The 56701-nt window shown below is 64.4% G+C and carries 54 protein-coding genes and 1 pseudogene (1 of these 55 cut by a window edge); 26 read left to right on the top strand and 29 right to left on the bottom strand.

What is annotated here, in order from left to right:
* The 3 genes in view from pcaF to EOA13_RS26845 are tightly spaced (at most 1 nt apart) and all read right to left on the bottom strand, a layout consistent with a single transcriptional unit that may run on beyond the window.
* Nucleotides 1-587, bottom strand: the start of a protein-coding gene (pcaF, locus tag EOA13_RS26855; RefSeq protein ID WP_127296610.1) for a 3-oxoadipyl-CoA thiolase. Its footprint begins 619 nt before the window's first position; the window shows 587 of its 1206 coding nt (coding positions 1-587); it begins with the start codon at nt 585-587; the stop codon falls past the left edge of the window.
* A gap of 1 nt (nt 588) precedes the next feature.
* Nucleotides 589-1386, bottom strand: a complete 798-nt coding sequence (locus EOA13_RS26850; protein ID WP_127296609.1) for a CoA-transferase subunit beta — start codon at nt 1384-1386, stop codon at nt 589-591.
* Complete coding sequence (locus EOA13_RS26845) at nt 1383-2240, bottom strand: CoA transferase subunit A (protein ID WP_127296608.1); 858 nt, start codon at nt 2238-2240, stop codon at nt 1383-1385. Before EOA13_RS26845 ends, EOA13_RS26850 begins: the two co-directional genes overlap by 4 nt.
* A 120-nt stretch (nt 2241-2360) precedes the next feature.
* On the opposite strand from EOA13_RS26845, the gene EOA13_RS26840 reads away from it, so the two are divergent.
* Nucleotides 2361-3131: an IclR family transcriptional regulator C-terminal domain-containing protein gene (locus EOA13_RS26840; protein WP_127296607.1), complete on the top strand. Its 771-nt coding sequence runs from the start codon at nt 2361-2363 to the stop codon at nt 3129-3131.
* Between the two features lie 280 nt (nt 3132-3411).
* On the opposite strand, the gene EOA13_RS26835 is transcribed toward EOA13_RS26840, so the two are convergent.
* Genes EOA13_RS26835 through EOA13_RS26820 form a run of 4 tightly spaced genes read right to left on the bottom strand, consistent with a single transcriptional unit; the run spans nt 3412 to nt 8334 of the window.
* The gene (locus EOA13_RS26835; RefSeq protein ID WP_127296606.1) at nt 3412-4713 is read right to left on the bottom strand and encodes an FAD-binding oxidoreductase; all 1302 of its coding nucleotides are present in this window, start codon (nt 4711-4713) and stop codon (nt 3412-3414) included.
* Between the two features lie 2 nt (nt 4714-4715).
* Nucleotides 4716-6095: a glutamine synthetase family protein gene (locus EOA13_RS26830; RefSeq protein WP_127296605.1), complete on the bottom strand. Its 1380-nt coding sequence runs from the start codon at nt 6093-6095 to the stop codon at nt 4716-4718.
* Between the two features lie 6 nt (nt 6096-6101).
* On the bottom strand, nt 6102-7385 hold the full coding sequence (locus EOA13_RS26825) for a glycosyltransferase (RefSeq protein ID WP_127296604.1): 1284 nt from the start codon (nt 7383-7385) through the stop codon (nt 6102-6104).
* Nucleotides 7386-7395: 10 nt separating this feature from the next.
* Complete coding sequence (locus EOA13_RS26820) at nt 7396-8334, bottom strand: GntR family transcriptional regulator (protein ID WP_127296603.1); 939 nt, start codon at nt 8332-8334, stop codon at nt 7396-7398.
* A 230-nt stretch (nt 8335-8564) separates the two neighbouring features.
* Here EOA13_RS26820 and EOA13_RS26815 point away from each other — a divergent pair, with 230 nt between their 5' ends.
* The 9 genes from EOA13_RS26815 to EOA13_RS26765 all read left to right on the top strand — a co-directional run bounded on the left by EOA13_RS26815 (nt 8565) and on the right by EOA13_RS26765 (nt 16781).
* Nucleotides 8565-9629: a spermidine/putrescine ABC transporter substrate-binding protein gene (locus EOA13_RS26815; RefSeq protein WP_127296602.1), complete on the top strand. Its 1065-nt coding sequence runs from the start codon at nt 8565-8567 to the stop codon at nt 9627-9629.
* 324 nt (nt 9630-9953) lie between these two features.
* The gene (locus tag EOA13_RS26805; protein ID WP_127296612.1) at nt 9954-10796 is read left to right on the top strand and encodes an ABC transporter permease; all 843 of its coding nucleotides are present in this window, start codon (nt 9954-9956) and stop codon (nt 10794-10796) included.
* Nucleotides 10789-11583 carry an ABC transporter permease gene (locus tag EOA13_RS26800; RefSeq protein ID WP_127296601.1) on the top strand — a complete coding sequence of 265 codons (795 nt, stop codon included), beginning with the start codon at nt 10789-10791 and terminating at the stop codon, nt 11581-11583. The genes EOA13_RS26805 and EOA13_RS26800 overlap by 8 nt, the downstream gene beginning before the upstream one ends.
* A complete protein-coding gene (locus EOA13_RS26795; protein ID WP_127296600.1) occupies nt 11580-12653 on the top strand; it encodes an ABC transporter ATP-binding protein in 1074 nt (357 codons plus the stop codon). The genes EOA13_RS26800 and EOA13_RS26795 overlap by 4 nt, the downstream gene beginning before the upstream one ends.
* Before the next feature lie 12 nt (nt 12654-12665).
* Entirely contained in the window at nt 12666-13940 is a 1275-nt protein-coding gene (locus EOA13_RS26790; protein WP_127296599.1) for a glycosyltransferase, read from the top strand.
* Nucleotides 13941-14172: 232 nt separating this feature from the next.
* Nucleotides 14173-14523, top strand: a complete 351-nt coding sequence (locus tag EOA13_RS26780) for a cupin domain-containing protein (RefSeq protein ID WP_127296598.1) — start codon at nt 14173-14175, stop codon at nt 14521-14523.
* Between the two features lie 19 nt (nt 14524-14542).
* Nucleotides 14543-14884, top strand: coding sequence for a cupin domain-containing protein (locus EOA13_RS26775; protein ID WP_127296597.1), 342 nt, complete (start codon nt 14543-14545; stop codon nt 14882-14884).
* Between the two features lie 23 nt (nt 14885-14907).
* Entirely contained in the window at nt 14908-15252 is a 345-nt protein-coding gene (locus EOA13_RS26770; protein ID WP_127296596.1) for a cupin domain-containing protein, read from the top strand.
* A 20-nt stretch (nt 15253-15272) separates the two neighbouring features.
* Entirely contained in the window at nt 15273-16781 is a 1509-nt protein-coding gene (locus EOA13_RS26765) for an aldehyde dehydrogenase family protein (protein ID WP_127296595.1), read from the top strand.
* A gap of 119 nt (nt 16782-16900) precedes the next feature.
* On the opposite strand, the gene EOA13_RS26760 is transcribed toward EOA13_RS26765, so the two are convergent.
* The 6 genes from EOA13_RS26760 to EOA13_RS26735 all read right to left on the bottom strand — a co-directional run bounded on the left by EOA13_RS26760 (nt 16901) and on the right by EOA13_RS26735 (nt 22773).
* Nucleotides 16901-17677 (bottom strand): hypothetical protein, encoded by a 777-nt coding sequence (locus EOA13_RS26760; protein ID WP_127296594.1) that lies wholly within the window; start codon nt 17675-17677, stop codon nt 16901-16903.
* Nucleotides 17678-17980: 303 nt separating this feature from the next.
* Complete coding sequence (locus EOA13_RS26755; protein ID WP_127296593.1) at nt 17981-18742, bottom strand: glucose 1-dehydrogenase; 762 nt, start codon at nt 18740-18742, stop codon at nt 17981-17983.
* A 10-nt stretch (nt 18743-18752) separates the two neighbouring features.
* Complete coding sequence (locus EOA13_RS26750) at nt 18753-19565, bottom strand: ABC transporter permease (RefSeq protein ID WP_127296592.1); 813 nt, start codon at nt 19563-19565, stop codon at nt 18753-18755.
* A complete protein-coding gene (locus EOA13_RS26745) occupies nt 19565-20428 on the bottom strand; it encodes an ABC transporter permease (RefSeq protein WP_127296591.1) in 864 nt (287 codons plus the stop codon). Before EOA13_RS26745 ends, EOA13_RS26750 begins: the two co-directional genes overlap by 1 nt.
* Before the next feature lie 64 nt (nt 20429-20492).
* Nucleotides 20493-21656: a spermidine/putrescine ABC transporter substrate-binding protein gene (locus EOA13_RS26740; protein WP_127296590.1), complete on the bottom strand. Its 1164-nt coding sequence runs from the start codon at nt 21654-21656 to the stop codon at nt 20493-20495.
* Nucleotides 21637-22773 carry an ABC transporter ATP-binding protein gene (locus EOA13_RS26735; protein ID WP_127296589.1) on the bottom strand — a complete coding sequence of 379 codons (1137 nt, stop codon included), beginning with the start codon at nt 22771-22773 and terminating at the stop codon, nt 21637-21639. Before EOA13_RS26735 ends, EOA13_RS26740 begins: the two co-directional genes overlap by 20 nt.
* Before the next feature lie 114 nt (nt 22774-22887).
* Between EOA13_RS26735 and EOA13_RS26730 the strand changes: the two genes are divergently transcribed.
* Nucleotides 22888-23703: a LuxR C-terminal-related transcriptional regulator gene (locus EOA13_RS26730; RefSeq protein WP_127296588.1), complete on the top strand. Its 816-nt coding sequence runs from the start codon at nt 22888-22890 to the stop codon at nt 23701-23703.
* Here EOA13_RS26730 and EOA13_RS26725 read toward each other — a convergent pair.
* The 9 genes from EOA13_RS26725 to EOA13_RS26680 all read right to left on the bottom strand — a co-directional run bounded on the left by EOA13_RS26725 (nt 23700) and on the right by EOA13_RS26680 (nt 34813).
* Nucleotides 23700-25763 carry a 3-hydroxyacyl-CoA dehydrogenase NAD-binding domain-containing protein gene (locus EOA13_RS26725; RefSeq protein WP_127296587.1) on the bottom strand — a complete coding sequence of 688 codons (2064 nt, stop codon included), beginning with the start codon at nt 25761-25763 and terminating at the stop codon, nt 23700-23702. The genes EOA13_RS26730 and EOA13_RS26725 overlap by 4 nt on opposite strands.
* Before the next feature lie 322 nt (nt 25764-26085).
* Entirely contained in the window at nt 26086-27033 is a 948-nt protein-coding gene (locus tag EOA13_RS26715) for an ABC transporter permease (protein WP_127296586.1), read from the bottom strand.
* Between the two features lie 3 nt (nt 27034-27036).
* The gene (locus tag EOA13_RS26710; protein WP_164780340.1) at nt 27037-28017 is read right to left on the bottom strand and encodes an ABC transporter permease; all 981 of its coding nucleotides are present in this window, start codon (nt 28015-28017) and stop codon (nt 27037-27039) included.
* A gap of 1 nt (nt 28018) precedes the next feature.
* Nucleotides 28019-29488, bottom strand: a complete 1470-nt coding sequence (locus EOA13_RS26705) for a sugar ABC transporter ATP-binding protein (RefSeq protein ID WP_127296584.1) — start codon at nt 29486-29488, stop codon at nt 28019-28021.
* Nucleotides 29489-29537: 49 nt separating this feature from the next.
* The gene (locus EOA13_RS26700; protein WP_127296583.1) at nt 29538-30551 is read right to left on the bottom strand and encodes an ABC transporter substrate-binding protein; all 1014 of its coding nucleotides are present in this window, start codon (nt 30549-30551) and stop codon (nt 29538-29540) included.
* 90 nt (nt 30552-30641) lie between these two features.
* Nucleotides 30642-31532, bottom strand: a complete 891-nt coding sequence (locus tag EOA13_RS26695; protein ID WP_127296582.1) for an SMP-30/gluconolactonase/LRE family protein — start codon at nt 31530-31532, stop codon at nt 30642-30644.
* A 195-nt stretch (nt 31533-31727) separates the two neighbouring features.
* Nucleotides 31728-32696 (bottom strand): YihY/virulence factor BrkB family protein, encoded by a 969-nt coding sequence (locus tag EOA13_RS26690; protein WP_245490487.1) that lies wholly within the window; start codon nt 32694-32696, stop codon nt 31728-31730.
* A 114-nt stretch (nt 32697-32810) separates the two neighbouring features.
* Nucleotides 32811-33533, bottom strand: coding sequence for a response regulator transcription factor (locus EOA13_RS26685; protein WP_127296580.1), 723 nt, complete (start codon nt 33531-33533; stop codon nt 32811-32813).
* Nucleotides 33533-34813 (bottom strand): histidine kinase, encoded by a 1281-nt coding sequence (locus EOA13_RS26680; RefSeq protein ID WP_127296579.1) that lies wholly within the window; start codon nt 34811-34813, stop codon nt 33533-33535. Before EOA13_RS26680 ends, EOA13_RS26685 begins: the two co-directional genes overlap by 1 nt.
* Nucleotides 34814-35215: 402 nt before the next feature.
* Here EOA13_RS26680 and EOA13_RS26675 point away from each other — a divergent pair.
* The 8 genes and pseudogenes from EOA13_RS26675 (at nt 35216) to EOA13_RS26640 (ending at nt 44664) form a co-directional block, all read left to right on the top strand.
* Nucleotides 35216-37634, top strand: a pseudogene (locus EOA13_RS26675) (glucan 1,4-alpha-glucosidase).
* A gap of 64 nt (nt 37635-37698) precedes the next feature.
* A complete protein-coding gene (gene gnd, locus EOA13_RS26670) occupies nt 37699-38712 on the top strand; it encodes a phosphogluconate dehydrogenase (NAD(+)-dependent, decarboxylating) (protein WP_127296578.1) in 1014 nt (337 codons plus the stop codon).
* 22 nt (nt 38713-38734) lie between these two features.
* Nucleotides 38735-40111 (top strand): glucose-6-phosphate dehydrogenase, encoded by a 1377-nt coding sequence (gene zwf, locus EOA13_RS26665; RefSeq protein ID WP_127296577.1) that lies wholly within the window; start codon nt 38735-38737, stop codon nt 40109-40111.
* Nucleotides 40112-40123: 12 nt separating this feature from the next.
* Nucleotides 40124-40843 (top strand): ROK family protein, encoded by a 720-nt coding sequence (locus tag EOA13_RS26660; RefSeq protein WP_127296576.1) that lies wholly within the window; start codon nt 40124-40126, stop codon nt 40841-40843.
* Nucleotides 40844-41058: 215 nt separating this feature from the next.
* Nucleotides 41059-41520 carry a MucR family transcriptional regulator gene (locus tag EOA13_RS26655; protein WP_023811220.1) on the top strand — a complete coding sequence of 154 codons (462 nt, stop codon included), beginning with the start codon at nt 41059-41061 and terminating at the stop codon, nt 41518-41520.
* 282 nt (nt 41521-41802) lie between these two features.
* Nucleotides 41803-42903: an aminotransferase class I/II-fold pyridoxal phosphate-dependent enzyme gene (locus tag EOA13_RS26650; RefSeq protein ID WP_127296575.1), complete on the top strand. Its 1101-nt coding sequence runs from the start codon at nt 41803-41805 to the stop codon at nt 42901-42903.
* Between the two features lie 163 nt (nt 42904-43066).
* A complete protein-coding gene (locus EOA13_RS26645; protein ID WP_023811222.1) occupies nt 43067-44305 on the top strand; it encodes an MFS transporter in 1239 nt (412 codons plus the stop codon).
* Nucleotides 44306-44355: 50 nt separating this feature from the next.
* Nucleotides 44356-44664 (top strand): NIPSNAP family protein, encoded by a 309-nt coding sequence (locus EOA13_RS26640; RefSeq protein WP_127296574.1) that lies wholly within the window; start codon nt 44356-44358, stop codon nt 44662-44664.
* A 103-nt stretch (nt 44665-44767) separates the two neighbouring features.
* Here the strand turns inward: EOA13_RS26640 and EOA13_RS26635 are convergent, their stop codons facing one another.
* The 6 genes from EOA13_RS26635 to hemC all read right to left on the bottom strand — a co-directional run bounded on the left by EOA13_RS26635 (nt 44768) and on the right by hemC (nt 50879).
* Complete coding sequence (locus EOA13_RS26635; RefSeq protein WP_127296573.1) at nt 44768-45481, bottom strand: glutamine amidotransferase; 714 nt, start codon at nt 45479-45481, stop codon at nt 44768-44770.
* A gap of 15 nt (nt 45482-45496) precedes the next feature.
* Nucleotides 45497-45976: a TerB family tellurite resistance protein gene (locus EOA13_RS26630; RefSeq protein WP_127296572.1), complete on the bottom strand. Its 480-nt coding sequence runs from the start codon at nt 45974-45976 to the stop codon at nt 45497-45499.
* Between the two features lie 36 nt (nt 45977-46012).
* Nucleotides 46013-47617, bottom strand: coding sequence for a heme biosynthesis protein HemY (locus EOA13_RS26625; protein ID WP_127296571.1), 1605 nt, complete (start codon nt 47615-47617; stop codon nt 46013-46015).
* Nucleotides 47618-47627: 10 nt separating this feature from the next.
* Entirely contained in the window at nt 47628-49124 is a 1497-nt protein-coding gene (locus EOA13_RS26620) for a COG4223 family protein (RefSeq protein ID WP_127296570.1), read from the bottom strand.
* A gap of 110 nt (nt 49125-49234) precedes the next feature.
* On the bottom strand, nt 49235-49951 hold the full coding sequence (locus EOA13_RS26615; RefSeq protein ID WP_127296569.1) for a uroporphyrinogen-III synthase: 717 nt from the start codon (nt 49949-49951) through the stop codon (nt 49235-49237).
* A gap of 1 nt (nt 49952) precedes the next feature.
* On the bottom strand, nt 49953-50879 hold the full coding sequence (gene hemC, locus EOA13_RS26610) for a hydroxymethylbilane synthase (RefSeq protein WP_127296568.1): 927 nt from the start codon (nt 50877-50879) through the stop codon (nt 49953-49955).
* 198 nt (nt 50880-51077) lie between these two features.
* On the opposite strand from hemC, the gene tsaD reads away from it, so the two are divergent.
* From tsaD to EOA13_RS26580, 6 genes are all read left to right on the top strand, one after another.
* Nucleotides 51078-52163, top strand: coding sequence for a tRNA (adenosine(37)-N6)-threonylcarbamoyltransferase complex transferase subunit TsaD (gene tsaD, locus EOA13_RS26605; protein WP_206535316.1), 1086 nt, complete (start codon nt 51078-51080; stop codon nt 52161-52163).
* Nucleotides 52160-53179, top strand: a complete 1020-nt coding sequence (locus EOA13_RS26600; protein ID WP_127296566.1) for an NAD(P)H-dependent glycerol-3-phosphate dehydrogenase — start codon at nt 52160-52162, stop codon at nt 53177-53179. The genes tsaD and EOA13_RS26600 overlap by 4 nt, the downstream gene beginning before the upstream one ends.
* Before the next feature lie 37 nt (nt 53180-53216).
* The gene (locus EOA13_RS26595; RefSeq protein WP_127296565.1) at nt 53217-53513 is read left to right on the top strand and encodes a YciI-like protein; all 297 of its coding nucleotides are present in this window, start codon (nt 53217-53219) and stop codon (nt 53511-53513) included.
* Nucleotides 53514-53640: 127 nt separating this feature from the next.
* Nucleotides 53641-54066 carry an EVE domain-containing protein gene (locus EOA13_RS26590; RefSeq protein ID WP_127296564.1) on the top strand — a complete coding sequence of 142 codons (426 nt, stop codon included), beginning with the start codon at nt 53641-53643 and terminating at the stop codon, nt 54064-54066.
* Nucleotides 54021-54719 (top strand): methyltransferase, encoded by a 699-nt coding sequence (locus EOA13_RS26585; RefSeq protein ID WP_206535315.1) that lies wholly within the window; start codon nt 54021-54023, stop codon nt 54717-54719. The genes EOA13_RS26590 and EOA13_RS26585 overlap by 46 nt, the downstream gene beginning before the upstream one ends.
* Nucleotides 54720-54770: 51 nt before the next feature.
* Nucleotides 54771-55187 (top strand): DUF1761 domain-containing protein, encoded by a 417-nt coding sequence (locus tag EOA13_RS26580; protein ID WP_127296562.1) that lies wholly within the window; start codon nt 54771-54773, stop codon nt 55185-55187.
* 112 nt (nt 55188-55299) lie between these two features.
* Here the strand turns inward: EOA13_RS26580 and gcvA are convergent, their stop codons facing one another.
* Nucleotides 55300-56235 (bottom strand): transcriptional regulator GcvA, encoded by a 936-nt coding sequence (gene gcvA / locus EOA13_RS26575; RefSeq protein ID WP_023811236.1) that lies wholly within the window; start codon nt 56233-56235, stop codon nt 55300-55302.
* A 131-nt stretch (nt 56236-56366) separates the two neighbouring features.
* Between gcvA and EOA13_RS26570 the strand changes: the two genes are divergently transcribed.
* Nucleotides 56367-56633 (top strand): hypothetical protein, encoded by a 267-nt coding sequence (locus EOA13_RS26570; RefSeq protein ID WP_127296561.1) that lies wholly within the window; start codon nt 56367-56369, stop codon nt 56631-56633.
* Nucleotides 56634-56701: the final 68 nt, after the last annotated feature.

Here is a 56701-nt window from a genome sequence, read left to right as displayed (position 1 = left end):
TGCGCGGCGACCGCCTTGTCCTGGCTGCGCACGGCAAAGGCATCCTGGTCCGCGCGGGAGATGGCGAACTCTTCCGCGACATTCTCGCCGGTCTCCGGCATCGAATCGACGCCATACTGCTTCTTCATCAGCGGGTTGACGAAGCGCCAGCCGATGGTGGTGTCGTAAATCTCGGCATTGCGGGAGAACGCCGTGTCGGCCTTGGGCATGACGAAGGGCGCACGGCTCATCGATTCGACACCGCCCGCGATCATCAGCTCCGCCTCGCCGGCCTTGATGGCCCTGGCTGCAATGGTCAGCGCATCCATGCCGGAGCCGCACAGGCGATTGACCGTCGAGCCTGGAATCTCCTTCGGCAGATCTGCCAGCAACAGCGCCATGCGCGCCACGTTGCGGTTGTCCTCGCCGGCCTGGTTGGCACAGCCATAGACGACATCGTCGACAGCCTGCCAGTCGATGCCGGCATTGCGCTCGACCAATGCCCTCAGCGGTATCGCGCCGAGATCGTCTGATCGTACCGAAGACAGTGAACCGCCGAAGCGGCCGATCGGCGTGCGGATGTAGTCGCAGATATAGGCCTCGGCCATGTCATGCAGCCTTTGCTTTTCCGGTTCCCCCATGCGCCGCCTTGGTGCGGGCCTGCAGGTCGCGCAATGTCTTGAGTTCGAGTTCGCTTGGCGCCGGCGTTTCGTCAAGAGTATCAGTGAACTTAACCACCCAGCCACAGCTCTCCTGCACCTGCTGGCGGGTGACGCCCGGATGCAGCGACACGACGGTGAATTCCTTGCTCACCGGGTCCGGCTTCCAGATGGCGAGATCGGTGATCAGCAGCGTCGGGCCGGCGGTGTCTATGCCAAGCCGTTTGCGATGGTCACCACCCTCGCCATGGCCGAAGGAAGTGAAGAAGTCGATCTTCTCGACCATACCGCGCTTGGTCTGCGCCATGGTGATGTAGATCTCCTTCGACGACGTCGCGATCTCCGGCGCGCCGCCGCCGCCGGGCAGCCTGGTCTTGGGATGGAAATAGTCGCCGATGACCGTGGTGTTGATGTTGCCGAACTTGTCGAGCTGCGCCGCACCAAGGAAGCCGATCGAGATGCGCCCGCCCTGCAGCCAGTAGCGGAACATCTCCGGCACCGCGACGGTGGTGACCGCGGTCTCGCACAATTCGCCGTCGCCGATCGACAGCGGCAGCACGTCAGGCGCGGTGCCGATCGTGCCGCTCTCGTAGATCAGCGTGATGTCAGGCGCATGCGTCAGCCGCGCCACATTGCAGGCGGCCGATGGCGCGCCGATGCCGACGAAGCAGACATCGTCATTGCGCAGCGCGCGGCTGGCGGCGATCGTCATCATCTCGATCGGGGTGAAGCCCGGGTTGTCGCTCATGCCGCTTTCCTCAAATGCTCGACCCGGGCCGCGAAATCGTCGGCGCTCTTCTCGATGACGTTGGCCTGCATCCAGGTCTGGAATTTCTCGCGGTCGGCGGCGATCTCGTCCCATTCCAGATAGGCGGCGTTGTCGCGCGCATAATAGCCGTGTGCATAGGACGGATGCGAGCCGCCGGGCACCACGGATATCGCCGCGATCGTCCAGCGCGGCAGCACGGTCAAATTGGGGTGCAGGTCGTCGAAATTATCGACGACTTCCTCCACCGTCACTACAGCACGTTTGGCCGCCAGCACGGCTTCCTTCTGGATGCCGATAATGCCCTCGACCAGCACATTGCCTTGTCTGTCGGCCTTTTGCGCGTGGATGAAGGTGACGTCGGGCCGGATCGAAGGGACAGCCGCCAGCACTTCGCCGGTGAACGGACAAGTCACCGATTTGATGTTCGGGTTGACCGCCGCGAGGCCAGCACCGCGATAGCCGCGAAACACCGCGCAGGGCAGGCCGGCAGCACCCGCTTCATAGGCGTTGGCCATGCCGGCATGGCTGTGCTCCTCGATTTCAAGTGAGCGCGGAAAGCCGTTCTCGATGGCATCGCGGGCGCGCCGCAGCAGGCCGACGCCGGGATTGCCGACATAGGAGAAGACGATTTTCTTCGCCATGCCCATGCCGATCATCTGGTCGTAGATCAGGTCCGGCGTCATGCGGATCAAGGTCAGGTCGCGAAAACCCTGGCGGATCGCCTCATGCGCCGCCGCCGTCGGGATCAGATGGGTGAAGCCCTCGAAGGCGACGGAGTCGCCATCTTTCAAATTCTCGGCCACGGCCTGTTTGAGCGGCAGGAACTTGACCATCGCATCGGCTCCAGGCTGAGAAAGTTCGTATTGCGAACATATGTTTTATATGCGATACTTTCTATGCTGAGCGGAGGCGTGGAGTCAATCCTGACGCCGATGTCGTTCTGCGGAGTTGAGATGGACGAAGAGGCTGTTTCCCGTGATCATATCGGCTCGCTTGAACGCGGCCTTGCCGTCATGGAGATCCTGGCCCGCCATCCCTCGGGCATGACGTTGACTGAAATGGCCGCGGAAGCGGGCCTGACCCGCGCCGGCGCCCGCCGCTTCCTGCTGACACTCACCGCCACCGGCTATGCAACACAGGCCGGCCGCGTGTTCTCGCTGTCGCCGCGCCTGCTGACGGTTGCCCGCACCTGGCTCGGCGGCGCCTCGCTATGGGCCTTCGCCGCCCCCATCATGCGCGCGGTCGCCGCACAGCTGAACGAGGCCTGCTCGGCAGCCATCCTGTCGGGTGAGGATGTCGTCTATGTCGCCCGCATTCCCGGCCGCCGCATCCTCAGCGTGTCACTCGATGTCGGCACCAGGCTGCCGGCCTATTGCACCTCGATGGGGCGCATCCTGCTCGCGGGCCTGACGCCTCAGGAATTGGACGCATTCCTCGACCAGGCGACCATCGAGAGACGGACGCCGAAGACGATCACCGATATAAGGCTGCTGGCCGGCGCCATCGGCAAGGCGAAAGCGGGCGGCTTTGCCATCGTCGATGAGGAACTGGAACTCGGCCTGCGCTCGGTCGCCGTACCGATCCGCGACCGGGCGGAGCGCACGGTCGCGGCCATCAACGTCTCGACCCAGTCGGCACGCTTCTCCGTCGCGGAGATGGAGCGGGAGATATTGCCGGTGCTGCTGGAGGCCAGGCAGCGGATTGAGGATTTCTTTGTGGTTTAAGAAGCTTCATCCAACCTTCGACGTCGGCGGGACAGCACCCCCCTCTGGCCTGCCGGCCATCTCCCCCGCAAGGAGGGAGATCAGCTCTCATCTCGGCTTTCGCCAATCTCCACCGCTGTCGGGTGATCGCAGCGCTGAACCTGCCAATCTCCCCCCTCGTGGGGGTTGAGGAATGGTCCGCGAAGCGGATAGAAAGCCAATTGCTTGGCTTTCCAAATGACGAATGTCCGGCAGGACAGAGGGGGGTGTGAAGGATCGCTACGGAACTATTCTGGGGTCCTCAATGCTTAATCCGATCCCGCATCGCGTACCAAAGCATGCCCAGCACATAGAGCGGACCGCGCAGCGCCGTGCCGCCCGGGAACGGCATCGGGGTCAGCGTCGAGAACAGATCGAGCCGCGAGGCATCGCCGGTGATCGCTTCGGCCAGCAGCTTGCCGGAAAGCGTCGACAGGATGACGCCCTTGCCGGAATAGCCATGCGCGAAATAGACCTCGCCATAGTGCCCGATGTGCGGCAGCCTGGATGTCGTCACCGACACCAAGCCGCCCCAGGCGTGATCGATGCGGCAGCCCTTGAGCTGCGGAAAGGTGGCTTCCATGTGCGGCCGCACGAAGCCGGCGATGTCGGCCGGCGGTGACGGCGTGTAGCGCTCGCCGCCGCCGAACAGCAGCCGTCCATCCGCCGACATGCGGTAGTAGTTGACGACGAAGCGGGTGTCGGACACCGCGACATTGGCCGGGATGACATTGCGTTTGCCCTCCAGTGGCTCGGTGGCGACGATGTAGTTGCCGACCGGCATGATGCGGCTGTTGACGCGCGGCTCCAGCCCGTTGAGCAGAGCGTCACCCGCCAGCACGACATGTCTGGCCCGAACCGATCCCTTTGCGGTCGAGACCCGGATCGAAGGCTCACGCTCCAGCCGCACGGCGACCGAATTCTCGTGGATCGTGACGCCGGCAGCAACCGCTGCGCGGGCAAGGCCGAGCGTGTAGTTCAGCGGATGCATGTGGCCGCCGAGCGGCTCATACATCGCGCCATGGTAGGGTGTATCGACCTTGGCTCGGGCTTCAGCCGCCGATAGGATTTCCGCATGCGAGAACTTCATCACCGTGGCCAGGCACTCGGCCTCTTCCTCGAGATCCCTAAGGTCGGAGCCGTTGACCGCGCCGACGAGATGACCGGTCAGCCTGAGATCGCAGTCGATGGCGTGCCGCTCGATGATGTCGAGCACCAGCCCGCGCGCTTCGAAGGCAAGATCGAACAGCGCTTTGGCCCGCTCCGGCCCGTAGAGTTTGACCAGTCCCTTGGCGCCCTTGCGCAGGCCGGGGATCATTTGGCCGCCATTGCGTCCCGAAGCCCCCCAGCCGATCTTGCCGCCTTCGAGCAGCACCACCTTCAGCCCGCGCTCGGCGGCGTGAAGGGCGGCGGACAACCCTGTGCAGCCGCCGCCGACCACCACCAGGTCGGCACCGACATCGCCGGCGAGCGCCGGATGGTCCGGCGCCGGATTGGCGGTGGCGACATAATAGGATTTGGCGATATCGAGGCCCGAATTGAAGCCCGTTGAACTGGAAGCCATGGTCACACCTTCAGCAGCAGGTGGTCGCGTTCCCAGCTCGTCACCACGCCCTGGAACAGGTCGAGCTCGACGCTCTTGACGCGCAGATAGGTCTGGAAGAAATCCTCGCCGAGCAGTTCCCGCACCGGGCCGCAAGCCTCGAAACGATCGAGCGCCTCCTCCATGGTTTTCGGCAGCGTGCTCTTGATCTTGTAGGCATTGCCCGACGCTTCGGCCGACCGCGCCAGTTTCTGTTCGACGCCGAGATAGCCGGCAAGCAGCGAGCCGGCTATCGCCAGGTAAGGATTGGAATCCGCGCCCGGCAGCCGGTTCTCCACTCGCCGAGCGGCACGTCCGCCGGCCGGCACGCGCAGGCCGCAGGAACGGTTGTCATGCGACCACTCGATGTTGGCCGGCGCGCTGTGGTTGGGTCTTATGCGGCGGAACGAGTTCACATTGGGCGCAAACAGCGGCATGATTTCGGGCACATACTTTTGCAGGCCGCCGATGAAATGCCCAAACATCTCGGTGTCGGCATCGTCGTTTCCGGCAAACAGGGTCTTGCCGGCCTCGTCGATGACTGACATGTGCAGATGCATCGAGCTTCCCGCCTGCGCCGCGATCGGCTTGGCCATGAAGGTCGCATGCATGCCGCTTTGCTGCGCGGCCTGGCGCGTCAGCCGCTTGAACAGCAGCACCTTGTCGGCCAGCGGCAGCGCATCGCCATGCAGGAAATTGATCTCCAGCTGTGCCGTACCCGACTCATGGATCAGCGTGTCGAGCGGCAATCCGGCCGCCGCCGCGTAGTCATAGATGCGGCGGATCACCGGCTCGAACGCCTCGAGTGCCGCCATGTCATAGGGATGCTGTACGGTCTCGGCGCGCCCATTGCCCCCGACCGGCGCGGTCAGCGGGCGGTCAGGATCGGGATTGGGCGCGGTGAGATAGAATTCGAGCTCCGGCGCCACCACCGCCCGCCAGCCGCGCCTGGCGTAGAGGTCGAGCACGGCGCGCAGCACATGGCGCGGCGAGGCCATCCAGGGCCGGTCGTCCATATGAAGGGCATCGGCAAAGACATAGGCCTTGCCGGGAGCGGCACCCGGCGCCAGGCAGAGCGTCGATACATCAGGCACCATGCGCATGTCCGGATCCGAATAGGCAAAACCCTCGTCGATCGAGCCGGAGTAGCGGCCGTCGATGCTGACCAGGAAAGCGCTGCTCGGCAGATAGAGCGCGCGGTCCTCCAGCGCCTGGAGGAATTTGGCCGTCGGCAAGGCCTTGCCGCGCAGGACGCCATTCATGTCGGGCACCAGGCACTCGACTTCGTTGATGCCGTGCCGGACCAGCCAGGCTTTGGCATCGGTACCGCTGGAGAGCGAGATGTTCGTGTTGTTGTCAGGCATTTTCGTTCATGTCCGTATCTGAGAGAGTATGGCTTGCGCGGCCACATCCGTTCCGGGTTTCAGCGCCATCTGGGCCGCATTGTCCCTGAGGCGGGCGCGCATGGCATCGTCGGCCAGCAGGCCGAGAATGGCTTTCTCCAACACTCCTTCGGTCCAGGCGTCACGGCCGACATGGTCACCGGTACCGGTCTCTTCGGCGCGCTTCGCATTGTCGTGCCCGTCCCAGCAATAGGGCATGATCAGCGACGGCACGCCGAAGCGCAGCGCTTCGCAAAAACTGTTGTTGCCGCCGTGGTGAATGAACAGGTCCGATTTCGCCACCACCGAGGGCTGCGGAAACCAGGCGTCGAGATAGACATTGTCGGGCACCGCGCGATAGGCATCGCGCAGGCCGCCGGCATTGACGATGAAGCGCGCCGGCAGCCTGTCGAAGACGGCGAGCATGCGCTCGATCAGGCCGACATCCATGGCGCCGAGGCTGCCGAAGCTGACATAGACCAGCGGCCCGCCATTGCGCGGGAACACCGGCACCTCGAACGGCCCTTCCGAACGCACGCAGCCTTCGAGATAGACGAAGCGGGCCGGATCGAGCGGCTCGGCGCGCTCGCGACGCACGATCGATGGCGTCAGCAGCAAATTGAGGTGGGGGGACGTCTCCAGGAACAGGCCCTTCGGCAGCGGCGCCAGGCCGGCATCCATCCGAAAGCGATTGAAGCGGTCATGTGCCGGTGCCGAGGCCGTGAGATAGCGGGCCTCGAACGCGGCGCGTTGCGGGTCATCGATGCCAAGCCCCGACAGATAGGGTGGCACATTGGCGTCCGGCAGCTCCGTCTCGGCGCAGGAGACGACGCGCACCCACGGGCAGCCGGCGGCGGCGATCGCCGGGAACATGATGACATTATCGAGCACCACCGCATCCGGCTTCAGCCGCGCCAGCAATTGGCGCAGCGGCGCTTCGGCATTGACCGCGGTGTCGACGATGGCCTGCCAGGTCGGCGCGACATAGGTTTCCAGCTGGTCGATCGGGCTCAGCCGGAAATGCGGCAGGTGCCGGCGCACGAAAGCCTGCCAGTAGCTCTGGCGGTCGCTGTCGCTCAGCGGCTCTTCGGTCGGCAACTGATATTCTTGGAAACCATAGTCGGCAAAGACGCCGGAAAAGCCGGCATGGCAGATGAAGACGGGCCGGGCGCCTCTCGCGCGCAGCGCCTGCGCGATGCCGACGCAATTCAACGCCGCGCCGAAGCTTGCTTCGGGGAACAGCGCGATGGTCGGGCTGGCTTTACGCGTCAATTAATCCTCGTCATTCCGGCCGGCTGATCATGCCGAACAGGGCGGGCGCCCCGCGACTGGCCGCTTGCGGTCGCTGGTTGCGGGAAAGCCGCAGGTGGATGCGAAGCAGATCGGCCGCCACCTCATACTGCCGGCTTTCAAGATGGTCGAGTATATTCAGATGCTCGCGCAGCGACTGCCGCAAGCGGAAGACGTTGACGCCGGCATAGATGCCCGGCAGCCGGCGCAGCCTGAGATGATCGGCCAGCGCGTCGGCAACGAAGCGGTTGGCGCAGCCTTCGGCGAGCATGCCATGAAAATCGATGTCCAGCCGCTGGAACTCGCGTGTGTCGAATGCGGCGTCCGGCAGTGCCACCAGCGCTTCCATACCCTGGCGCAACGCCGCCGCCCGCGCGCCGTCCAGCCGGAAGCCCGGCGTCAGGATGGCCGCGGGCTCCAGCAGCAAGCGGAACTCATAGCTGTCGCCTTGTGCTTCCGGATCGCCGGGTGTGCGCCGAAACAGCCAGGACTGACCAGGCGCACGGTTGAGCAGATTCTCTTCGGTCAGCTTATTGAGTGCTTTTAGTACCATCTTGCGCTCGGCACTGTAGCGCCGCATCAGCCCCGCGACGGTCACCGTCTGGTCCAGCCGCCGCGCCGACCGGTCGCGCAGGATCGCCTCGGCCAGCTCGTCCTCCTCGGCGACCGGCAATTCCGTCGCGACTGAAGCCTGCGCGGTGAGGTCGATTGCCAGGTGATATCCAGAATCCGCCTCCCAGCGTACGACGCCCCGTTCCGCGAGCAGGCCGAGCGCCGCCCGCACCGGCGTGCGCGAGACGTTGCACAGCGAGGCGATCTGCTGCTCCGGCAAGCGTGCGCCGGGCTCAAAACCGCGCTGCCGGGCCACATCCAGGATGCGCTGCGCCAGATCGAGATGGTTGGTGCGAGGTCGTCGGGCTGCGGCTTGCATGATTGATCTCGTGAACGGACGTGACCGCATTGATTGACCGATCGCCTGCGCGGACGCAATCGGCCAGATTCCTCGGTCGCTTGACAAATTATGGATTGACGTACTTTTTTCTGCAATAGTACTGTCAGGACAATCGGCGAGAAAAAGACCGAGGGAACAGGATCGAGGCAGCGGCATGGGTCGCAGCCGGCGAAATGAAATTCGACGATCAACCGGAATGGGAGTCTGTCATGACCGCTACCAGCCTGCGGCGCCGCGCGCTGAAAACATCTTCGATTGCATTCGGCCTGGCCTTGGCGCTGTCCGCGCCGGCGATGGCCTCCGACCTCGTCATTTCCAACTGGGACGGCTACATGGCGCCAGACGCCATGGCCGCTTTCAAGACCGCGACCGGCGTTTCGGGCGAGGTGGTGGTGCACGCCACCAATGAAGAGATCATGGGCAAGCTTATCGCCGCCGGCGGCAAGGGCTATGACGTGGTCTTCGTTTCCTCGCCCTTCGCCGAAGTGTTGAACAAGCTCGGCCTGACCGAGCCGATCGACCATGCCAAGATCCCGAACCTCACCAATCTCTATCCGGAAGCGACCAAGCTGCCGCACGATGCCGGCAATGCATTCTCGGTCCCCTACACCTGGGGCACCACCGGCCTCTGCTATCGCTCGGACCTGATGAAGGTCGCACCAACCAGCTGGAGCGACCTGCTCGCGCCCTCCGACGAATTGAAGGGCAAGACCACCATGCTGGCGACCGACCGTTGGCTGCTGGCCGCCGGCCAGCTCGACAAGGGCTATTCGGTCAACGAAACCGACCCGGCCAAGATGGCTGAGGTCAAGGATCTGCTGATCTCGGCCAAGAAGACCCTGCTCGCCTATGACGACACCACCTTCTATTCCAAGCTGGTGTCCGGCGAGGCGCTGATGGTGCAGGCCTGGGACGGCTGGTGCAATTACGGCATCGCCGAAAAGCCCGAGATCAAATACGTCATTCCCAAGGAAGGTTCGGACCTCTGGGTCGACACGATGGTGGTGATGAAGGCCTCCGCCAACAAGGACGCCGCCTTCCAGTTCATCAACTTCATGCTCGACGCCAAGAACCACGCCTGGGCAGCGCAGAACATCGACTACAAGGTGCCGAACAAGCCGGCCATGGAAAGCCTGCCTGCCGATTTCCTGGCCAAATTCCCCAACATGGCGATGCCGGTGGCCGACCTCGTCAAGTTCGAGCAATTGCGTGACGTCGGCGACGCCCAGCGCGACTATTCGAAGATCGTCAGCGAGATCAAGGCGGCGCAGTAAGGACTGTTCCAACAGCATCTTGGAATCAAGCTTGCGTTCCGTGTCGCCCCCCTCTGGCCTGCCGGCCATCTCCCCCTCAAGGGGGGAGATTGGCTGTGGCATTGCTTTCGCCAATCTTCGATTTTTCAAAGTAAGCGAAAGGTTGGAACTGCCGATCTCCCCCCTTGAGGGGGGTGAGAAGTGGTCCGCGCAGCGGACGGAAAGCCAATTGCTTGGCTTTCCGAACGACGAACGCCCGAAGCGAAAGCGAAAGCGAAAGGCCGGGTCCGGCAGGGCAGAGGGGGGCACTTCGTGAAGCACCTACCCTCTCGCTCCTCCTTGCTGATGGCCCCGGCGCTGCTCTGGCTGACTGCGTTGATGGTGGTGCCGTGCGCGCTGGTGCTGGCGCTCGCCTTCTTCCGGCGCGGTATCTATGGCGGCATCGACTACACCTTCACGCTGGAGAATTTCGGGTTGGTTTTCGACCCGCTCTATGCCGGCATCTTCCTCAATTCGGCGCGCATCGCCGGCACCGCCACCCTGATCGCGGTGGTGATCGGTTATGCCGCCGCCTACGCCATCGCAGCCGCCCCGCGCCGGTGGCAGCCGGTGTTCCTGTTCTTCGCCGTGCTGCCGTTCTGGTCCAACTACCTGATCCGCACCTACGCCTGGATTGTGCTGCTCAACCGCGAAGGCCTGATCACGCAGTTGTTGCGCTGGTTCGGCTATACCGGCGAGCCGCCGTCGATGCTCTACACCGAGGGTGCGGTTATCGCCGGCCTCGTCTACAACTACCTCCCCTTCGTCATCCTCGCCTGCTACGCGCCGCTGTCGCGCCTCAACCCAGAACTGGCCGAAGCCTCGCGTGACCTCGGCGCCTCGGCCGCCACCACATTCCGCCGTGTCATCCTGCCGCTGACCGTGCCCGGCATCGCCGCCGGCGCGGTCTTCGTCTTCGTGCTGTCGATCGGCAATTTCGTCACCCCGGCACTGCTCGGCGGCGGCCGCTTCCAGATGATCGGCAACCTCGTCTACGACCAGTTCCTGACCGCCAATGACTGGCCTTTCGGGGCGGCACTCGCGATGGCGCTGATCGCCATCATGCTTGTGGTGCTGATGGCGCAGGCATTGGCCGCCAATCGCGCCTCGGGTCATACCGCGCAAGCCGGCGGAGACACCGATGGCTGAGCGCTCTCCCGGCACGCGGCGCGCGCTCTGGTTCGTGCTCAGCCTCGTCTTCGCCTTCCTCTACATCCCGATCGCCGTGCTGGTGGCGCTGTCCTTCAACGAAGGCGGGTTGCCGACGGCATGGTCGGGCTTTTCACTGAAATGGTATGTCTCGCTGGCCGGCAATTCGGCGATCCTCTCCGCTGCGCTCAACACGCTGATCGTGGCGCTGGTCTCGACGACAATCGCGACCTTGCTCGGTACCTTGCTGGCGATTGGCATCGAGATGCGCCGGCAATACGGCAAGGGACTCGAAGCGTTGATCTTCGCGCCGATGATCATCCCCGACATCGTACTGGCGATCGCGCTGCTCTCGTTCTTCTCTATGCTCAATCTCACCATGGGCCTGCACACCATCATCCTCGCCCATGTCGTCTTCAACCTTGCCTTTGTCTGCTCGGTGGTGCGCGCCAGGCTGAAGAGTTTCGACTGGTCGATCGTCGAGGCTTCCGCCGATCTCGGCGCCTCCGCGCTCACCACCTTCAGGCGGGTGACATTGCCGGTCATCGCGCCGGCGGTGATCGCAGGCGCGCTGCTCGCCTTCACGCTCTCGGTCGACGAGTTCATCATCGCTTTCTTCACCGCCGGCGCCGGCCGCGCCTCGACGACGCTGCCGATGCAGATCTACGCGATGATCCGCTTCGGCATCACGCCGGAGATCAACGCACTGGCGACCATCGTCATGGCGGTCTCGATCACCGCGCTGACCCTGTCGCAGCGGCTCAACCGTGGGATCATAGGCCAATGAGCGAACCGCGCACGCTGCTGGCCATCGACAAGGTGTCGAAGAATTTCGGCCGGGTGGCGGCTGTCGACGGCATCTCGCTCGACATAAGGGAGAACGAGTTCTTCGCGCTGCTCGGCCCGTCCGGCTGCGGCAAGACCACGCTGCTGCGCATGCTTGCCGGATTCGAGACGCCCAATGACGGGCGCATCCTGCTCGACGGAAGCGACATCGCGAAAACCCCGCCCAACAAGCGGCCGGTCAATCTGATGTTCCAGTCGTACGCGCTGTTTCCGCATATGAGCGTCAGGGCCAATGTCTCCTACGGCCTGGAGATGGAGCGCTTGCCGGTGCCAGAAATCCACTCCCGCGTGGACGCCATTCTGGCGACGACCGAACTCGCCCCCTTCGCCGACCGCAAGCCGGAGCAATTGTCGGGCGGCCAGAAGCAGCGCGTCGCGCTTGCCCGGGCGTTGGTCAAGCGGCCGCGCCTGCTGCTGCTCGACGAGCCGCTTGGCGCGCTCGACAAGAAACTGCGCGGCGCCATGCAGCTGGAATTGAAGCGCCTGCAGCATGAGGTCGGCATCACCTTCGTCATCGTCACCCACGACCAGGAAGAATCGCTTGTGATGGCCGACCGCATGGCGGTGCTCAAGGACGGCAAGCTGCTGCAATGCGACACGCCGCACGCGATCTATGAGCATCCGGCCGACCGTTTCGTCGCCGACTTCATCGGCGTGATGAATTTTGTGCCCGGTAAAGCCGCCACCGACGGTGTGGTGGCTGCCAACGGCACGCGGATATCCGGCAAGGTTCCTGCCGCGCTCTCGACCGGCGCATCCGCTGTCGCGTCGGTGCGGCCCGAACGCATCCGGCTGTTCCCGTCGGGTGAAACCGCCAACCGCACCACCGGCACGGTCGAAGCGCTGGCCTATCAGGGGCTCGACCTGCAACTGCATGTCCGCACGGGCCTGTCGCCAAAGCCGTTCCTGGTGCGCGTCACCGCTGATGCCGCCGACCGCCGGCCGGTCGCATCGGGCGACCAGGTCGAACTCGGCTGGGACGCCGCCGATGTCAGAGTTTTCGCAGAATAAAGGAGAAGCCTGATGGCGCAGAAGACGATCGCGTTTTTTCCAGAAGCGGCCTACGGCCCGGCGCTCAATTCCGTCGGCATCGCCCAGGCGGTCGAGGCGCGCGGCCACAAGGCCGTTTTCCTGTCCGACCCCGGCTTTGTCGATGTCTACAAGGGCTACGGCTTCGAGGCGCATCCGGTGAACTTGTCCGAGCCGATGCCGCCCGAGCAGATGGCCAAATTCTGGGAGGATTTCATCAACGGCCACATCCCCAACTTCCACAAATCGCCTTACGATCAGGTCGACAATTACGTCAAGGATTGCTGGACGGCGATCGTCGACAGCGCCAAATGGGCGCAGAAGGATCTGCCGCACGTTCTCTCAGCTATCAAGCCGGATGTGATCTGCGTCGACAACGTCATCCTGTTCCCGGCGATCAAACAGTACGGCAAGCCGTGGGTGCGTGTCATCTCCTGCTCGGAAAACGAGATCGAGGACGAAGACATCCCGCCGCATCTCTCCGGCTGCGGCGAGAACGACCATGCCGGTCACCAGCGCTACCGCGATCATTTCAACGCGGTGATCAAGCCGATCCATGACGACTTCAACGCCTTCCTCGCCGCCAACAACGAGGCGCCCTATCCGATCGGCCAGTTCTTCGAGGCCTCGCCCTATTTGAACCTGCTGCTCTACCCCGAAGCGGCAAAGTTCAAGCGCCGCCATCCGCTCGACCCGGCCAAGTTTCAGTATCTGGAAGGCTGCGTGCGGCAGGAGAAACCCTACGCGGTGCCGACCTTCACCAAAAACAATGACGGGCCGCTGCTCTATGTCTCCTTCGGCAGCCTCGGCGCCGGCGATGTCGACCTGTTGAAGCGCATCATCGCGACGCTGGGCATGACGCGCTACCGGGCGCTGGTCAATGTCGGCGGCTACAAAGACCAGTACACGGACGTGCCCGCCAACGTGATCGTCGAGAGCTGGTTCCCGCAGCCTTCGGTCATCCCGCAGGTCGATGCGGCGATCCACCATGGCGGCAACAACTCGTTCACCGAGTGCCTCTATTTCGGCAAGCCGGCGATCATCATGCCCTATGTCTGGGACGGTCACGACAACGCCACCCGCGTCGAGGAAACCGGCCATGGCTTCGGCATGCCACGCTACGACTGGACCGATGCCGAGCTGATCGCCAGGGTCGAAACCTGCCTGTCCGACCCGAAGATGAAGGCAAAGCTGGCAAAGACCTCGGCGCAGATGCAGGGGCAGAACGGGCCGGAGAAGGCGGCGGGTTTGTTGGAGGCGCTGCTGTGATTGAAGTCGTTGATACGCCGAGCCTGAGCACCCCCCTCTGGCCTGCCGGCCATCTCCCCCGCAAGGGGGGAGATTGGCAGCTTCGCCGCCGGTTCTCACTCTGCAATCCTGGTGATTGGCGAAAGCCGAAACGACATCTGATCTCCCCCCTTGCGGGGGAGATGGCCGGCAGGCCAGAGGGGGGTGTTCTGGCGCAACATGTCATTAGGCATCGCGCCGCCGGAGCACGCCCATGACCTCCTCCGCCCCACACCTCCATCAGGCCTCCATCCGCACCGACCTGGTCGACTGGGGCGTCCAGCCGGATGCGCGGGACGGCGCTTCGCACTCGACCGGCAAACTCGTGCACAAAGGCCCGAACAACCAACCGGAATCCGGCATTTGGGTCTGCACGCCCGGCCGCTGGCGGCTCTCGATCCCGCGCGATGAATTGTGCCATTTCGTCGCCGGCCGCGCGACCTACCGGTCGGATGTCGGTGAGCTGATAGAAATCTCCGCCCGGACCGTGGTCATGTTCCCAGCCGGCTGGGCGGGCGAATGCACCGTGCATGAGACCATGCGCAACGTCTACATGCTGGCCTGACACTTCATGGGAGCATGACATGCCGACACCGCACTGGCCGAAGGCCTCGAGCGTGGAACTGGAGGACTGGGGCGCGGGCAGCAACACGCTCTCCGGTTCGCCGCGCGCCTCGGGCAGGATCCTGTCCCAGAACCCGGACGGATCGAGCGAATGCGGCCTGTGGTCGTGTACGCCGGGCACGCGCAAGGTCACGTTTGGCGCCGACGAGTTCTGCCATTTCCTCTCAGGCCGTGGCAGCTATGTCCATGCCGACGGCGAAGAGATCCCGGTCGAGGCCGGCACGCTTGTATTCTTCCCCGCCGGCTGGAACGGCATCTCCATCATCACGCAAACGCTGACCAAGGCTTTCATGTGCCGCTGAGCACTCTTTTCAAGGAAATCGACATGACCACACCCATCATGAAATCCCCGCTCACCATTACCGACCTCGTCGACTGGGGTGTCATCCCAACAATGATCGAGGGTGAGTCCCACACCTCGGGCAAGCTGCTGCACAAGGGGCCGGAGGGCCGCTCCGAATGCGGGCTTTGGGTCTGCACACCAGGCAAATGGCATTGCCATGTCACCCGCGACGAGTTCTGCCACTTCCTCGAAGGGCGCTGCACCTACGTGCATGAATCCGGCGAGGTCATCGAGATCGAACCGGACACGGCGGCCTTCTTCCCGCAGGACTGGAAGGGCGTCTGCACCGTCCATGAGACGATCAAGAAGGTCTACATGATCCGCTGAGCGGATCCGAGAGGATGTCCATGGATTTCTCCCCTGACCGGCCGACCTTCTTCGTCAACCCGGACTATCGGCCGATGGCAGGCACGGCAAAGCCAGTGATCGATCCGGCGACGATCGAAACAGTCGGTGCCATCGCTGCAGCCAGCGATAGTGAGATCGATGCCGTGCTCACCGCCGCGACCAGGGCGCAGGCCGCCTGGAAAAAGCTCGACGCCAAGAGCCGCGCCAAGCACCTGCATGCCGTCGCCAACGCCATCGAGGCGGCGGACTTCACCCGCTGCGCCGAGCTGATGGTGCGCGAGATGGGCAAGCCCTACCCCGAAGCGATCGGCGAGATCGCCAACTGCGCGCCGATCTTCCGCTACTACGCCGAGATGGCGCGCGACGATGCCGGCAAGATCGCCGGCACGACACAGGCCGGTTCGTTCCAGTATGCGCGCTACGAGCCCTATGGCGTATCCGTCCACATCATGCCCTACAATTTTCCGATCCTGCTGATGTGCTGGACGGTCGCCGCTTCGCTTGCCGCCGGCAACGCCTGCATCATCAAGCCGGCCGAGGCGACGACGCTGTCGACATCGGACTACATGACCGTGTTCCGCTCGCTGCCGGAGGGCTTGGTGTCTTGCCTACCTGGCGGAGCGGCCACGGCACAGGCGCTGATCGCCTCTGATCGCACCCACGCAGTTGCCTTCACCGGCTCGGTCGCCGCCGGCAAGGCGGTTGCGGTGGCCTGCGCCGAACGCATGAAGCCTTGCGTCATCGAGGCCGGCGGCAGCGATCCGCTGATCGTCAGCCAACATGCTCCGCTTGAGATCGCGGCAGCCGGCAGCGTCACCGCGGCCTTCCATCTCACCGGCCAGGTCTGCACTTCGGCCGAGCGTTTCTTCGTGATCGATTCGGTTCATGATCGTTTCGTTGAGCTGTTCGCCGAAAAGACGCGTGCCCTGCGTATCGGCAATGGCATGGACAAGACCGAGATCGGCCCGATGGTCAGTGAGGCGGCGCGCGCGAAGGTGATGCGCTTGGTGGACGATGCGATCGCTCATGGCGCCGTCGCTGTGACCGGCGGGCGCATCCCGCCGGCACACAACACCGGCTGGTTCTACGAGCCGACGATCCTGACGGGCGTCACCCCAGACACGGCCATCGTGCGCGAGGAGTGCTTTGGACCGGTCGCCGCCATCTGCCGGGTGAAAGATTTCGACGAGGCGATCAGGCTTGCCAATGACAGTCCGTTTGGGCTCGGCGCCTCGGTGTTCACCACCGATCTCGCCGAAGCGCATGAGGCGGCCGAGCGGCTCGAAGCCGGCATGGTCTGGGTCAACAATCCGCTGATCGACAATGATGCCCTGCCCTTCGGCGGCTGGAAGGCCTCGGGCCTCGGCCGCGAGCTTGGCCGCCAGGGGCTGGATGCCTTCCGCCGCTCCAAAATGGTGATCATCGACCACAAACCGGCGATCCAGGAATGGTGGTATCCCTATCCCGACAGCTGGTTCCGCGCGACCGGCGGCCGCAAGCACGTATGAGTGTCTCGAACCTCGCTATCCAGGGATAGCCTGCCCGATCATGGCCGGGAAACAGCAATGCCGCCGAGCGAACCCGGCGGCACCTTCTTTGACTGATACTGCCGTTTCGGCGACGATCGTTACGGCGTCGTTTCTGCTTCCATCGCGGCCGCCGTCTGGTCGATCTTGCCGGCAAGGACCCCTTGGGCCCAGGCCGTGACGTCGTCGTCGACCGGCTTGTTGGCCATGTCCGTCAGCGCCGCGTCGAGCGATGCATCATCGGTGCCGACCTCTGCCGCAGCAGCCGCCTCATTGGCGGCGGTGACCTCTGCCTCCTGGGCAGTGATTTCGGCCTGCAGATCCGTTATCTTCCCAGGCAAGGCCGCCTGATCTTCGGGCGTCATGGCCGCAATCTGCTCGGGCGTCAGCGACGTCAGCGCGGTCAACTGAGAATTCAGCGCATCCAGCTTCTCCTGGGCCGCTTCAGCGGCGGCCTGAGCGACCTTGGCTTTGGCGGACTGCGTCACAAAGGCCTGGATGGCAGCGAACTTCTTGCTCTTCGAGTTCATATAGGCGTTGATGTTGCGCTGAAGCGAGTTCAGCCGGCCGAGCTTGGCGTGGATGTTCTTCTCCTTGGGAACCGACGAGACCTTTGTGGTCTTGTCGACCGTGGTGTCATCCGTTTTGGCCTTTGCCACCTGCCCCCGAGCCGACGAAGACTTGCCGTGCGAAGCGTCGCTCTTGCCCTTGCTATTGCCGCCGTTACCGCCGGCATTTCCCCCGCCGTTGCCGTTGCCGCCGGCATTGCCACCGCCATTGCCGCCGCCGTGCCCATTGCCGCCGGCTCCGGCGAGCGCCGGAGATGCCAGAAGCGCCAATGCGGCAAGCGCCGCGAACAGAGTTTTTCGGTTTGTCATGGTAATCTCCTCAGGGCATCGCCACCCTTCGCCCAACCGCTAGGCGACCGTCGTATGAGGAATTACTAATTGTACAGAGTAAACTTTAGACAAATGTGGTCTCAATACGCGATCTGACAACCTGCCGGCACCATAACCATTTGATATTAAACACAAATCAACGATCTTGATCGGCCATGGCACTGAAGTCCCATGCCGACCGGACCATAGTCTTATCTGCCGACCAGCGGCACCAGGAAGGTCGTAGAGCAGTGTATTGGAAAGGCGCTGAAATAAAGGAGGTTGATGACGAAAGCATAGGTCTCAGCCGATGCTTTCGCCGCCATCGATCACCAGCGCCTGACCGGTCATGAAGGATGAGCGGTCGGAGACGAGGAACAGGATCGCTTCGGCGATCTCGTCGGCGCTGGCCCAGCGCCCCATCGGAATCTTGGTGCGGACATAGGTTTCGATCGCCTCGCGTCCGCCCATCTGGGCGATGAACGGTTCGTTGAACGGCGTGTCGACCCAGCCCGGACAGAGCGCGTTGACGCGGACATTGTGCCGGGCATAGTCGAGCGACATCTGCCGCGTCATTGCCACCACCGCATGTTTGGAGGTGGCGTAGGCGATCATCTCGCGGTCGTAGAACACGCCCGAATTGGAGGCGGTGTTGAGGATGACGCCGCCGCCCTGTGCGATCATCGACGGCATGACCATCCTGGCCGCCAGGAACTGCGCCCGCACATTGACCCGCCATGACGCGTCCATGCCGCCGACCTCGACCTCGGTCAGCGTTCCGCCGACCTGGATGCCGGCGTGATTGTGCAGGATGTCGATGCGCCCGTGCCTCTCGATCGTGCCGGCAATGAGCTTTTCCAGCGCCCCATCGTCCGCGACATCGGTCGCGATCGCCTCGGCCTGCCCGCCCACTGCCCGCATCTCCGAAGCCGTTGCTTCGCCAGCGGCCTGATCCCTGTCGGCGATGACGACCACCGCGCCTTCCCTGCCCATGATCATGGCGCCGGCGCGCCCGATGCCGGAGCCGGCGCCTGTCACCACGGCGATGCGGTCTTTGAGGATCATGATGCGACTTTCAGTTCGACGGCTTGCGCTGGCGCAATTGCCATTGGGCAAGCACCACGAGCAGCACGGAGGCGACGAGCACGATCGTCGCGATGGCGTTGATCTCCGGCGTCACGCCGCGCCGGATCGACGCGAAGACATAGATCGGTAGCGTCGTCTGCGCCCCGGCGACGAAGAAGGCGATGATGAAATCGTCGAAGGAGAAGGTGAAGGCGAGCAGGAAGCCGGCAACGACGGCCGGCATGATCTGCGGCAGCACGATCGAGCGGAACGTCGTCAACGGCGTCGCGTAGAGATCGCTCGACGCCTCGACCAGATTGCGGTCGAGGCTGCCGAGCCGCGTGCCGACGATCATCGTCACCAGCGCCATCGAGAACAGCCCGTGCGCGGCGATGATCGAGCCGTAGCCGAGCGCGAGGCGCGGCGGCTGGTCGTCGGGCCAGATCGAGGCGAGGAACGGATTGACGACCGTGAACAGCTGGACGAGCGCGACCAGCGTCGAAATGCCGATGACGACGCCCGGAACGACGATCGCAGCGCCCAGAAGCGCATCGAAGACCGCGCGTGTCCGCACGCCGACGCGCGCCAGGCCGAGTGCCGCCGCCGTGCCGCAGAACGCCGCCAGCAAGGCGCTGGTGGTGGCGATGAACAGGCTGTTCTTCAGCGCTTCGACCAGGAACGGGTTCGCCAGCGCCTTGCCGTACCATTGCACCGAAAAGCCGGTGAACTCGCTGGCATGGTGGCCGGCGTTGAAGGAGAACAGCACGACAAGTGCGATCGGCAGATAGAGGAAGGCGAAGACGGCAATGACGAAGGCGCGCATCAGATCAGATCCACCCGGCGCGCGCCCGAAACCCGGGTCGAAATGCGGTTGGCGGCAATCAGCACCACCACCGATACCAGCACCAGCGTGATCGCGATGGCCGATCCGAACGGCCAGTTGCGCGATTGCAGGAACAGGTCGACCAGTGCGTTGCCGATGAAGAACACCTTGCCGCCGCCAAGCAGCGTCGGGATCAGATATTCGCCCAGCAGCAGGATCATGACCAGCGAGAAGCCAGTCATCACGCCCGGCAGCGACAGTTTCAGGGTCACGCCGAGGAAGGTCGAGAGCGGCGTCGCGCCGAGATCGGCGGAGGCTTCCAGCAGCCGGCGGTCGAGCCGCTCGAGGCTGACATAGATCGGCAGGATCATCAGCGGCAGATAACCATAGACGATGCCGAGCAGCACCGCGCCCGGCGTGTTGATCAGCCTGACGTCCTCGACGCCGACAAAGGCGAGCAGCGCAGGAATGCCGCGTCCGCCCAGAATATACATCCAGGCATAGGTCCGCATCAGGAGGCTGGTCCAGAACGGGATGACGACCAGCGCCAGCAGGATCAGCCGCCAGCGCTGCGGCGCGCGCAGAGCGAGGTAGTAGGCAACCGGGTATGCGACGAGCAGACAGGCGAGCGCTCCCACCGGCGCCAGCACCATCGTGTTCCAGAAGGCGGTCGCCCGCGCCGGAAGGTTGGCATATTGCGCGAACGTGAAAGCCGCCTGATAGCCGCCTTCCGGCGCCCGCTCGCCGACGCTGAACACGGCGATGGCAATGAATGGCAGCACCAGAAACACCACCAGCCACGCGGTCGCCGGACCGAGGAGCAAAGCGGTCGTGAGGTTGTGACGAAATCTATTGCCGCGCATTGAAAACCGCCCCGATACCGGCGGACATATGCCCGCCGGTCAATTGTCCGCGCCAGACCGCCCCTCAGGCCGACTTGAAGCGCGCCATCAATTCGGCGCGGCCGGGATCCGTCAGCGTTGCCGCCGCGCCGAATTCCAGCGGCGTCAACAGGTCGGCCGCCGGATAGAGGATCGGATTGTCGAGCACTTCCTTGGGCAGCAGCTTGTTGACCCGCGCATCGGTCGACGGCGCACCATTGGCCAGGTGCTCCTTCACCGCCACCTGCGGGTTCATCAGATAGTTGAGCAGGGCGTAGCCCGCCGGCTTGTTCGGCGCATCCTTCGGAATGGCGTAGAAATCGGTCCAGATCTCGCCGCCTTCCTTGCCCAGCACATAGGCGATCTCCGGAATGTCGCGATGCAGCTGCGCGCCGTCGTTCGTCCAGCACATCGTCATCCAGGCGTCGCCGGCGCGCATGCCCGGCTGGTAGTCGGAGGAGACCGCGAACAGATGCGGCTTGACCTTCAGCAGCAGTTCCTCCGCCTTGGCCAGTTCGTCCTGCTTGAGCGAGTTGAACGAGTAGCCGTAATATTTCAGCGCATTGCCGATCGTGGTCAGCTGGTAGTCATGCACCATGGTGCGGCTGTCGCCTTCCGCCATGGCAGTGTCCCAGAACTCCTTCCAGCTGGTCATCGGCTTGGTCAGCTTCTTGGTGTTGACGGCAAAGCCGGTGGTGCCCCAGTTCTTCGGCACCGCATAGGTCACCCCTTCGATCGTGCCTTCCCCGGTAAAGCGCGGATCCTCCTGCGAGCCATCGAAATTCGGCAACTTCGCCATCTCCAGCGGCTCGATGATGCCGAGTTTCTTGTAAGTCGAGATCGTGTAGTTGGTCGGTACGAACAGGCTCCAGCCCGAGGCGCCGGCCTGCAATTTGGCCAGCATCTCCTCGTTGGAGCCGAAGACATTGACCTCGACGGCGACGCCGGTGTCCTTCTTGAAGTTCTCGAAGGTCGCCGGATCATGATAGTTCGGCCAGGTGGCGATCGACATGCGGTCGCCAAGGCTTTCCGCGGCAAAGGCCGGTGTCGGCATGATGCCGATCTCGCGCGCCATCACCGCAGTCGCAATGCCAAGGCCGGTGAGGCCGAGGAAGTCGCGGCGGCCGATCGAGCCGCGCTTGAGGCGCATCAACTGGTCGACGAATTTCTCGGAGCTTATCGGCAGTCCGTCACGATATGATTTCGACATGTTTATCTACCCTCTGGTTGGCCCCGTTGTTCTTGGTCTCCGCAAACGCCAGCGGCGTTCCGGAGGCAAAGCCGATGGCGACGGGTTCACCCGGCTTGAAGAGATTGCCGTGGCCGATCAGGTGATCGGCCTTGGCCAGCAGCGTTCCGATGCCCTGGACCTCGATCGCGTATTCCGCCGTCGAGCCCAGGAAGATCCGGTTGCGGACGACGCCTTTGAATGGGCCGCCTGTCTGAGCGCCGAGACTGAGCGATTCAGGACGCAGGCTGACCGAAACGGCCTCGCCTTGCTGCAGGGCGGTTCGTTTGCGCGCTGCAATGACGGTGCCATTCGCGAGCGCCACCTCCACCAGATCGCCCGAATGTCCGGCGACGGTACCGCTCAAGAGATTGGTCTTGCCAACGAAATCGGCGACGAACAAATCAGCCGGTTCGTCATAGATCTCGCTTGGCTGTCCGAGCTGGACGATGCGGCCGCCATTCATGACGCAGACGAAATCGCTCATCGACAGCGCTTCCTCCTGGTCGTGCGTGACCAGCACGAAGGTGATGCCGATCTCGCGCTGCAGGTTCTGCAGCTCGATCTGCATGTCAGTGCGCAGCTTCTTGTCGAGCGCCGCCAGCGGCTCGTCGAGCAAGAGCACCGCCGGTTTGTTGACCAGGGCGCGGGCAAGCGCCACACGCTGCTGCTGGCCGCCCGACAGTTCGTGGATCTTGCGGCGGCCATAGCCGGCGAGCCGCACCATTTCCAGCGCTTCGCCCGCTCTTGAGGCGATCTCGCGCGACGACAGCCTTGGCCGCGCCTGACGCAGCCCGTAGGCGACGTTGTCCTCGACATCGAGATGCGGAAACAGCGCGTATTGCTGGAACACCATGTTGACCGGCCGCCGGTAGGGCGGCGTGCCGGCCATGTCCTGGCCGCGAATGAACACCTGGCCTTCGCTCGGCTGTTCGAAGCCGCCGATCATGCGCAGGCAGGTGGTCTTGCCGCAGCCGGACGGCCCGAGCAACGCGACAAAGGCGGAGGGTGGGACAGCGAGATCGATGCCGCTGACCGCGGTCACCGCGCCATAGCGCTTGGTGACGCCGCGAAACTCGATGTCGGGCACTGCGGTCAAGGCTGATGGCTCCAGCAACAGGGCAATATCGGGACGCTACCAGAGCCAATGGCGGCTAGTATATACCTCTCAGGTGGTATATCTGATCTATTTTCTCGTTTAAGGGGGTATAGATTGTCCCGCAGCGACGAATACAGCCAGCTCGCCACGCTCGTCGCGGCGACGCGGGAGACCAGCGGCGACCTGTTCGGCAATGCGCTGGTCGATTGGCTGCGGCTCCATGTCAGCTTCGACCACTGCGTGATCTTCGGCTATCGCGGCGCGGCGCGGCCGCCGCTGCTGTTCGAAACCTTCTCGCCGACTGAGAGCCACGTCTTCGTCGCGCTCTATCAGGAGGGGCCGTATCTGCTCGACCCGTTCCACCACGCTGCGGTCGAGCGCAAGGAAGGGTTCTGGCGCATGCGCGAACTGGCGCCGGACCGCTTCTATGCCAGCGAGTATTTCCGCTCCTACTATAGCCAGACCAGGCTGGCCGAGGAGGTCGGCTTCTTCGTGCCGCTGCCGGGCAAGGATGCGCTGGTGTTGTCGCTGATGCGGCTGCGCGCTTCAGGCCCGTTCGGCACCGCCGATGCCAGGTTGCTGCGCGACATGGCGCCGGCGGTGATCAGCTTCGCCAGGCTGCGCTGGCCCGCCCTTCCGGCCGACGAACCGGCAGAGGCGCAGCAGGACGAGACGACCGCTCCAGTCAACGAGTTCGACCGCGCCCATATCTGGCAGAGCCTGTCGCTGACGCCGCGCGAAAAACATGTCGTTGACCTGGTGCTGCAGGGGCATTCGACGGAATCGATCGCCAGGGCCATGCGCATCGTGCCGGGCACCGTGAAGGTCCATCGGCGCAACATCTACCGCAAGCTCAAGATCAGGTCGCAGGCCGGCCTGTTCGCACGTTTCGTCGAGATCATCGACGCGCGGATCCGGCAGGACCCCTAACCGCCGGCTTCCCACGATCCGGTCTCGGCCATCCGCTTCAGCAACGGCGCTGGCTTGAACACATCCTTGCCCGTCCGCTGATGCCAGTACTCGAGCCGCTCGATAATCTTGCCCGGGCCTTCAAGGCCAGCCCAGAACAGCGGCCCGCCCTTGCCCACGGGAAAGCCGTAGCCATTGACCCAGACGACATCGATGTCGGACGCACGGGCCGCTATGCCTTCCTCCAGGATCTTGGCGCCCTCGTTGATCAGGGGGTAAAGCGTGCGCTCGATGATCTCTTCCGCACTGATCGCGCGCGGCGCGATGCCCTTCTCGGCGGCCTTGTCGCGGATCAGCACCTCGACCTCCGGATCCGTGGCCGGGGTACGCGAACCGTTCTCGTAGAGATAGAACCCCCGGCCGGTCTTCTGGCCGAAACGTCCTTGTTCGCACAGCGTGTCGGCGATCACGGCCGACAGGCCACGCGCCTTCCGGTTGCGCCAGCCAATGTCGAGACCGGCGAGATCGCCCATCTGGAAAGGCCCCATCGGCCAGCCGAAATCGGTGAAGACCTGGTCGATCTGGCTGGGCGTCGCGCCTTCCAGAAGAAGCGCTTCCGATTCCGAGCCGCGCGCGGCCAGCATGCGGTTGCCGACGAAGCCGTGGCAGACGCCAACGACAACGGCCACCTTGCCGATCCGCCGCGCCAGGTCGACGACGGTCGCAAGCGCATCGAGCGCGGTCTTGTCGGCGCGCACGATCTCCAAGAGCTTCATGACATTGGCCGGCGAGAAGAAATGCAGGCCGAGCACATCCTGCGGCCGCGAGGTCGAGGCGGCGATTTCGTTGATGTCGAGATAGGAGGTGTTGGTGGCGAGGATCGCGCCCGGTTTGGCCACGGCATCGAGCTTGCCGAACACCTCCTTCTTGACCGCCATGTCTTCGAACACCGCCTCGACGATCAGGTCGCAATCGGCGAGGTCGGCATAGTCGGTGGAGCCTTTGAACTGGTCGAGCCGCTGCCGCTTGGCATCTTCGCTGAGCGAGCCGCGCGTGACGGACACCGAGTAGTTCCTGTCGATCGTCGCCAAACCGCGCTGCAGGGCCTCGTGGCTGGTTTCCAGCAAGGTTACGGGATAGTCGCCATTGGCGAAAGCCATAGCGATGCCGCCGCCCATCGTGCCGGCGCCGATGACGCCGACGCGGGCGATCCGGCGCTTGGTGTCCTTGCCCGCAAGCTTTGCCGCCTCACGTTCGGCGAAGAACAAATGACGCTGCGCCCGCGACTGGTCGCTGCCGACCAGTTTCACGAACAGCGCACGCTCCGCCGCCAGCGCCGCATCGAAGGGCAGCGTGACGGCATTGCGCACCGACTGCGCGCAAGCGATCGGCGCCTCGAGCCCGCGCGCTTTCCTGGCAAGATCCGCAGCCTCGGCGTCGAAAGCCGCGAGGTCGGTCTCCTTGAGCCCCTCATTGCGATCACGCACCGACCTGAAGGGGCCACCCTTGCGGGCAATTTCCCTGGCGAAGTTCACGGCATGCGTGGTCAGATCGCCTTCGAAGACGGCATCGACGAGACCGGCGGCATGCGCCTCGGTCGCACCGACCGGCGTACCGGAGACGATCATCCTGAGCGCCTTCACCGCGCCGACCAGGCGCGGCAGCCGCACTGTGCCGCCGCCCCCCGGCAACAGGCCGAGCTTCACCTCCGGCAGGCCGAGCTTGGCGCCGGCATCGGCAACGCGGAAATGGCAACCCAGCGCCAGTTCCAACCCGCCACCGAGCGCGGTGCCGTGGATGGCGGCGACCGTCGGCTTGGCGATGGTCTCCAGCGTCGCCACGATGGCGCGCAGCTCCGGCTGCTGCATCGGCTTGCCGAACTCGGTGATGTCGGCGCCGGCGACAAAGGTCCGCCCGGCGCAAGCAATGACGATGGCGGCAACCGACGCATCGTCGCGCAAGGCAACCAGCGCTTGCATCAGCGGCTCACGGACATGAAAGCTCAGCGCGTTGACCGGCGGGTTGTCGATGGTGGCGATGACGACATCGCCATCGCGACTGACCTTGAGGAAATCGGACACACAAAACCTCCCAGCAATGGTCGTGATTTACAGCGTCACGACGCGGATGGGAACCGGATGCCGGCCTGGCACAATGATTGCCGGTCGAGATGCCTGGTCGCCATCACCTCCGAAGTAGAGATCCTTCACACCCCCCTCTGCCCTGCCGGGCATCTCCCCCGCAAGGGGGGGGGGGGAGATCGGACGTCACCACGGCCTTCGCCAATTTTCAACGTTGGAAGGCGGGCGAAACGGCGAAGCTGCCGATCTCCCTCCTTGCGGGGGAGATGGCCGGCAGGCCAGAGGGGGGTGCTGTCCCGCCAGCGTCGGCGTCTTGTTCCCGCTACCGCGGCGCTTTCTGCCCGCCCGCCGCCGTGATCACCCCGACAATGATCAGCCCCGTGAGCAGCAATCGCACCCCGGCACTCACCCCAAACGTGTTGAGCATGGTCAGCAAGAGCACCAGGAACAGCGCCGCGCCCCACACGCCAGGCACATTGGCCTTGCCGCCGGCGACCGACGTGCCGCCGATGACGACGACGGCGATCGAGGCCAGCAGATATTCATTGCCGATATCGACATTGGCGCCGCGGAAATAGCCGGCGAGCAGCGCGCCGTCGATGCCGCCGAGCGCGCCCGACAGGGTGTAGGTGAGGAAGCGGATGCGGCCGACATTGACGCCGGCGAGCCACGCCGCGCGAATGTTCTGGCCGATCGCCAGCACAGAGCGGCCATAGATCATACGCTGCAGCGCGATGGCCGCACCGATGGTGAACAGCACGGTGAGGATCGCCAGCACCGGAATGCCTGAAATCTGCCAGTTGGCGAAATCGGCGAAGCCCGGCGGCGGCTTGATCTGCAGCCCGCGGCCGTAGCTGATGTCGATCGACTGGATGATGAAGCTGGCCGACAAAGTGGCGATGATCGGCGGGATGCGCAGCGCCCAGATCAGCAGATAGTTGACGGCGCCGATCGCCGCCCCGCAGGCAAGCGCCGCCAGCAGCCCGACCGCGATCATGGAATCGTTACCGTCCATCACTTTCATCGCGACGGCGCTGGCAAGGCCGATATTGGCCGGCAGCGACAGGTCGACATTGCCCGGGCCGAGTGTGATGACGAACATCTGGCCGACGCCGACAATGACGGTGAACACCGCCAGCGACAGGGCCGCCGTCACCATGCCGCCGGCGCCATAACCGCCGGTGAAGGCGATCGTCGCCAGCCACACCAGAAGTGCGCCAATGAACGACCAGATCCAGGGTTTGGTGAGCAGCGATTTCACCGATGTCATCGCTCACCTCTCCTTGCGGCTGATCAGCACCCGCGCCGCCAGCACGATGATGAGGATGGCGCCGTTGGCGGCAACCTGCCAATCGGGTGGAATGTGCATGAAGGTGAGCAGCGGCGAGGCGGCCAGCGCCAGCGTCAGCGCGCCGATCACAGCACCTATCGGCGATACCCGGCCGCCGACGAATTCGCCGCCGCCGAGGATGACGCCGGCGATCGCCAGCAGCGTGTAGCCATTGCCGATATTGGCATCGGCCGAGGTGGTGATGCCGATCAGCGCCATGCCGGACAGCACGCCGAACAGGCCGGCGAGCGCAAACAGCACGATCTTGGTCTTGAGCAGCGACCAGCCGGCGCGCCCGAGTGCCGCCGGATTGCCGCCGGAGCCGCGCAGGATCACGCCATAGGAGGTGCGCATCAGGCCAAAATGGACGATGACGCCGATCAGCAGCGCCGCGATGATCGGAAAGGGCACGAAAGGCGGCTTGAACGCCATCAGCCCGAGCAGCCAGTCCGGCGCCTTGCCGCCCGGTTTGGGCAAAACGAGAATCGCCAGCCCCTGCCAGACGAAGCTCATGCCGAGCGTCACCACGATGGACGGCAGATTGCGCAGATGGATCAGCGCGCCGAGCAGCGCATAGACGCCGATCGATCCAAGCAGGATGACGGCACCGATGAGCGGCGCGTCCTTCAGGCAGGTCGCCGTGACGCAGCCGACGAAGCCGACAAAGGTGCCTATCGACAGGTCGAGCTCGTTTCCGGCAATGACGAACATCTGCGCGATCGTCGCCAGCGCGATCGGGATTGCCAGGTTCAGCATCAGGCTGAAGCCGAAATAGCTGATGGCGCGCGGGTTGAGCCAGGCGATAGCGAGCAGCACCAGCGCCAGCGACAGCGCCGGCAGCAGTCCGCGCAGCAGGCGGGCGCGGGCCAGCGCGCCACGCTCGGCGGACGTCCTGGCAGCGGTGTCGAGGCTGGCGGCCGTCATCTCAGGCCGCATCGCCGAAGGAGGACTGGATGATCTTCTCTTCGGTCAACTCGTCGCGGCGCAGATTGGCGACGATGCGGCCGTTCTTGAAGACATAGATGTGATCGCAATTGTCGAGCTCTTCGGTTTCCGTGGTGTACCAGAGGAAGGTGCGGCCTCGGGCAGCCTCTTCGCGCACGAGGTCATAGACCTCCAGCTTGGTGCCGATATCGACGCCGCGCATCGGGTCGTCCATCAGCACGATCTGCGCGTCCGAGCCGAGCGCACGCGCAAACAGCGCCTTCTGCTGGTTGCCGCCCGACAGTGAAAAGATGTTGTTGTTCATATCCGGCGTGCGGATGCCGATCTTCTTCTGCCAGAATGCAGCGAGTTCGGCCTCGCGCTGCGGCGAGATCAACAGCCCGCTGCGCAGCCGCGCCAGCGAGCGGATGCCGATATTCTCGGCAATCGACCATTGCGGAAAGATACCGTCCGACTGGCGGTCGCCGGCGACCAGCGCCACCGGTGCGGTCACCTCGATACCGGCCCGGGCGCGCGATGCAGCAGTGAAGATCGCCAGAAGCAGGTCGGTCTGGCCGTGGCCAGCCAGCCCGGCAAGGCCGATGATCTCCCCGGCACAGGCGACAAGGTCGGTGCCGTCCTTCTGCACGGTGGGCCGCGCCCGGACCCGCAGCGGACTGGCGGCGGGCTTGGCGGCAGCGATTTGCGCCGCGATCTTCTGGCGCGCTTCCGCGCCGCCCATCGCCGTCACCAGCCGGTCGCGGTCGAAGGCACTGGCGGCGTCAGCGACAACCACCTTGCCGTCGCGCATCACCACGATGCGGTCGGCGTTGCGCAGCACCTCGCCCAGCACATGCGAGATCAGGATGCAGCTTTTGCCGCCGGCAACGAAACGGCGCACGAAGGCCAGCAATTGGCCCGCCGTATGCGCGTCGAGCGACGAGGTCGGCTCGTCGAGGATGACGAGGTCGAGACGATCCTGGGTGACGGTGAAGGCGCGCGCCACCTCCACCATCTGGCGTCGGCCGATCGACAGGTCGCCGACAATGTCGGACGCCGAGATGCTGTGGCCCGGAAATATCTCGTCGAGCTTGGCGGCGATCAGCTCGGCCGCCTTGCGCCGCCAGCCGAAGCCACGCAGCGAAGCGTGGTTGTTGCGCGTGTTCTCGGCGACGCTGAGATTGGGGCACAGCGACAGTTCCTGGAACACGCAGCGTATGCCGAGCTGCTGCGCCCGCGACACCGAGTAGTTGTCCTCGGTGCCGCCATGCACGCCGATCTGCCCGCTGTCGGGCACCAGCGTGCCCGCCACCATGTGCATCAGCGTCGATTTGCCGGCGCCATTGTGGCCGACGAGACCGACGCACTCGCCGGGGCCGACGTGAAAATCGACGCCGCCCAGCGCGCGAACGGCGCCGAAATGCTTTTCGGCGCCGTTCAGTCTGATGATGTCAGCGTTCCCTTCAGGCATGCTCAACGATATCCGCTCGGCGATACGGAGGGCAACGCTGCCGTGACATTCACTTGATGTTGGCTTTGATGGCCGCGATCGCGTCTTCCTGCGTGTATTCGTGGCTGGCGACGCCGCCCTTGGGGATCTTCGGCAGCTCGGCCTCGAAATCGTCCTGTGTGAAGGCCAGGTACGGCACCAGCAGATCGTGCGGAATGTCGGTGCGGCCGTCGAGCACCTGCTGCGCCACCCAGAAGGCGAGCGACGACACGCCGGGCGCGATCGAGGCCGACCAGGTCTGGTAGCCGTCCTTGTCCTTCTGTTCCTTCCACCACTGCAGCTCGTCCTGGCGGTTGCCCATGATGATGGTCGGACGCGGCTTGCCGGCGGCGGCGAAGGCCTGGGCCGCACCGTAACCGTCACCGCCCTGGTCGACGACGCCGACGATGTCGGGCAGCGACGGCAGGATGGTCGCCACCGCCTTTTGCGCCGTCGTCTGGTCCCAGTCGCCGGTCACCGAACCGACGATCTTGAACTCGGGATGGGCGGCGACGCCTTCGAGGATGCCGGCATGGATGGCATCGTCGATCGAGGTCCCGGCAAGCCCACGGATTTCCAGAAGATTGCCGCCCTTGGGCTGGAACTTGGCAATCTGCTCGATTTCCTGCTTGCCCATGTCCTTGAAGTCGACGACGACGCGGTAGGCGCAAGGTTCGGTCACGGTGCCGTCGAAGGAGACGACGACGATGCCGGCATCGCAAGCCTGTTTGATGGCGCCGTTGAGCGCATCCGGCGAGGCGGCGTTGATGACGATCGCGTCATAGCCCTGCAGGATCAGGTTCTGCACCTGTGCTGCCTGCGTCGGCACCTCCTTGTCGGCGGTGGTGAAGATGTCGGCCGCGCCGACGATCTTGTCGGCGACCGCCTTCTTGGTGACGATGCCATAGCTGTCGAGCATCGCCTGCCGCCAGGAATTGCCGGCATAATTGTTGGAAAAGGCGATCTTCTTGCCACTGGTATCGGCCAGCGCCGTGCCCGAGGCGAGCATTGCGGCCAGAGCGCCCAGAACGAACAGTTTCTTCATGTCGTTATCCTCCCAGATGTGTTGACTGCTGCATTCCCACCGGCTTTGACCCCGGCCTCAACTCTGATTTGAGCACGGATTGTCCCGGGCTCAAAACAGTCTCAATCCCGGCACGCGCACCCTGAGCCGGTACAGCGACGTCGACGCGGTGATGTAGAGGCTTTGCAAATCGTCGTCACCGAAGGTGAAATTCGCGCAATCTTCGGGCGTCCGGATGACGCCAAGAATGGCGCCCGACGCGTCGAAAATGTGGATGCCGCCGGGACCGGTGCAGTAAAGATTGCCGCGGCTGTCGATCTTCATGCCGTCGGGCGCTCCCGGCCCCTCGCCCTCGGTCACTGCCCACACCGCGCCGCCATTGAGGTCGCCATTGGCTTCCACGCCGAACACCCTGATGTGCCCGCGTTCGGTGTCGTTGATGAACAGCCGCGACTCGTCGAGCGAAAAGCAAAGCCCGTTCGGCTGCCCGAAATCGTCGGCCAGCAATGTCAGCCGGGCGCCATCGCCATCGATGCGGTAGACGCCCTGGAACGGCAGGTCCTGTGGCCGTGGCACGCCATAGAATTCCCTCCGACCATAGCCCGGATCGGTGAAGTAGATCGATCCGCCGGTGGCAACGACGATGTCGTTCGGGCTGTTGAGCTGCTTGCCCTGGTGGTGCGTGGCAAGCACCGTCACGCTGCCGTTGGGCTCGGCGCGGGTCACGCGGCTTGTTGCGTGCTCGCAGGTGACCAGCCGCCCCTGGCGGTCCAGCGTGTTGCCATTGGCCTTGTGGCTCGGCGCGCGGAACAGCTCGATGTCGCCTTCGGCATTGCGGCGATACATCCGGCTTTCCGGAATGTCGGAGAAGACCAGCCATTTCTCATAGGGGTGCCAGACCGGCCCTTCGAGGAAGCCGAAGCCGCTCGCCAGCGTCTCAATGGTCGCATCGCCGACGACGTCGTCGAAACCGGAATGGCGCGCACGCGCCGACACCGACATCATCGGCTCCCGGCGCGAACAGCCGTGCTACTCCGCATGGTGACGAATGGCATGAGCGCTTCCCGATATGGTCTTCTTGTTGGGGCAGAGCGTAGGCGCGGTACCGACGAGCCGATACGGGTCAAAGCGCACGGCCGACTGTGCGTTTGCACAGTCGGCCGTGCCTATCGAACATAGGATAGCGGGGACGTCAGATCAGGGCCGGCGAACACTCCGCAAAAGCGCGGTCAAGGTTGCGCTCGCGCAAGCCACCGCCACAAGCACGACCACGCCGGCAGCGTTGGATTTTTGCCCTGCGCGAAATGGGTCTTGCTGCGTGGGTTGAGGGCTGTGAACCAACGTGTTCAGATCGGACCTGCTGCCGTGCCGAACGGAATAGGTGCGCGTGAACTCGGCACCGAGAAGGAAAATTTCCGACGAGTAGTAAACCCAGAGCAGTATGACGAGCAGTCCGCCGGCGGCGCCATACGAAGACGCAATCGCGCTGGTGCCGATGTACCAGCCGATAAGCGATTTTCCCAATGTGAACAGGGCCGCGGTCCCGACAGCGCCAATCCCCACATCGCGCCATTCCAGGGTTCGATCGGGCAAAACCTTGTAGATGGCGGCAAACATCACGGAGATAAGCGCAAACGAAACGACGCCGTTGATCCCGCTGAGTATGATCGTTCCGAACGGCAGATGGGCGTTGATGAAAGCGCCCAGTGCCGAAATCGCGGCGCTTGCGATGAGAGAGACCAGCAACAGGAACCCGAGTGCGGCCACCAATCCCAGACTGGCGGCCCGTGCCCGCACCAGACGCGACAGGGAATTGCCTTGCGGTTCGATCTTCCAGATTGTGTTCAACGACTGCTGCATTTCGCCGAAGACGCCAGACGCGGCCACCAGCAAGGTGACCAGCCCTATGATCGCCGCCCAGGTGCCGTATAGGCTGCCGGATGCACTTTCCAAGGCCGTCTTGAGGAGATCGGCGCTTTCCGGTCCCATCAGCCCTGATATCTGCGCGGACAAGGCCAATTGTGCGGCATCGTGGCCGAAGACGAGACCAGCGATCGCTACCACGATCAGCAAGATCGGCGCCAGCGAGGTGGCGGCATAAAAGGCCATCGCCGCACCATGGCTAAGCGCATTGTCGTCGATGAAGCCGACTATGCTTTCACGCACCAGGTGCCATGAATCTGCAAATGAGGGTCGCACTTCGGGTCCGCAGGCATTGAGTTGGCGTTCATTAGCAATGCGCCGGACCTTCCGATGTTCCGGGGCGTGGCCGCCGCTGTTTCAGTGCTCCGCCAGCCAGGCATCGAGCCGGTCCTGTTCGCGGCGCAGTGCGTCGATGTTGATCAGGCCACGCGCCATGGCGAGATAGATCGCCCGCGTCCGCGAGTTGAACACGGAAGCATCGCCGGTGCCGTCGTCCGCCGGCATGATGCCGAGCTTGTCATAGACATGCTTGATGCGGCTCTGCGCGCCACGGATCGACAGGCCGCGGCGTGCTGCGATCGCCCGGTCGGTCAGGCCGAGCGCGATGTCGATCAGGCTCTCATATTCGCCGTCGGTGATGCCCTCGAACTTGTCCTGCACGCGGTGCTGGATACCGCGGATCTCGCGGTCGATGATGCAGTGGCCTTCGCGGAAAACGCCGCGCAGGGCGGACCGCATGCCCTCCTCCGTCGCCGATTTGAGCACATAGCCATAGACCGAGCCCGGCGGGACGATGCGCGCCACGCCGCGCACATAGGCTTCGTCGGCGAAATTCGACCAGAACAGGATGTGCGTGCCGGCGCGGCGGTTCCAGATCGCCTTGGCAACTTCGATTCCCGTCGCCTTCGGCATCTGCAAATCGAGCACGACATGCAGTGGCTCGCGTTCGGCCGCCAGGTTGATGGCGTCCTCGCCGTCACTCGCTTCGATGACCTCGACGTCGCCGGGCCACAACTGCTCCACCGTTCGCCGCGCGAAGCTACGGTGCAACCCGTCATTCTCGGCTATCATCACAAGCATCACATGGCCTCCGATACGGCGATCTCGCCAGGAACCGCTGCAGCCGCCGCCAATTCTCGCGACGGCTGGCGGTCGATCTCGACGACGACACGGGTGCCGCCGTTCTTGCGGCCGGCTTGGCCGATGCGCAGCCGCGCCCCGATAAGGGCTGCCCGCGTGTGCATATGGCCGATGCCGCCATACGCGGCCGGGTCGACAGCGCCGCAGCCCTGGCCGTCATCCGTCACGATCACCCGCAGCACGCTCGCGGTCGACGCCAGCAGCACGTCGATGCGGTGCGGCGCGGCATGGCGAACGGCATTGTTGATCGCTTCCTGCACGATCCGGTAGAGCGCGGTCCGCACTGGCTCGGACAGGCTGTCGGCGCCGCCGTCGCTGGTGTCGGCGATGCGCACGGCGATCGGCGGCTTGGCCCTGGCGACGCTGCGGTTGAGATGCGCCTCGACCGCGTCGCGCAGGCCGAACAGTTCGAGCACGCTCGGCCGCATGTCGTCGACGATGTGGCGCAGTTCCGTCAGGCAGCCGGCGACCTCCTGCTCGAGATCGGCAAGCTGCGCTGCCCGCGCCACGCCCTGGCCGCGAAGGGCCGAAAGCTGGCGCGCGATGCGGGCCAGATCGGCAAGCGTCTGGTCGTGCAGATCCATGGCCATGCGCCGACGTTCGCGCTCCATGCCTTCGGTCAATTGCGAGGCGCCGACGCGCAGCAGCTCGACGCGGTTGCGCGCCTCGCTCTCGGCCAGCATGGCGCGGCGCGCCTCCTCGGTCTGGATCAGCGCGAAGATGTAGGGCGCGATCAGGTCCGCGCATTGCTGGGCGACCGCGACATCGGCAAGCGTGTAGCAGTCGACCTCGTGTCGGCTGATGTTGAGCGCGCCGATGATGCCGCCGCGCGCCCTGAGCGGCACGACGATGCGGCTGCGCAGCCTGGCGGCGAAGATCGGGCCGTCGATAGCGGTGGCGAAATGGAACCGCTCGTCGCTCAACGCGTCGTCGGCGAGCAGATAGGGGACTTCGCCCCACAGCACCGAGCGGATCGGGCTGACTTCGGTCGGCAGCGGATGCTGGGCAAGCTCGCTCCAGCTGGTGTGGAAGCCGGCTTCGTAACAGGCGTGCCGGCGGCCGTCATGCGACAGCACCGCCAGATCCATGTGGTCGTGCGGGATGAGCGAGCCGATCTCGATGGCTGTCGCGCGGAACGCCGTGCCGGGATCGATATGGCCGGCAAGCGCCCGCGATATCGCCAGCAGCCGGTCGATCAGGACCAGGGACACTTCCGCCATTGCTTTCACGATCCTCCCGTGCCGCGAAATAGTGGACGCATGCCGCCGCCGCTGTCAACGACGGAGCCGCTGGCCATAGGGTCCCGCACTCAGCTTGACAAAAGACCTGACGACAGCTCGGCGGTGTCGGCAGCCTTGTGGCGGCAATAGGAATTTTTTCTTGACTCGGTGCCCTCAGCTATGGTACATTTTTGCCTATGGTGCTGATTTGCGCCTATGACCCGCCGCACAGGCGGGTTTTTCGTTTGATGCTCCGTCAGCCAATGCGCGGGCGAAGGCTCCGAAGAAACCCGTCAGCCCGAATTCGTTGCCCTGCCGTTGGCCCGCCCGATCAACTTGCGGTGCAATGATTGTAAAGGGTTCGCGTCCTGGTCTAGGGAGAAGGCCAGGAGACCGAACAGAATGCCAGTGACGCAAAACGTTGCTCCGGGCGCCCCGGGAATCCCGGCGCGCTGGACATCAAGCGCCAAGAGTGGCGTCGGAACGTCGCTTTCGCCGGCCGGCCGGATCTGGTTCACGATCAGCCACGGCATCCTCAACGAAATCTACTATCCCCGCGTCGACAGCGCCTGCACCCGCGACCTCGGCCTGATCGTCACCGGCCCCGGCGGCTATTTCTCGGAAGAGAAACGCGATGCCGTGCATACGATCGAACCGTTCGAGGACGGCGTGCCCGCCTACCGGCTGGTCAACACGGCGAATGACGGCGCCTGGCGGATCGAAAAGCGCATCCTCGCCGACCCGGAGCGCCCGGCGCTGCTGCAGGAGATCACCTTCACAGCACTCAAGGGTGCGCCCGGTGACTACCGCGTTTATGCGCTTCTGGCGCCGCATCTGGTCAATGCCGGCATGGGCAACACCGCATGGGTCGGCGAGCACGAGGGAAAGCCCGTGCTGTTCGCCTCGGGGCGCGGCTCTTGCCTGGCTCTGGCCTCGTCGCTGCCCTGGCGAACCGGTTCGGCCGGCTATGTCGGCTTTTCCGACGGCTGGCAGCAACTCCACAACACCGGTGAGCTCGACGCTGCATACCAGCGGGCCGAGGACGGCAATGTCGCGCTGACGGGCGAGATCGGCTTTTCCGCCACAGAGACCAAGGCCTTGCTGGCGCTGGGGTTTGGAGCGACGCCGGGCGAGGCCGCGCAACATGCTTTCGCCAGCCTGAAGCAGGGTTTTGAACCCGCGGTGAAATCCTACCTCCAGAACTGGCGCAATTGGCAAAAGGGCTTGCTGCCGCTGGACCGGCACGCGGTGCCCGGGTTCAACTTCTATCGCATCTCGACGGCGGTACTGGCGACGCACCGGTCGATCGCGACACCGGGCGCCGCGGTCGCCAGCCTGTCGATCCCGTGGGGCTTCGACAAGGGGTGACGACGACCTCGGCGGCTACCATCTGGTCTGGCCGCGCGATCTGGTCGAGACGGCGGGCGGCTTTCTTGCTGCCGGCGATGCTGCCTCGGCTCTGCAAATCCTCGATTACCTCAGCTCCATCCAGCAGCCGGACGGCCATTGGCCGCAGAACGCCTGGCTCGACGGATCGGCCTATTGGCCCGGCATCCAGATGGACGAATGCGCCTTTCCGCTGCTGCTGGCCGATGCTTTGCACCGCGCCGGCCATTTGCCGCGCGCCAGGCTCATGACCTTCCTGCCGATGATCGAGCGCGCCGCCGGCTATGTCGTGCGCAACGGACCCGTCACCGGCGAAGACCGCTGGGAAGAGGATGCCGGCTACAGCCCGTTCACGCTCGCCGTCGAAATCGCCGCACTGCTTGCCGCGGCAGACCTGCTCGACGCCTGCGGCAAGACAGACGCCGCGACCTACCTGCGCGAGACATCGGACGTCTGGAACGACCAGGTCGAGCGCTGGACCTACGTCACCGGCACGGCGACCTGCAGTCAAGTCGGCGTCGAAGGCTACTATGTCCGCATAGCACCACCCGACAGCGCCGAGGCCGGTTCGCCGAAGGACGGCTATGTCCCGATCAAGAACCGGCCGCCCGGCGACACGGATCGGCCCGCCAAGGAGATCGTCAGCCCGGACGCGCTGGCGCTGGTGCGCTTCGGTCTGCGGGCAGCCGGCGACCCGCGCATGACAGACACGGTCAAGGTCATCGATGCGCAATTGCGCTGCGGTCTGCCGCAAGGGCCGCTCTGGTATCGCTACAACGGCGATGGCTATGGCGAGCACGAAGACGGCGCACCTTTCGATGGCACCGGCCAGGGTCGCCCCTGGCCGCTGCTGGCCGGCGAACGTGCCCACTATGAGCTGGCGGCTGGACGCGAGGAAAAGGCAGCCAGCCTGCTGGCAGCACTGGAAGGCTCGGCCGGATCGGGGGGCCTGTTGCCGGAGCAGGTCTGGGACGGCGCCGATCTGCCGGAACGCGAACTGCTGCATGGCCGCCCCTCGGGCAGCGCCATGCCGCTGGTCTGGGCGCATTCGGAGCATATCAAGCTGCTGCGCTCGCTGCGCGACGGCGCGGTCTTCGACATGCCGCCGCAAGGCGTCAAGCGCTATATCGAGGACAAGACCGTATCGCCGTTCAGAACTTGGCGGTTCAACAACAAGATCCGCGCCATGCCGGAGGGCAAGACGCTGCGTGTCGAATTGTTGGACCCGGCTACAGTCCACTGGAGCACCGACAACTGGGCGACAGCCCAGGACAGCCAGACGGTGGAGAACGCCTTCGGCATCCATCTTGCCGATCTGCCCGCGGCAAGCCTCCCGGGGGGAAGCACGCTGATCTTCACTTTTTTCTGGCCCGGGACCGGCGATTGGGAGAATGTCGACTTCTCCGTCATATCGGGCGACCAAGATGGCCAGTAGATCATAGCCAGTAGACCTTCCCTCGATAAACCCCGCAAATCTCTTAGGAAACAGGGACGAAACCATGCAGATCGGAATGATGGGACTGGGCCGGATGGGCGCCAACATGGTCCGGCGCCTGATGCGCGACGGCCACGAATGCGTCGTCTACGACATCAACCCGGCCAGCGTCGCCGCCCTGGTGACCGACGGCGCGTCAGGGGCGGCCTCGATGGAAGAATTCGTCGGCAAGCTGGCCAAGCCGCGCTGTGTGTGGCTGATGCTGCCGGCAGCGATCACCGGCAGGATCATCGACCAGGTGGCGGCCCTGATGGAGCCCGGCGACATCGTCATCGACGGCGGCAATTCCTATTACCACGACGCCGTCGACCAGGCCGCGAAACTGGCCGGCAAGGGTATCCATCTTGTCGATGTCGGCACCAGCGGCGGCGTCTGGGGCCTGGAGCGTGGCTACTGCCTGATGATCGGCGGTCCCGACGTGGCGGTGCAGCACCTCGATTCGATCTTCTCCACGCTGGCACCGGGCGCCGATGCCGGCTCCAATCCGCCTGGGGATGCCGGCACCGCGCCCTTCGGCTATCTGCATTGCGGACCGAGCGGCGCCGGCCACTTCGTCAAGATGGTGCACAACGGCATCGAATATGGCGTCATGGCCGCCTATGCCGAAGGCATGAACATCCTGAAGTCGGCCAATGCCGGCAAGCGGCAACGGACGGCGGACGCCGAGACCAGTCCGCTGGAAAACCCGCAATACTACCAGTTCGACATCGACCTTCCCCAGGTGGCCGAGGTCTGGCGGCATGGCAGCGTTATCGGCTCCTGGCTGCTCGACCTGACGGCCGGCGCGTTGAAAAGCGATCCGGGCCTGGTGAATTTCGGCGGCCGCGTCTCGGATTCCGGCGAAGGCCGCTGGACGCTGAAGGCGGCTATCGACACCGGCGTGCCGGCTCCAGTGCTGTCCTCGGCGCTGTTCGACCGCTTCTCCTCGCAGGGCGAATCCGAATTCGCCGACAAGCTGCTCTCCGCCATGCGCTATGCCTTTGGCGGCCATGTCGAGAAGCCGAAGGCCGGCAAGTGACGACACGGGGGGAGACACGCGCATGAGCCAGGAACGGTCCGACACGCTGGTGCTCTTCGGGGCCACCGGCGACCTCGCCCACAAGAAGATATTTCCAGCCCTTTACCAGATGGTCGCCAAGGGCACGCTCACCGAGCCGGTGATCGGCGTCGCTTTCGACGCCTGGGACCTCAAGCAGTTGCAGGCGCGCGCCCGCGACGGCATCGTCAATGCGCTCGGCAAGATCGACGAGAAAGCGTTCGCCAAATTCGCTTCGCTGCTGCGCTACGTCAGCGGCGACTACCGCGATGGAGCGACGTTCGAGAAACTGAAAAACGCCCTCGGCACCGCGCAGCGGCCGCTGCACTACATGGCGGTGCCGCCGACCATGTTCGAGACCGTCGTCCAGGGGCTGGAGCAATCAGGCACCGCGCATGGCGCACGGCTGATGGTGGAAAAGCCCTTCGGCCACGATCTGCAATCGGCGCGCTGGCTGAACCGGGTCCTGCATCTGGTGTTCGACGAACAGTCGATCTTCCGTATCGACCATTATCTGGGCAAGGAAGCGATCCAGAACCTGCTCTATTTCCGCTTCGCCAATTCCTTCCTCGAGCCGATCTGGAACCGCAACTACGTCGAAAGCGTGCAGATCACCATGGCCGAGGATTTCGGCGTCGAGGGACGTGGCCGTTTCTATGACGATGTCGGCTGCATCAGGGACGTCATCGAGAACCATCTGCTCAACATCCTGTTGCTGCTTGCCATGGAGCCGCCTGTCGGCCGTTCCGCCGACGATCTGATCGACGAGAAGGTGCAGGTGCTGCGCGCGATCAGGACGCTGACAAAAGACGATGTCGTGCGTGGCCAGTTCACCGGCTATCTCGCCGAACCCGGCGTAGCGCCGAACTCGCCCGTCGAGACCTTCGCGGCGGTGCGTTTCTTCGTCGACACCTGGCGTTGGCAGGACGTGCCGTTTTTCATCCGCGCCGGCAAGAACATGCCGGTGCATGTCACCGAAGTGGTGGTGCGGCTGAAGCGGCCGCCGCTCGATGTCTTCGATCCGATCAAGCCCGCCGACCAGAACTACGTCCGCTTCCGCATCGACCCACAGGTGGTGATCGCCATCGGCGCCCAGCGCAAGGCGCCGGGCGACGACATGATCGGCGAGCAGGTCGAACTGACGGCGCTCGACGACTCAAAGGGCGACATGCCGCCCTATGAGCGTTTGATCGGCGACGCCATGAACGGCAACGGGCAGTTGTTCACCCGCCAGGACGCCAGCGAACTGGCCTGGCGCATCGTCGGTCCGGTGCTTGGCGACACCACGCCGCCGCATCTCTACGAGCCGCTCACATGGGGACCCGCGGACGTCATGGCCGGGTTTGGGCCGCCCAATGGCTGGATCGATCCGGTGAAGTGAGAGGACCACACGATGGCCAAGAAAGTGAAGCAACCAGCATCGGGCACCGAGAAGCCGGACACTGAAAAAATCGTGCTCACGATCGACATCGGCGGCTCGCACGTCAAGATCCTCACCAGTGCCGGCGGCGCGGAGCGCCGCGCCGATTCGGGGCCCGACCTGACGCCGCGGCAGATGATCGATACGGTCAACAAGCTCGCCGAAGGCCTGTCCTACGACGTCGTCTCGATGGGCTATCCCGGCCCGGTCAATCACAACAGGCCGCTCGCCGACCCCGCCAATCTCGGCAAGGGCTGGGCTGGATTCGATTTTGCGGGCGCGTTCGGCAAACCGGTAAAAGTGGTCAATGACGCGCTGATGCAGGCCATCGGCAGCTACGAGGGCGGGCGCATGCTGTTCCTCGGGCTCGGCACCGGGCTCGGTGCGGCGATGATTGCCGACAACGTCGCCCAACCGATGGAACTCGCGCATTTGCCCTACAAGAAGGGCAGGAGTTTCGAGGATTATGTCGGCGAGCGCGGCCTGGAAAAGCGCGGCAAGAAGAAATGGCGCAAATACGTCTTCGACGTCGTCGACCGGCTCCGTGCCGCCATGCAGCCGGACTATGTCGTGATTGGCGGCGGCAACGTCGACAAGCTCGATGAATTGCCCGCCGACTCCAGGCGCGGCGACAACACACGCGCCTTCGAAGGCGGGTTTCGTTTGTGGCGCGACAAGGCGCTGATAGTCTGATACTGTTATTGTTTAATATAGTTGTTCAAAATAACGTGTGATATGCCATCAAGTCGTTGCAATACGCAGATTTGCCGACTAGGAATTCCGCGCTACACCAACGCCATTCGTCCCGTGGACGCACGAAGGACGCCATAGCATTTTGATTTCGCGCATGATCCTTTCCGGAAGTCGAATCCGATTTTCAGGTCATTCGCTGTAGACGGAGAAATAGAGTGACCGACGATAGCAACAGTGCCCGTAAAGACATCGATCTGCTCGAGCTGACCGCTCACATCGTGTCCGCTTACGTCGAGAAGAACCGCTTGCCCGCCTCCGGCCTGGCCGACCTCATCGCCAGCGTCAGCGCCTCGATAAACGGGCTCGGCAAGCCTGCGGTCCCGGTGGCTGCCCCCCTGGTCCCGGCGGTCAACCCCAAGAAGTCGGTGACGCCCGATTTCATCATCTGCCTCGAAGACGGCAAGAAGTTCAAATCGCTGAAGCGTCACCTGGGCGTGCATTTCGGCCTGACGCCGGACGCCTATCGCGCCAAATGGGGCTTGCCGTCGGACTATCCGATGGTCGCTCCCAACTACGCGGCCTCGCGTTCGCTGCTGGCGAAATCGATCGGCCTCGGCCGCAAGGCGGCCCCCGTGAAGGCACCCGCCAAGGGCAGGAAGGCCAAGGCCTCGGCCTGAGGCATGTCGCCCAAAAGTGCGCAGCGGTTTTGGGACAACGACCTGCCTAAAGCAAAGACCTAGTTCAGTCCTGAGCCAACAGTTAGGACGACTGGAACAGAAGCCTGCCGGCGAATCCGCCTTGGCAGGCTTCATGTTTTTAGGCTTGGATGGACCGGACGGGTTCCTAAGCAATTCCAGGAAAAGTGTGAAACGGTTTTCCGTCCGGAATTGCGTAAAAACAAGGAGTTAGAGCGGGCCGCCGTTTCCGTGAAACGGTGAACTGCTCTTGGGGAGCGAGCCATGAACTACACCAGGATGGTGATCGAGAAAGAAGCGCCGGAAGAATACGGCTACGACCGTATCCGCTACAATCTTTCGGAAAGTTCGATCGCCGACCAGAAGCTCTCCGACATCGGCCTGTCGCTGCCTGATCTCACGCTTTTCTATGGCGAGCATCGCGGCGACAAGCAGTTGCGTGCCCTGATCTCGGCGCAGGATGCCGGCATTTCACCGGATGATGTCCTGGTCACCGCCGGTGCCGCGGGCGCGCTGTTCATCATCTCGACCTCGCTCTTGTCGGCCAATGACCATCTCGTCGTCATCAGGCCCAACTACGCCACCAACATCGAAACCCCAAGGGCGATCGGCTGCGCCATCGGCTTTGTCGACCTGGCCTTCGAGGAAGGCTTCGCCATCGATGTCGAACGCGTCAAGGCGGCGATGCGGCCGGACACGAAGCTGATCAGCGTCACCTGCCCGCACAACCCGACCGGCACGATGATGAGCCGAGCCGAACTCGATGCCCTGGTGGCGCTTGCCGAAAGCAGCAACTGCCATCTGCTGGTCGACGAGACCTATCGCGACCTTTCCTACGGCCGGCGGCTGCCGACAGCTGCCTCACTGAGCCCGAAGGCGATCAGCGTCTCGTCATTGTCCAAGGCCTTCGGCATTCCTGGTATCCGCATCGGTTGGCTGATCACCAGGGACGCTGAGCTTCAGGAAAAATTCCTCGCCGCCAAGGAGCAGATCGGCATCTGCGGCAGCGTTATCGACGAAGGCATTGCGCGGGGCATGCTCGAGCGCCGGGACGCCTTCCTGGCGACATTGCTGCCTGAAATGGCGAGGCGTCGCGACATCGTCCAGGCCTGGATCGACCGCGAACCGCTGGTCGACTGGGTGCGGCCCGAAGGCGGTGTCGTAGGCTTCCCGCGCCTCAATGTCGAACCTCGCTTCGACCTCGACCGGTTCTATGTGAATCTGCTGGAAAACCATGGCACCTATGTCGGGCCCGGCCACTGGTTCGAGATGGAGAAGCGCTTCTTCCGCGTCGGCTTTGGCTGGCCGACGGAAGCCGAATTGCGCGGCGGCCTTGATGCCATCTCCGCCGCGCTGCGGCAGTAACTACCGCGTGCCGGCGATGGAACGGGCTGAAAATTCCTTGATCCAGCACTGATTTTGACGCATATCCGCTGCGAACTGAGCTAAAAAGTTCCGCCAGCCGGACCAGCGCCCATCGTGGAAGTGCCCCGCCAGCTGACGTCACTGCAACGGGGCCTCTTAAATCATGACAGCAGAACAGATATCGCCGGACCAGCGCTATGCCGCGTTCCGCCATCGCTCCTTCCTGAGCTATTGGGCGGCGCGTTTCCTCACCACATTCGCCACCATGATCGTGTCCGTCGCGGTCGGCTGGCAGATGTACGATTTGACCCGCGACCCGCTCGATCTCGGCCTGGTCGGCATCGTCCAGTTCCTGCCGTCGCTGCTTCTGGTGCTGGTCACCGGCGTCGTCGCTGATCGCTTCGGCCGCCGCCTGATCATGGCGCTGGCGGTCGTGGTGGAGGCGATGTGCGCGCTGGCGCTGCTGTTCCTGACGCTGCGCGGCATCAGCGGGCCGCTGCCGATCTTCTGCGTGCTTGCCATGTTCGGCGTCGCCCGCGCCTTTTTCGGTCCGGCCTCCGCCTCGCTGTTCGCCAATCTGGTGCCGCCTCAGGATTTCGCCAACGCCATCGCCTGGAATTCATCGGCCTGGCAGACGGCGACCATCGTCGGCCCGGTGGCCGGCGGCCTGCTCTACGGCGTGTCGCCGGAAGCGGCCTACGGAACCGCGGCCGTCCTGATGCTCGTGTCCGGGCTGCTGATCTTCACCATCCCGAAGCCGTCGCAGCGCACCGAGTCGGACAAGCCGACGATGCAGCACCTGCTCGGCGGGTTCAGCTACATCTGGAGCGAGAAGATCGTGCTGGGCGCCATCTCGCTCGATCTGTTCGCCGTGCTCCTGTCCGGCGCCTCGGCGCTGCTGCCGGTCTATGCGCGCGACATCCTCCAGCTCGGCCCCTGGGGTCTCGGCCTGCTGCGATCGGCGCCCAGCATCGGCGCCATTTGCGTCGCCATCTGGCTGGCCGGGCATCCGCTCCGCAACCACGCGGGCATGATCATGCTGGCCGCCGCCGCCTCGTTCGGCGCCTTCACCGTGCTGTTCGGCCTTTCCACCATCACCTGGCTGTCGATCGTGGCGCTGGTCTTCCTCGGCGCCACCGACATGTTCAGCGTCTACATCAGGGAAACCCTGATCCAGCTGTGGACGCCCGACGAGGTGCGCGGCCGCGTCAACGCCGTCAACCAGGTCTTTGTCGGAGCCTCCAACGAGGTCGGCGAATTCCGCGCCGGCACGATGGCCGCACTGATCGGCACGGTGCCGGCCGTGGTGATCGGCGGCATCGGCGCCATCGCCGTCGCGGGCCTGTGGATGGTGCTGTTCCCGCAACTGCGCAAGGTGCGCCACCTCAACGGACGCAACTGATCTTCCCACGGCTGACAGCCGACATGCCTCGCCTATACACAGGAGCTCCCATGATCACTTGCTACCTGAAATATGTCATCGACCCCTACAAGCTTGCCGAGTTCGAAGACTATGGCCGTCGCTGGATAGGCCTGGTCAACCGCCTCGGCGGAAACCATCACGGCTATTTCCTTCCGAGCGAGGGGGCTAACAATATCGCTTTTGCCATGTTCAGTTTTCCGAGCCTTGCCGACTACGAGGACTATCGCAAACGGATGGTTGCCGACCCTGAATGCCAGGAAGTGTTTGAAATGGAAAAACGCAATCGCAGCATTCTCAGCTACGAGCGCAGCTTCCTGCGGCCGGTGCTCGAACCTTAAAGGGCGTCGCGTCGAAACAGATTTCACGCGCCGCGCTTTAGATCTTTGTTTTATGCATGTCGTCTTCCCAACACCGAGGTCACTTTTGGGCGACATGCATTAGCTATCTGCTCGGCTTGCCGAAAATCATCCGCAGGAACTCGTCCAGCCAGCGCTTGAGATGCATGTCCCAGATCAGCCGGCCGCCGAGATGATCGCGGCCGGGCTGGGCACCGGGCAATTCGAAGCGATGTGCGCCGCGCACCACCCAGCGCTGCATCATCACCCTGGTCAGTTCGCCATGGAACTGGATGCCCCAGGCATTGTCGCCGTAGCGAAAGGCCTGGTTGGGATAGGTTTCGGCGGTCGCCAGCAGCGTCGCGTCCCTGGGCAGCGAAAAACCCTCGCGGTGGAACTGGTAGACCATCTCCGGCCAGTGCATCAGTTGCTTGCCGGCTTCGGTCGCCTTCAGGGGATACCAGCCGACCTCGACCAGCCCTTCACCGTGACCCTCGACCTTACCGCCGAGACAGTTGACCAGCATCTGCGCGCCGAGACAGATACCGAGACATGGCCGGTTCTCCCTCAGCGGTATTTCCAGCCAGCTGGTCTCGCGGCGAACGAACTCGTCCTCGTCATTGGCGCTCATCGGGCCGCCGAACACCACCGTGCCGGCGTGGTCGTCCAGTGTTTCGGGCAAGGCGTCGCCAAGCGGCGGCCGGCGAATATCGAGGTCGAACCCTTCTTCCAGCAACATGTGGCCGACACGCCCCGGGCTCGAACTCTCCTGATGCAGCACGATCAGGATCTTTGGCTTCGAACTCGTTTGGCGCGGCATGGGAAGGCGAAGATCCTATTCGTCGCTCGATGTTCCGGTGGCGCCCGGCGCGTGCGCCGCTGCCTTGCGGCGCGCCTCGACGCGATCATGGCGTTCGACGCCGATCAGCTCGGCGACGCGCCAGACGGTGTTGTCCTCGAGCTCGTGCAACTCGCCGTCGGCATAGACGATTTCCCACATCAGGCCGATGAAGGCTTTTCGAGCATCGGCATCGAGATGGCGCTTCAGGACACTGGTGAAGGCATAGAGATCGATCGCCTCATTGTCGGCCCGCTCGCCGGCGGCGGCAAGCGCTTCGAGTTCGGCGCCGCTGATCGAATAGCTCTCCGCCAGCACCGCCTTGAACCGCTCCCACTCGACATCCTGGCGCACGCCATCGGCGTTCATCACATGGTAGAGCAGCGCCGAGGCAGCGATGCGCGGATCGTCCGTGCTGGCATGCGTGCCGGCACCGGCCGGCAAATCCCTGAGAAACGACAGAACGCGTTCAAACATAGATCCATACCCCAACGGCCTGACGGCCTGCCCAACTCAAAACAACCGAAACCGGCGCGGCGATTTCTCCGCTTCCTCGTCCGGATCCACGCCCGGATCGTCCGGCAACCGCGCAAGCTCCTCGGCTGGCTCGACGCCCTCGGCATCGCTCGGCACCGCAGCGAAGGCCGCTGCCGTGATTGGCCTGACATGATCTTCTTCGCGACTTTCAGCTTGCTTGTCCGCCGACGTCTCGCCACCGGCATCATCGATCACCTCGGCCGGCCTTTTTTCGCTTGTCGGCTTTGGCAATGCTTCGATGACCGGCGCCGCACCGGCTGGCATGTCATCGTGGCTGTCGATCAACTGGCCGAGACGCTCCATCGGCGCACGCCACTCGAAGGCGTCGAGCCGACCGGTGATCGGCGATACTGGCGCCCAGCGTTCCGACACCACGCCGTCGGCGACCCAGGCCGGATCGCGCGGCGCCCGCACCGCCCTGGACAGCAGCTGCCGCACCTTGCCCTGATCCCCGGTCTCGGCCTCCTCGATGTCGGCGAGCAGCAGGTAGGCGCCCTCGCGGCGGTCCATGCGGATCGCCGCCTCGGCCTCGCGGCGGGCGGTCGAGAAATCCTGTGCGTCGAGCGCGGCGCGCGCCACCGTCATCGACGATTCGGCGTGGTTCTTCTTCATTTCCTGCAGCTTCTTCGCCCGGTTGAGGCGGTCGAGCACGGCGTCGCCCGGCCTTGCATGGGTATAGAGCTCGGCGACCTCCGGATGCGGCTCGGCCTTCCACGCCGCCTCAAGTATCTTCGAGCCCTTGCGCACATCGTTCTGCTTGAACAATGCGGCCGCGGCGGCAACGGCGGCAGGCGCGAAGTCGGGCCTAAGCTTGTTGGCCTCGATCGCCGCCGTCCTGGCGGCGGCGGGATCGCTGTCGGCAAGCGCCTGCGCCTTGGCGGTCAATAGCACGGCGCGGCGGCGGTTGGCGGCATCGCGTTCGATCTGCCGTGTCGATTTCTGCGCGTCGACCAGTTTCAGGGCGCCGTCCCAGTCGCCGCGCGCGGTCAGCTCTTCCAGCGTCGATTCCGCCGCCCAGGCCAGCTGCGGCGCCATCACCGCGGCACGGCCGGCATAATGCCTGGCGGCGTTGCGGTCGCCGAGCCGTTCGGCTTCCAGATAAAGCCCGCGCAAGCCCAGCAGCCGCATCTCGGGATCGTCGAGCATGCTCTCGAACTTCTGTCGCGCGCCTTCATGATCGCCTTCGAGCAGCGACGCCTGCGCTTCCAGCAGGTGGATCAGCGGCTCCTGGTCGGAACGGATCAGCTTGGCGGCTTCCTTGGTCTTCTTGCGGGCCAGCGCGCCATCACCGGCGCCGGCGGCAATCATGCCGGTCGACAGCGCCTGATAGCCACGGTCGCGGCGGCGGACACGGAAATAGCGCGAGATGGTGTAGGGGCTGTTCCACAGCGACTTGAGCAGCCACCACAGGATCATCACCGCGGCGACCACGGCAACGACAGCCACCGCCGCCACCATCAGGCTGACCTGGTATTGATAGCCGTTGAAAGTGACGACCATGTCGCCCGGCCGGTCGGCCAGCCAGGCAAAGCCCAGCCCGAGCGCGAAAACGACGATGAGGAAGGCGAGCAGGCGGATCATTGTGTTGCCCTCATGCCTTCATCGCGCCCGAGATCAGCGCATCGACCTGGGTTTCGACCTCGATGCGTGCCTTCAGCTTGCCGGCAAAGTCCGCGCCAGCGGCCTTGGCGGCCTCGGGCAGCGTTTCATACTCGCTGAGTGCCTTGGCGTAGTCGCCCTGGTTGACCGCCGCCTCCATGCGCGCGACGGTTTCCGGTGCGCCGGCGCCTTCGACGGCGCCGATCGGCCTGACCTTGACCAGCGATTCGGCGCTCGACAGAAGGCTCTGAACGAAGCCGGCATTCTCATCGACGGGCGTCGCGGCTGTGACCATGGCATTGGCGGCGGCATCAGCCTGCGATGCGATCTCGGCACGGGTCGGAACGCCCTTTTCAGCATAGGGGCGCAGGGCCGCAAGCTGCGGCGCATCAGGCGAAATCGCAGCGAGGGTTTCGAGTTCGGCCGAAAACGGCCCGCCACGCTCAAGCGCCGCCTTCAAGGCCGACGCCGCGATGGCAAGCGCAATCTTCGGCTGTCCCGCCGCCGCCTCGACCTTGCCGGACAGCTGCGACACAGACTGCTCCAGCGCTGTCAGCCGGCCATCCTGCGCCGTCGCCGCCTCGCCGGCCGACTTCACCAGCGCGTCGAGGCCTGCCAGTTTCTCGTTGATCGGACCGAGATCGACCGGCGCCGAGCTGCCGGCCTTGCCGAGCGCGGCGACCGCCGTCTCGATCTGCGCGACCTTGTCGCCCAGTGCGGCGACCCCGGCCGCGTCGCCTGCTCCACCTTTCTCGACGGTCGATTTCAGCGCCGCCACATCGGCCTTGACCTGTTCAAGGCCCGAGGACAGGCCGACCATCTTGGCCGCTCCATCGCCGTTGCCGCCGGCGTCCTTCAAACCGGCAATTTCGGTCTTCAGCGAGGCGATGTCGCCATTGACGCCATCGAGCGAGACGCCGGCACCGGAACCCGGCGCGCCGAGCAGGCCGGCAAATTGCAGCCCGCCGGCGCCGACCAGCGCGATGACGCCGCCGATGATGCCGGCGGCGACGCCGTTGAGGCCGCCACGCTTTTCAGGGGCTGGCGCCATTTTCTCGTCCCGTGTCTCGGTTTTTGCCTTGTTGCCGTCGGTCTGCGTGCGCTTCGCCGATGCGTCGTCGAAACTGTAGTCGAAGATTTTGGTTTTTCCGGCCGGCGCATCGGACGATCCGGGCTCGTCGGACGATCCGGGATAGGGGATCTCGGCCTCGCTAGCGGGCTTTGTCGCCGCTGCCGGCGGCTGCTCCGGTTCGGCCCGGGCATCGGCATGCTCCCAGGGCTCGAGATCGGTCTGGTCGGCGTGAACCGGCTCTTCGGGAACCTCGGGCTGCGAAGCGTTCGCTGCTTCCTCGGCCTTCGCCTCGTCTGTCCGGGCCTCCTGCCTGGCGGCATCCTCGTCGGCGATGCGTGAAACGGCCCCCGGCTCGAGATCGATGGTCACCGGCTCGCGGCGGCTTTTCGAGTGTCGCATCTTCGGCGTCTTGACCATGCCTGGGCTCCGCACAATTCGCTTCGTCTCAACGCCTGGCGGCGCATGATGGTTCAGAAAGGGTCTAGCACATCACCAAGCGGTGAAAAGGGGCGGTGTGATGACGCGGCTCAGCGCGGCGCCTGCAAAAGCGCCAGAAGCACTTCCTCGTCGGGCTGCGCGGCAATGCGGATTCTTTCGCTGGCGACACTGTCGAAGGCTGCCGCGATGCGAGTGGAAAGCGCAAAAACCCATGTTTTTTCGAAGAGTCTGCGCAGAGCGGGCCGTCTTGCCAGGATTTGCATCGCCGCCGCCGCCTTGGCTGAATAAAGCAACACCGCGTCGGCAGGTTGCCCGGACAGGCGTTCGAGGATGACTTCGTCCGAATACCCCACTGCCAGCGTGTCATAGGTCTCGACGGCGTGGACCCGAACGCCCGCTGTCCCGAGCCTCTGTTCGAACGCCGGAAAACGCACACGCCCGCAGAGGTAGACAATCGTCTTTCCGGAAAAATCGGCAGCGAGACTGTCGGCCAGCGCCTCCGCATCGCCCGGGCCTTCACTGACCGACAAAAACCCCGCTTCACGCGCCGCTTGCGCCGTCCTTTTGCCGACCGCATGGCAAGGCAAGGCGGCGAGCGTCGCGATGATTTCTTCCGGCGCATGGCGCACGGCATTGGCGCTGGTGACGGCCACCGCGACGGCATTGTCCGGGATCAGTCCGGCGGCGACAGGCAACGCCTTTGTTTCGGTCAGGGGCAAAAGAACCGGCTGAAAGCCCGTCTCCTCAAGCCGATGCGCTGTGCGCGAAGCACCCGGTTCCGGCCTGGTCACCAGCACGCGAAGCATTTCAGAGCCAGCCGTCGAAGAACTTTTCGCCGGCCTTGGCCCGCACTGTCCGGGCTGCTTCATCGCCGATGCGGGCGGCATCCTGCGCCGGTCCGTGCAGCTCGACCGTGTGCGACTGCGTGCCGTCGGGCGAGATGATCAGCCCGGCGAACGACAGTTTTCCGGCCTCGATCGTCGCATAACCAGCGATCGGCGTGCGGCACGAACCATCCAGCGCCGCCAGGAAGGCGCGCTCGCAGGCCAGCGCCTGACCGGTCGCAATATCATGGATCGCCACCAGCATCTTTTCGACATCGCGATCGCCGATGCGGGTCTCGATGCAGATCGCGCCTTGCCCCGGCGCCGGCGGGAAGATGTCGAGCGGCATCAGGTCGGTGACAACATGCTCTAGTCCGAGCCGCTTCAGCCCGGCATAGGCCAGGATGGTGCCGGCGGCGACGCCTTCGTCGAGCTTGCGCAGCCGCGTCTGCACATTGCCGCGGAACATCACCACGTCGAGATCCGGCCGCATGCGGCGGATCAGCGCCTGCCGCCGCAGCGACGACGAGCCGACTTTCGCCCCCAGCGGCAGGTCGGCGATCGTCTTCGCCGCCTTGCCGACAAAGGCGTCGCGCGCGTCCTCGCGCGGCAGAAAGGCCGAGAGTTCGAGACCGTCGGGCAGTTGCGTCGGCATGTCCTTCGACGAGTGCACGGCGATGTCGATCCGGCCCGCCAGCAGCGCCTCCTCGATCTCCTTGGTGAACAGGCCCTTGCCGCCGGCTTCCGACAGCGGCCGGTCCTGGATACGGTCGCCGCTGGTCGAGATGACGACTATCTCGAACGCTTCCGCCGGTAGGCCGTGCGCGGCCATCAACCGCGCCTGCGTTTCATGCGCCTGTGCCAGCGCCAGCGGGCTGCCGCGTGTTCCGATTCTCAAGATTGTTTGCATGGCGCGCAGTCCGTGATAACCCCCGGCCAGAGCATTTTGCAGCCAAGTGGAATCACTTGGCGTCGCAGAAATGCGGCTCAAAAAAGCTGGAGCGGTATGCCCCGTCCGACTTGAACGCATCGCTCCAGCATGGCTTTTCCGGGCTTCTCCTAACGGGGAAAGCCCCATGATACAATCTTTAGGGACAGCGACGAATTGATCCGCGTTCTGGGCATCGAGACGAGTTGTGACGAGACCGCCGCCAGCGTCGTGGCGCTGGACGGCGACGCCGCGCCAAAAATCCTGTCCAACATCGTGCTCAGCCAGATCGAGGAGCATGCGGCATTCGGCGGCGTCGTGCCGGAAATCGCCGCGCGCGCCCATGTCGAGGCGCTGGACGGCATCGTCGAGGCGGCCCTCGCCGATTCGGGCGTGGCGCTCGCCGACATCGACGCGATTGCCGCCACCGCCGGTCCCGGCCTGGTCGGCGGGCTGATCGTCGGGCTGATGACGGCCAAGGCGATCGCCGCCGCGGCAAACAAGCCGCTGATCGCCATCAACCATCTCGAAGGCCATGCCTTGACGGCAAGGCTGACCGACGGCCTCGACTTTCCCTATCTGCTGTTGCTGGTTTCCGGCGGCCATACGCAGATCCTCGCCGTGCGCGGCGTCGGCGACTATCAGCGCTGGGCAACCACCATTGACGACGCGCTCGGCGAAGCCTTCGACAAGACGGCCAAGATGCTCGGCCTGCCCTATCCCGGCGGACCGAATGTCGAGAAGGCGGCACAGGCCGGCAACGCCTCGCGCTTTGCCTTTCCGCGCCCGATGAAGGGCTCGGCCCAGCCCGACTTCTCCTTCTCCGGCCTCAAGACCGCCGTGCGTCAGGCGGCGACCGCCATTGCGCCGCTGAGCGACCAGGACGTCGCCGACATCTGCGCTTCGTTCCAGGCGGCGGTGGCCGATGCTCTGGCCGACCGCGTTTCTCGCGCGCTGACGCGCTTTCGCGAGACATTTCCCGGCACGAGAAACCCGGCCCTCGTCGTTGCCGGTGGTGTCGCCGCCAACCGCACGATCAAGACCATGCTGGAGCGGCTCTGTGCCGAGACCGGCTTCACCTTCATTGCGCCACCGCTGAAGCTTTGCACCGACAATGCGGCGATGATCGCCTGGGCCGGCATCGAGCGGCTGCGCGCCGGCATGGCGCAGGAGAACGGCTTCGATTTCGTGCCGCGCTCGCGCTGGCCGCTGGACAGCATCTCGGCGCCGATGGTCGGCTCCGGCCGGCGCGGAGCCAAGGCATGAACGAGCGGGCAAGCGGCAACGACACCGCGCCAACCGGCTGGCGCGTTGCCGTGCTCGGCGGCGGGGCCTGGGGCACTGCCTTGGCCCTGGCCATGCTGCGCGCCGGCCATTTCGTCCGCCTTTACGCGCGCGACCCGGAGACCGTCGCCGCGATCGACCGTGGCGAAAATCCACGCTATCTGCCGGGCATTGCGCTCCAGCCCGGCATCGTGGCGACGAGCAACATCCAGGCCGCGCTCGACGGTGCCGACTGCGTGCTGGCGGTGACGCCGGCCCAGTCGCTGCGGACTACGCTGGCGGCAGCGAAGGACCAGATGCCGGCCGGTGTCCCGCTGGTTCTGTGTGCCAAGGGCATCGAAAGCGAGACCGGCGCCTTGCTGTCGGCGATCGTCGAAGAAATCCTGCCGCTAAATCCGGTTGCCGCTCTGTCGGGTCCGAGCTTCGCCACCGACGTCGCCCGCGGCCTGCCGACGGCCGTTGTGGTCGCTGCCCGCGACGAGGCATTGGCCGCCGATCTCGCCGCCCGCTTTTCCGCCGAAAACCTGCGCTGCTATTCGAGCGACGACCTGATCGGCGTCGAGATCGGCGGCGCCTTGAAGAACGTCTTCGCCATTGCCGCAGGTGCTGTCGCTGGCGCGGGTCTCGGGGCCAGCGCCCAGGCCGCCATGGTGACGCGCGGCTTTGTCGAGCTGCGCCGCATCGGCGCTGCCTTCGGCGCCAGGCCCGAGACGCTGATGGGGCTTTCCGGCCTTGGCGACCTGCTGCTGACCTGCTCGTCCACCCAGTCGCGCAATTTCGCCTATGGCCTGGCGCTCGGCCAAGGCAAGCCGCTTGCCGGATTGCCGCTCGCCGAAGGCGTGCCGACGGCGGCGATCGCTGCCCGCATCGCCACCGAGCGCAACATCGACGCGCCGATCATTGCCGCCGTCGCCGCCATACTGGACGGTGCCATCACCGTCCGGCAGGCTGTGACGGCCTTGATGACCCGGCCGCTGAAGACCGAAACCAACGATTGATCCCCCAACCTTGAACCCGAGACCAGGAGAGAGAACCATGCTGTTTGCTGTGATTTGCAAGGACAAGCCCGGAAGCCTGCAGGTGCGCCTCGACACGCGGCCCGAGCATATTGCCTTTCTCGAAGGGTTGAACGGCGACAAGAAGCTGGCCTTCGCCGGTCCGTTCCTTGATGCTGAGGGCAAGCCCAATGGCAGCCTCGTGGTCGTCGAAGCGCCCGACCTGGCAGGGGCGCAGGCTCTTTCGGCCGCCGACCCCTACGCCAAGGCCGGGCTGTTCGAAAGCGTCGAAATCCGCCCGTGGAACTGGACGTTCAACAAGCCGGCGGCTAGTTAATCCCGGTCGTCGGCGCGTGAGCGCTAGAGCAATTCCAGGAAAAGTGTGAAACGGTTTTCCCGGGAAAAGCGCGTAGCGCTTTCCCTTGGGAATTGCGTCAAAACTAAGAGTCTAGGAGGAGAAAGACATGAACTACTGGCTGTTCAAATCCGAGCCATTCAAGTTCTCCTTCGAGATGCTGAAGGCCAAGGGCAAGGCCGGTACGCAATGGGACGGCGTGCGCAACTACGCCGCGCGCAACAACATGAAGGCCATGCAGATCGGCGATCTCGGCTTCTTCTACCATTCCAACGAAGGGCTGAACGTCGTCGGCATCGCTGAAGTCTGCGCGCTTGCCCATCCCGACACCACCTCGGACGATCCGCGCTGGGAATGCGTCGACATCCGCGCCGTAAGGGATGTGCCCAATCCGCCGACGCTGGAACAGGTCAAGGCCAATCCGAAGCTTGCCGACATGGCGCTGGTGCGGCTCGGCCGGCTTTCCGTGCAGCCGGTCACGCCGGTCGAATGGAAGGAAGTCTGCCGCATGGGCGGCTTGACGCCGGCTCCGTGACGGCGCTGACGCCCAACAGCGCGAGGCAATTTATTCTCGACAACACGGCGCTGATGGCGCCGCCGCACGTGTCGGAGATCCTGCTTCATCTCGCCGACGAAGCGCATGATTTGTGGCAGCGGACCGAGGATGAGCTGGTCGAGATCGGCCTGCCGCCGCCTTTCTGGGCTTTTGCCTGGGCCGGCGGTCAGGGCCTTGCCCGCCATGTCCTGGACAATCCCGGCACGGTGCGCGGCAAGCGCGTGCTCGACTTCGCTTCCGGCTCCGGCCTTGTCGCCATCGCCGCCGCCAAGGCAGGTGCCGCCAAGGTGATCGCAACCGACATCGATCCGTTCTGTGCCACCGCGATCCAGCTCAACAGCGAGATCAACGGTGTCGGGACCGAATTCCTCGGCACGGATTGCATCGGTACCGATGCAGGTTGGGACGTGGTCCTGGCCGGTGATGTTTTCTACGACAAATCTTTCGCGGACCGGCTGATGCCATGGTTCGCAACGCTGAAGGCCCGCGGCGCCGAGATCCTCGTCGGCGATCCCGGACGGTCGTATCTGCCGAAGGCAGGGCTGGAGCCGCTTTCTGTGTATGAAGTGGCCGTCACGCGGGCGCTGGAGGATGCGCTGGTCAAGCGCACGACCGTCTGGCGGTTCGCTTGACGCGATCGCCGAACAGGCGTTCCATCATATCCAGATCAGAGGGGGGAGCTTATGGACTTTTCAGCAGTGAACTGGCTGGCGGTGGTCGCCGCCGCGATCGTCGCATGGCTGTTCGGCGCCGCCTGGTACATGGGCCTGAGCAAGCCGTGGCTGAAGGCCGCCAAGCTTGACCCTGCCACGATGAAGAGATCGCCGCTGCCCTTCGTCATCAGCTTCATCGCCGAACTGGTCATGGCCACCATATTGGCCCTGGTCGTCGGCGCGATGACCGGCGGCGAGCCGACATTGCTCGCCGGACTTGTCTTCGGCTTCGTGCTCTGGCTGGGTTTCGTCGCCACGACGCTCTCGGTCAACCATCGCTACGAGAATTTCGGCTGGGACCTGACCCTCATCGACGGCGGCCACTGGCTCGGCGTGCTGCTGATCATCGGCGCCGTGATCGGCTGGTTCGGCGCGGCGGCAAGCTGATCAAGAAGGGAGTAGGGCAGTAAGGCAGTAGGGGAATAGGGGCAAACGGCACCGACTGCTATCCCTACTGCCCTACTGCCCTACTGCCCTACTGCCCTACTGCCCTACTGCCCTACTGCCCTTTGTCCGTGGTCCGCGTCTTGGCGACTTCCTCGAGCATCCATTCGCGAAAGGCGACGATGCGCGGATCGTCGCCGGTATTTTCGGGATAGACCAGGAAGTAGGCGAACTCGGGCGCCACCCGCAGGCCGAGTTCGAAAGGCTGCACCAGCCTGCCCAGGGAAAGGTCGTTCGCCACCATGGCGAAATCGGCGAGCGCAACGGCATTGCCGTCGAGCGCTGCCTGGACGGCATCCGTGGAGTTTCCGAAGACGACGGTCCGGCTGTCGTCGAAATCATTGATGCCGGCCGCCGCCATCCACATCCGCCAGTTCGGCCACGTCACGCCTTGCCGCGACCATTCGATATGCGCAAGCGTGTGATTGAAGAGGTCGCGCGGCTCACGCAGCGGCGGACCGGACGTCAAGAGGCTCGGGCTGCACACGGGAATGAGGATGTTGTCGAACAGCCGGTGGGTGCGAAGACCCGGATATTTGCCGGCGCCGAAACGGATGCCGACATCGATGTCATCGAGTTCGAAATCCCGCACTTCATAGGCAATGTCGAATCGCAATTCGATATCGGGGTGATGCTTGCGAAAATCGTCGACGCGTCGCATCAGCCATTTTGACGCGAACTGCGCGTCGAGCGTTACCTTCAAAAGGGCGGTGCCGCGCGCCAGCTTTTGCGCCCGCGAAACGGCCCGGCCAAGCAGGTCGAGCGCGTCGGCCGAGGCGTCGAACAGCACCGTCCCCGCCTCGGTGAGCCGGATGGTGCGGCTGGTGCGTGTGAACAGCACCAGCCCGAGTTGATCCTCGATTTCCTTGATCTGATGGCTGACGGCGGCCGGTGTCAGGCCGAGCTCGTCGGCGGCGCGGGTGAAATTGAGGTGCCGGGCCGCTGCTTCCAGCGTCCTCAAGGCACGAGTCCCGGGCAGAAGACGAGCCATCCTATCCTCAAATAAAACTTGATGATCCAGAGAAAACTACTCGTTTCTCGCAGGGATTTCAATCTGGCATGATCCGATCATCGACACATCATCAAGCCGGATTTGATATCCGGAGACAACGGATCATAGCCATGTCCATCATCGTTTTGAATTCATCGACACTCCGCCCGGCCTGGCTGGCCGAAACCCTCGACTGGCTTCGCCACGCTCGGGTCGCGATACGACTCGCCGGCCGCGACATTGCCTACCAGGACGTCGAGAATCTCTCCGATCGCCAACTGCGCGATATCGGCGGCGAGCGCCGTGACGTCGCTCGCGCAATGGACAGAGAACTTGGCCGGCTGGGCCTGCTAGACATCGGCTGGCAGAAACCTGGTCGTAGGGGAATAGGGGAATAGGGGAATAGGGAAAAATTAAGGCTGCGCCGAGACTGTCCCTACTCCCCTACTCCCCTACTCCCCTACTC

Source organism: Mesorhizobium sp. M7A.F.Ca.US.011.01.1.1, assembly GCF_003998295.1.
Lineage (GTDB): Bacteria > Pseudomonadota > Alphaproteobacteria > Rhizobiales > Rhizobiaceae > Mesorhizobium.
Note: the sequence above shows the minus strand (reverse complement) of the source record. Positions and strands in the feature narration are given on the sequence as shown.

Bases quoted from the DNA above. Each gene is read 5' to 3' on its own strand.
- EOA13_RS26850 (WP_127296609.1), bottom strand. From the start codon at position 1,386: ATGAGCGACAACCCGGGCTTCACCCCGATCGAGATGATGACGATCGCC.
- EOA13_RS26845 (WP_127296608.1), bottom strand. From the start codon at position 2,240: ATGGTCAAGTTCCTGCCGCTCAAACAGGCCGTGGCCGAGAATTTGAAA.
- EOA13_RS26840 (WP_127296607.1), top strand. From the start codon at position 2,361: ATGGACGAAGAGGCTGTTTCCCGTGATCATATCGGCTCGCTTGAACGC.
- EOA13_RS26835 (WP_127296606.1), bottom strand. From the start codon at position 4,713: ATGGCTTCCAGTTCAACGGGCTTCAATTCGGGCCTCGATATCGCCAAA.
- EOA13_RS26830 (WP_127296605.1), bottom strand. From the start codon at position 6,095: ATGCCTGACAACAACACGAACATCTCGCTCTCCAGCGGTACCGATGCC.
- EOA13_RS26820 (WP_127296603.1), bottom strand. From the start codon at position 8,334: ATGCAAGCCGCAGCCCGACGACCTCGCACCAACCATCTCGATCTGGCG.
- EOA13_RS26815 (WP_127296602.1), top strand. From the start codon at position 8,565: ATGACCGCTACCAGCCTGCGGCGCCGCGCGCTGAAAACATCTTCGATT.
- EOA13_RS26805 (WP_127296612.1), top strand. From the start codon at position 9,954: ATGGCCCCGGCGCTGCTCTGGCTGACTGCGTTGATGGTGGTGCCGTGC.
- EOA13_RS26800 (WP_127296601.1), top strand. From the start codon at position 10,789: ATGGCTGAGCGCTCTCCCGGCACGCGGCGCGCGCTCTGGTTCGTGCTC.
- EOA13_RS26795 (WP_127296600.1), top strand. From the start codon at position 11,580: ATGAGCGAACCGCGCACGCTGCTGGCCATCGACAAGGTGTCGAAGAAT.
- EOA13_RS26790 (WP_127296599.1), top strand. From the start codon at position 12,666: ATGGCGCAGAAGACGATCGCGTTTTTTCCAGAAGCGGCCTACGGCCCG.
- EOA13_RS26780 (WP_127296598.1), top strand. From the start codon at position 14,173: ATGACCTCCTCCGCCCCACACCTCCATCAGGCCTCCATCCGCACCGAC.
- EOA13_RS26775 (WP_127296597.1), top strand. From the start codon at position 14,543: ATGCCGACACCGCACTGGCCGAAGGCCTCGAGCGTGGAACTGGAGGAC.
- EOA13_RS26770 (WP_127296596.1), top strand. From the start codon at position 14,908: ATGACCACACCCATCATGAAATCCCCGCTCACCATTACCGACCTCGTC.
- EOA13_RS26765 (WP_127296595.1), top strand. From the start codon at position 15,273: ATGGATTTCTCCCCTGACCGGCCGACCTTCTTCGTCAACCCGGACTAT.
- EOA13_RS26760 (WP_127296594.1), bottom strand. From the start codon at position 17,677: ATGACAAACCGAAAAACTCTGTTCGCGGCGCTTGCCGCATTGGCGCTT.
- EOA13_RS26755 (WP_127296593.1), bottom strand. From the start codon at position 18,742: ATGATCCTCAAAGACCGCATCGCCGTGGTGACAGGCGCCGGCTCCGGC.
- EOA13_RS26750 (WP_127296592.1), bottom strand. From the start codon at position 19,565: ATGCGCGCCTTCGTCATTGCCGTCTTCGCCTTCCTCTATCTGCCGATC.
- EOA13_RS26745 (WP_127296591.1), bottom strand. From the start codon at position 20,428: ATGCGCGGCAATAGATTTCGTCACAACCTCACGACCGCTTTGCTCCTC.
- EOA13_RS26740 (WP_127296590.1), bottom strand. From the start codon at position 21,656: ATGTCGAAATCATATCGTGACGGACTGCCGATAAGCTCCGAGAAATTC.
- EOA13_RS26715 (WP_127296586.1), bottom strand. From the start codon at position 27,033: ATGACATCGGTGAAATCGCTGCTCACCAAACCCTGGATCTGGTCGTTC.
- EOA13_RS26710 (WP_164780340.1), bottom strand. From the start codon at position 28,017: ATGACGGCCGCCAGCCTCGACACCGCTGCCAGGACGTCCGCCGAGCGT.
- EOA13_RS26705 (WP_127296584.1), bottom strand. From the start codon at position 29,488: ATGCCTGAAGGGAACGCTGACATCATCAGACTGAACGGCGCCGAAAAG.
- EOA13_RS26700 (WP_127296583.1), bottom strand. From the start codon at position 30,551: ATGAAGAAACTGTTCGTTCTGGGCGCTCTGGCCGCAATGCTCGCCTCG.
- EOA13_RS26695 (WP_127296582.1), bottom strand. From the start codon at position 31,532: ATGTCGGTGTCGGCGCGTGCGCGCCATTCCGGTTTCGACGACGTCGTC.
- EOA13_RS26685 (WP_127296580.1), bottom strand. From the start codon at position 33,533: ATGCTTGTGATGATAGCCGAGAATGACGGGTTGCACCGTAGCTTCGCG.
- EOA13_RS26680 (WP_127296579.1), bottom strand. From the start codon at position 34,813: ATGGCGGAAGTGTCCCTGGTCCTGATCGACCGGCTGCTGGCGATATCG.
- gnd (WP_127296578.1), top strand. From the start codon at position 37,699: ATGCAGATCGGAATGATGGGACTGGGCCGGATGGGCGCCAACATGGTC.
- zwf (WP_127296577.1), top strand. From the start codon at position 38,735: ATGAGCCAGGAACGGTCCGACACGCTGGTGCTCTTCGGGGCCACCGGC.
- EOA13_RS26660 (WP_127296576.1), top strand. From the start codon at position 40,124: ATGGCCAAGAAAGTGAAGCAACCAGCATCGGGCACCGAGAAGCCGGAC.
- EOA13_RS26650 (WP_127296575.1), top strand. From the start codon at position 41,803: ATGAACTACACCAGGATGGTGATCGAGAAAGAAGCGCCGGAAGAATAC.
- EOA13_RS26645 (WP_023811222.1), top strand. From the start codon at position 43,067: ATGACAGCAGAACAGATATCGCCGGACCAGCGCTATGCCGCGTTCCGC.
- EOA13_RS26640 (WP_127296574.1), top strand. From the start codon at position 44,356: ATGATCACTTGCTACCTGAAATATGTCATCGACCCCTACAAGCTTGCC.
- EOA13_RS26635 (WP_127296573.1), bottom strand. From the start codon at position 45,481: ATGCCGCGCCAAACGAGTTCGAAGCCAAAGATCCTGATCGTGCTGCAT.
- EOA13_RS26630 (WP_127296572.1), bottom strand. From the start codon at position 45,976: ATGTTTGAACGCGTTCTGTCGTTTCTCAGGGATTTGCCGGCCGGTGCC.
- EOA13_RS26625 (WP_127296571.1), bottom strand. From the start codon at position 47,617: ATGATCCGCCTGCTCGCCTTCCTCATCGTCGTTTTCGCGCTCGGGCTG.
- EOA13_RS26620 (WP_127296570.1), bottom strand. From the start codon at position 49,124: ATGGTCAAGACGCCGAAGATGCGACACTCGAAAAGCCGCCGCGAGCCG.
- EOA13_RS26615 (WP_127296569.1), bottom strand. From the start codon at position 49,951: ATGCTTCGCGTGCTGGTGACCAGGCCGGAACCGGGTGCTTCGCGCACA.
- hemC (WP_127296568.1), bottom strand. From the start codon at position 50,879: ATGCAAACAATCTTGAGAATCGGAACACGCGGCAGCCCGCTGGCGCTG.
- EOA13_RS26600 (WP_127296566.1), top strand. From the start codon at position 52,160: ATGAACGAGCGGGCAAGCGGCAACGACACCGCGCCAACCGGCTGGCGC.
- EOA13_RS26595 (WP_127296565.1), top strand. From the start codon at position 53,217: ATGCTGTTTGCTGTGATTTGCAAGGACAAGCCCGGAAGCCTGCAGGTG.
- EOA13_RS26590 (WP_127296564.1), top strand. From the start codon at position 53,641: ATGAACTACTGGCTGTTCAAATCCGAGCCATTCAAGTTCTCCTTCGAG.
- EOA13_RS26585 (WP_206535315.1), top strand. From the start codon at position 54,021: ATGGAAGGAAGTCTGCCGCATGGGCGGCTTGACGCCGGCTCCGTGACG.
- EOA13_RS26580 (WP_127296562.1), top strand. From the start codon at position 54,771: ATGGACTTTTCAGCAGTGAACTGGCTGGCGGTGGTCGCCGCCGCGATC.
- gcvA (WP_023811236.1), bottom strand. From the start codon at position 56,235: ATGGCTCGTCTTCTGCCCGGGACTCGTGCCTTGAGGACGCTGGAAGCA.
- EOA13_RS26570 (WP_127296561.1), top strand. From the start codon at position 56,367: ATGTCCATCATCGTTTTGAATTCATCGACACTCCGCCCGGCCTGGCTG.